A 55,252-nucleotide genomic window follows, 5' to 3' on the forward strand; every position below is an offset into this window, starting at 1 on the left:
CTCACGCTGGTGATGCTGCCGCGTCTGGACAAGGCCACGCGCACCGGCGCCTGGTTCTCGGCGCTGGAGAACAACGGCGTGAGCATCCAGGTCGACCCGATCGAGCGCGCCGCGCTGCCGCAATGGATCGCCCAGCGCCTGGGGCTGCAGAACCAGCGCGTGATGCCCGGCGACGAAGGCCAGCGCACGCTGCAGTTCTTTGCCGACCGCGTCGAAGGCAATCTGCTCGCCGCGCACCAGGAAATCCAGAAGCTCGCGCTGCTGCACCCGGCGGGTGAGCTGAGCTGGGAACAGGTCGAGGGCGCCGTCAACAACGTGGCGCGCTACGACGTGTTCAAGCTCTCCGAGGCCGTGCTGGCCGGCAACCCGCAGCGCGTGGCGCGCATGCTCGACGGCCTGCAGGCCGAGGGCGAAGCCGAGGTGCTGGTGCACTACACGATCGCCGAGGACATCCGTGCCCTCAAGCGCGTGAAGGACGCCATGGCCGCCGGCCGCCCGCTGCCGATGGCGCTGCGCGAGAACCGCATCTGGGGCCCGCGCGAGCGCGCCTTCGAACGCGTGCTGCCGCGCCTGGACGACCGCATGCTGACCCGGCTGCTGCGCGCGGCCCACCTGGTCGACGGCATCTGCAAGGGCCTGAAGCAGCCCGACTGGCCCGCCAGCGGCTGGCAGGCGCTGCAGCGGCTGGCGCTGATGCTGTGCCGCGCCTGCAGCACGGCCGCGGCGCCGCGCCGGGCCTGACGCTCCCGCCGTCGATCGCCATCAAAAGGCCCGCGTCAGCCGGGCCGAAGGTCCGCGTGGGAAAATGCGCGCCATGAACGCGTTCAACGTCAGCGAGCACATGCAGACCCTCGGTCTGCAAGCCAAAGCCGCTGCATTCCTCATGGCCCGTGCGGATGCAGCTACCAAAAACAGAGCACTGAAGGCGCTGGCCCGGCGCCTGCGCGAAGCCGGCCCCGCGCTGGCCGTCGCCAACGAGAAGGACCTGGCCCGCGCCACGGCCGCCGGCCTGTCGGCCCCGATGGTCGACCGGCTCAAGCTCACGCCCAAGGTCCTGGAGACCGTGGCCGAGGGCTGCGAGCAGCTGGCCGGCATGGCCGACGTGATCGGCGAGATCATCGGCATGAAGCAGCAGCCCAGCGGCATCCGCGTGGGCCAGATGCGCGTGCCGATCGGTGTCTTCGGCATGATCTACGAGAGCCGTCCCAACGTGACCATCGAGGCCGCGAGCCTGGCGATCAAGTCGGGCAACGCCGCGATCCTGCGCGGCGGCTCGGAAGCCATCGACTCGAACAAGGCGCTGGCGCTGCTGGTGTCCGAGGCGCTGGCCGAAGCCGGCCTGCCGGTCGATGCGGTGCAGCTGGTGCAGACCACCGACCGCGAGGCCGTGGGCCAGCTCATCGCCATGCCCGAGTTCGTCGATGTGATCATTCCGCGCGGCGGCAAGGGCTTGATCGAGCGCATCAGCCGCGACGCCAAGGTGCCCGTCATCAAGCACCTGGACGGCAACTGCCACGTCTACGTGGACGACACGGCCGAGTTCGACATGGCGCTGCGCATCGTCGACAACGCCAAGACCCAGAAGTACAGCCCCTGCAACGCCGCCGAAGGCCTGCTGGTGGCGGCCTCGGTGGCCGACCACTTCCTGCCCGAGATCGCCGCCATCTTCGCCGCCAAGGGCGTCGAGATGCGCTGCGACCCGGCGGCCGCCGCGATCCTGCGCGCCAGCGAGGCGCACCATCCGCAGGCCAAGGTGATCGATGCGGTCGAGTCCGACTGGTCCGAGGAGTACCTGGCCGCCGTCATCAGCATCAAGGTGGTGGCGGGGCTGGACGAGGCCATTGCGCACATCAACCGCTACTCGAGCCACCACACCGACGCCATCGTCACGCGCAACCACATCAACGCCCAGCGCTTCCTGCGCGAGGTCGATTCGGCCAGCGTGATGGTGAATGCGAGCACGCGCTTCGCAGACGGCTTCGAGTACGGGCTGGGCGCCGAAATCGGCATCAGCACCGACAAGTTCCACGCGCGCGGCCCGGTCGGCATCGAAGGCCTGACCTCGCTCAAGTACGTGGTGCTGGGGCAGGGCGAAGTCCGCGGTTAATCGGGGTCCGAAAGGCTGGGGCCATCGGGCCGGCGGCGCGGCGAGGCCTGTGCCGCGGTGTTCTTGCAACGTGTGTTGTGGATTGGGGTGCTTTGTTCTCTTTGGCTGCTTGTCATCGGGCGCGCCATCCCCAAATCCTACAATTCCACTCCACCTTTAAGCACAAAACCAACAAGGCCGCTGCATGGTTCCGCATCTCGTCACTGCCCTGACCGGCCCGATCAACGAACTGGAGCAGCGGGTGCTCGACTCGATGCCCGCCATCGAGCGCTGGTTCCGCCTCGAGTGGATGGAGCACACGCCGCCGTTCTACAGCGCCGTCGACATCCGCAATGCGGGCTTCAAGCTCGCCCCGGTCGACACCAACCTGTTTCCTGGCGGCTGGAACAACCTCACCAAGGAAATGCTGCCGCTGGCGGTGCAGGCCGCGCAGGCGGCCATCGAGAAGATCTGTCCGGAGGCGCGCAACCTGCTCGTCATTCCTGAAAACCACTCGAAAAACACCTTTTATCTCGCCAACGTCGCGCAACTCGTGCGCATCTTCCATATGGCGGGCCTCAATGTGCGCATTGGCTCGATCGATCCAGCCATCAAGTCGCCCAAGAAGATCGAGCTGCCCAACGGCGAGACCGTGACGCTCGAACCGGTGGTGCGTTCCAAGCGCCGCCTGGGCCTGAAGAACTTCGATCCCTGCACAATCTTGCTCAACAACGAGCTTTCTGCAGGAACGCCCGGCATCCTCGAAGACCTGCATGAGCAGTACCTGCTGCCGCCGCTGCACGCGGGCTGGTCGGTGCGCCGCAAGAGCAACCACCTGCACAGCTACGAAGAGCTGTGCAAGCGCTTCGGCAAGCTGCTGGGCATCGACCCCTGGCTCATCAACCCGATCTACGCGCGCGCCGAAGGCGTCGACGTGGCCGAGGGCCGCGGCATCGACGTGCTCACCAGCCATGTCGACGCGGTGCTCACCAAGGTGCGCCGCAAGTACAAGGAATACGGCATCAACGAGAAGCCCTTCGTGGTCGTCAAGGGCGGCCACAGCGGCAGCGGCAGCCCGGGCGTCGTGACCGTGCGCGACGCCAAGGAGGTCGAGGCGCTGATCGGCAAGTCGCGCACCGCCACCTCGTCGCCCGCCAAGACCAGCGCCGGGCGCGACCTGCGCGAACCCACCGAGCTGATCGTGCAGGAAGGCGTGCTCACCAACGAGCGCGTGCACAACGGCGTGGCCGAGCCGGTGGTCTACATGATGGACCGCTACGTGGTGGGCGGCTTCTACCGCGTGCATGCCGAGCGCGCCGCCGACGAGAACCTCAAGCAGCCGGGCGCCAGCTACGTGCCGCTGGCCTTCTCGGAAAGCGCGCAACTGCCGCAGCCGGGCGCCAAGCCCGGCGCCAGCGCCCCCAATCGTTTTTACATGTATGGCGTGGTGGGGCGTCTGGCCATGGTCGCGGCCAGTTACGAGATGGAAGCGACCGACCCGGACGCCGAAATCTACGAATGAGCGACGGGGGCGGGTTGCGGCGTCAGCGGGCAACGGCAAAATAGCGGCCCCACAGCAACGGAACCAAAAGGGCGGAGGGATGCGCGGCGCGGCCGCGGCACCCCGGCGTGACTGACGCGTCGATCATTGCGAGCCAACCTTTTCCCATCGACCCCCGTGTCAGCCCCCAAAAACATCTCTGCCGGCCTCATCGTCGGCGCCATCGGCGTCGTCTATGGCGACATCGGCACCAGCGTTCTCTATGCGGTCAAGGAAGTCTTCGGTCACGGCCATGTGCCGTTCACCGTGGAGAACGTCTACGGCATCCTGTCGATGTTCTTCTGGACCCTCACGGTCATCGTCTCGATCAAGTACGTCGTGCTCGTGCTGCGTGCCGACAACGAAGGCGAGGGCGGCCTGGTCGCGATGCTCGCGCTGGCCTCCCAGGCCGTGGCCGACAAGCCGAGGCTGCGCCAGCTGCTGCTCATCGTCGGCATCTTCGGCACCTCGCTCTTCTATGGCGACGGCGTGATCACGCCGGCCATCTCGGTGCTCTCGGCCGTCGAGGGCCTGGAGGTGGTGTCGCCGCACTTCAAGCACTACGTGATCCCGATCACGCTGGTCGTGCTGTTCTGCCTGTTCGCGGTGCAAAAGCGCGGCACGGCGGGCATCGGCAAGTTCTTCGGCCCCGTCACGCTGGCCTGGTTCGCGGCCATCGCCGTGCTGGGCGTGTGGCAGATCGCGCACCACCCCGAGATCATCAAGGCGCTGAACCCCTGGTACGCGCTGAAGTTCATCTGGGACAACCCGGGCACCAGCTTCATCCTGCTGGGCGCCATGGTGCTGTGCGTGACCGGTGCCGAGGCGCTGTACGCCGACCTGGGCCACTTCGGCAAGAAGCCGATCCGCATCGCGTGGTTCTCGGTCGTCATGCCGGCGCTCACGCTCAACTACCTGGGCCAGGGCGCGCTGCTGCTGGAGAACCCCGAGGCCGTGAAGAACCCGTTCTTCATGATGGCGCCTGAATGGGCCCTCATTCCGCTCGTGCTGCTGGCCACGCTCTCGACGGTGATCGCCTCGCAGGCCCTCATCACCGGCGCCTTCAGCGTCACGCGCCAGGTGATCCAGCTGGGCTACCTGCCGCGCCTGAACATCGAGCACACCAGCGTGCGCACCGCGGGCCAGATCTACATTCCGCTGGTCAACTGGGGCCTGTTCGTGGCCATCGTGATGGCGGTCGTGATGTTCCGCACCTCGAGCAGCCTGGCCGCGGCCTACGGCATCGCCGTGACCACCGACATGCTGATCACCACGATCCTCACCTTCTTCGTGATCCGCTACGCGTGGAAGCTGCCGCTGGCGCTGTGCATCGCCTCGACCGCGATCTTCTTCGTGGTCGACTTCCTGTTCTTCGCCTCGAACCTGCTCAAGCTGTTCGAAGGCGGTTGGTTCCCGCTGCTGATCGGCGGCGCCGTGTTCACGCTGATGGTCACCTGGAAGGAAGGGCGCCGCCTCATGGGCGAGGCGCAGCATGCCGACGCGATCGACCTGAAGTCGTTCCTGGGCTCGGTGTTCATGAGCCCGCCCGCGCGCGTGGACGGCACGGCCGTGTTCCTCACGGCCGAACCGGGCGTGGTGCCCAACGCGCTGCTGCACAACCTCAAGCACAACAAGGTGCTGCACGAGCAGAACATGTTCGTCACCGTGCGCAACCACGAGGTGCCCTGGATTCCGATGGACAAGCGCATCGAGATCGAGGCGCTGGGCAACCACTGCTGGCAGGTCATCGTGCATTACGGTTTCAAGAACGACATCGACCTGCCGCGCGCGCTCGACAACGCGCGCATGCGCGGCTGCCAGCTCGAGCCGATGACGACCAGCTACTTCCTCTCGCGCGACGTCGTGATCCCCACGCTGGGCAGCGGCATGGCGCCCTGGCGCGAGAAACTGTTCGCGCAGATGCACCACAACGCGAGCGGCGCGGCGGCCTTCCTGGGCCTGCCCAACAACGCGGTCGTCGAGCTGGGCTCGAAGATCGAGATCTGAGGCCCGCGGCGCCAGGCCGCGCGCCCCGGCAGAATCGCGGCATGCGATTCTTCAAGGACCTGAGCCTTTCGGCCTTCACCGCGGGCTTCGTCGCCGTGCTCGTGGGTTTCACGAGTTCGGTGGCCATCGTGTTCCAGGCCGCCCAGGCCTTCGGCGCCACGCCCGAGATGGCGGCCTCGTGGATGTGGGCGCTGGGCATCGGCATGGGGCTGGCCTCGGCGCTGCCCTCGCTGTGGTGGCGCAAGCCCGTCATGATCGCCTGGAGCACCCCCGGTGCGGCCGTGCTGGCCGTGGCCGGCGCGGGCTATGGCATGGGCGAGGCGGTGGGCGCCTTCATCGTCTGCGCGGTGCTGATCGTGCTCGCGGGCGCCACGGGCTGGTTCGAGCGCGTGATGAACAAGATCCCGATGGCCATCGCCTCGGCGCTGCTGGCCGGCGTGCTCGCGCGCTTCGGCATCTCGGCCTTCACGGCGGCGCAGACCGCGTTGCCGCTGGTGCTGCTGATGCTCGCCACCTACCTCCTGGGCAAGCGCCTGCTGCCGCGCTACGCGGTGCCGCTCACGCTGCTGGTGGCCATCGCCTTCACGGCCGCGCGCGGCGAGCTGGCGTGGTCCTCCGTGCACTTCTCGCTCACCTGGCCGGTGTTCACGGTGCCGGTGTTCACCTGGCAGGCCATCGTGAGCCTGGCGCTGCCGCTGTTCGTCGTGACCATGGCCTCGCAGAACCTGCCCGGCGTGGCGGCGATCCGCGCCAGCGGCTACAGCGACCTGCCGGTCAGCAAGCTCATCACGATCAGCGGCCTGGCCACGCTGGTGCTCGCGCCCTTCGGTGCCTTCGCGCTCAACCTGAGCGCCATCACGGCCGCCATGTGCATGGGCCGCGAGGCGCACGAAGACCCGGCGCGGCGCTACACGGCGGCCGTGAGCTGCGGCGCCATCTACGTGGTGATCGGCCTGTTCGGCGCGGCCGTCACGGGCCTGCTCACGGCCTTTCCCAAAGAGCTGGTCGCGGCCATTGCCGGGCTGGCGCTGCTGGGCACCATCGGCGGCGGGCTGGCGGCGGCGGTGCGCGACGAGGCCCACCGCGAGGCCGCGCTCATCACCTTCCTGGTCACGCTCTCGGGCGTGACGCTGGCCGGCATCGGCTCCGCCTTCTGGGGCGTGGTGGCCGGCGCGGTGGCGCTGGCGGTGCAGCAGGTCGGTCGTGCACAGGTGCAGGTGCCCGTTGAAAAAGCCCCGGCCGGCAAGGACATCGCCGCTTCCGGCAACATGCCGCCAGAAACCCCCTCCACAGCCGCCGCTCCCGGCGCCGGAAAGAACGCCTGATGAAAAACATCCTCTTCGTCGCCGACCCGCTCGATCACTTCAAGATCTACAAGGACACGACCTTCTCGATGATGCGCGAGGCCCAGCGCCGCGGCCACCGCATCGCGGCCTGCCTGCCGCAGGACATCCAGTGGACCTCCGGCGGGCGCGTCTCGGCGGTGGTGCAGCAGATCACGCTGACGGGTGACCCGAAGGACTGGTACCGCGTCGACATCATTGAATCGAAGGCGCTGAAGGACTTCGACGCCGTGCTCATGCGCAAGGACCCGCCCTTCGACGCCGAGTACATCTACTCGACGCACCTGCTGCAGCAGGCCGAGCGCGAGGGCGCGAAGGTGGTCAACTCGCCGCGTGCGCTGCGCGACCATCCCGAGAAGCTCGCGATCATGGAGTTTCCGCAGTTCGTCACGCCCACGCTGGTCACGCGCAGCGCGCAGGCCGTGCGCGACTTTCATGCCGAGCACGGCGACATCATCCTCAAGCCGCTCGACGGCATGGGCGGCATGGGCATCTTCCGCGTGAAGCAGGACGCGCTGAACCTCGGCTCCATCGTCGAGACGCTCAACAAGGACGGCGCCGAAACCATCATGGTGCAGCGCTTCGTGCCCGAGGTGACGCAGGGCGACAAGCGCATCCTGATCATCGCGGGCGAGCCGGCGCCCTTCGTGCTGGCACGCATTCCGCAGGGCACCGAGGTGCGCGGCAACCTCGCGGCCGGCGGCAAGGGCGTGGCCCAGCCGCTCACGGCGCGCAACCGCGAGATCGCCGAAGCCATCGGCAAGGTGCTGGCGCCGCGCGGGCTGCTGCTGATCGGGCTCGACGTGATCGGCGACTCGGTCACCGAGATCAACGTGACCAGCCCGACCTGCTTTCAGGAGATCACCGAACAGACCGGCTTCGACGTGCCGAAGATGTTCATCGATGCGCTCGAGGCGCACCTGGCCTCGGCCTGATCAGAAGTCGACCGACGCCGACAGCGTGAAGGTGCGCGGCGCACCGAGCACCAGGTAGCCGTTGTTCGGGTAGCCGCCCACCGAGGCCCAGTAGTTCCGGTTGGTCAGGTTGTCGATGCGCGCGCGCAGCGTCACCAGCTTGCCGGCCACCTCGGTGAGGTAGCGCGCGCCGACATCGAAGCGCGTCCAGCCGGGTACGCGCAGCGTGTTGGCGGCGTCCGCGTAGCTCGGGCCGGTGGACACCACGCGGCCGTCCAGCGACAGGCCGCGCACGCCCGGCACGTCCCATTCCACACCCAGGGTGCCCTGCGTCTTCGCGATGCCGATGACGCGGCGGCCGTCGGTCGAGGCGTCGCCCGTGGCGCGCTGTTTGGCATCGAGGAAGGTGATGCCGCCCATCAGGCGCACGCCCTTGGCCGCTTCGCCGAAGGCGGTCAGCTCCAGGCCCTGGTGGCGGTCGCGGCCTTCGGCCACGTAGTAGCCGGCGCTGTTGACGAGGGCGCGTGGCTTGTCGGTGGTGAAGAAGGCCAGGCCGCCGCCGATGCGGCCGCCGTCGAACTTGATGCCGATCTCTTTCTGCTTGGACACATAGGGCGACAGCTGCGTGCCCGCGTTGCGCACGGCGCCGCCGGTCGACACCGTGGGTGCGGTGTCGCCCTTGCTCAGGCCCTCGATGTAGTTCGCGTACAGCGACACCTGCGGCTGCAGCTTGAACACGAAGCCGGCCATCGGGCTGGTGCGGCTTTTCTCGTACGCGGTGGGCTTGCCGGTGTCGTAGGCGAAGTCGGTGCTTTCCAGCTTCTGGTGCCGCACGCCGAGCGTGAGCTGCGCGCGGTCGTCCAGGAAGGACAGCGTGTCGCCGATCGCCAGGCTGCTCAGGCGCGTCTGCGTCAGCAGCGCGGGGTTGTCCATGTCGTTGCCGCGGAACGCGCTCGCCGTGTAGGCCGGAATCGGGTAGCCGATGGGCGCGTACAGGTTGCTCCGCAGGTTGTTGAAGAAGTCCCACTTGTAGGCGTTCTTCTCCTTGAGCTGGTAGTACGAGTACGAGGCCACCACCGTGTGGTTCACCGGGCCGGTCGTGAACTTGCCGCGCACGCCGGCTTCGGCCGTGCGGGTGCTGTCCTGGCGCTGGTTCTCGAAGCGCGACATGTTGCCCATGCCCAGGTTGTTCGTGAGCGTGAGGCCGGCCAGCGCATTGCCTTCGTGGCTCTTGCGCGCGCCGCCGGCGATCCAGGCCGTCACGTTGTCGGTGAGGTCGTACTCGCCGCGCAGCGAGCCGAAGGTGTCGCGCTCGTTGGAGTAGGTCCAGGGCTGCGCGTAGTTGAGCTGGTTGTCGGGCGCGGACGGCACGCGCGTCACGCCGGCGCCGAGCGTCACGTTCGGGCGCGTGCGCGTGAGCCGGTGTTCCTGGTGGCCGATGTCGGCCGAGATGCGCGCGTTGCGGCTGCGCCAGTCGAAGCCGACCGAGGCCACGTCGAGCTTGACCTGCTCGGCGTTCACGCCGGTGCCGCCGTCGCGGTGGGCCGCGTTCAGGCGCACGCCCAGGCTCTGGTCGGGCCCGAAGCGGCGCGCGATGTCGGTCGACACGTAGCTCTGCGAGCCGCTGGCCGTGCCCAGCGTGACCTGCGTGAGCGGGTCGTTCGGCGCGCGCTTGGGCAGCAGGTTGATGTTGCCGCCGATGCCGCCGCCCGTGGGCGTGGCGCCGTTCAGGAAGGCGCTCGCGCCGCGCAGCACCTCGACGCGCTCGAACAGCTCCGACGAGATGTACTGGCGCGGCAGCAGGCCGTACAGGCCGTTGTAGGCGATGTCGTCCGAATTCACCACGAAGCCGCGGATGAAGTACGACTCCTGGAAGTTGCCGAAGCCGCGCGCCACGCGCACCGACGGGTCGTTCTGCAGCACGTCGGCCACGCTCTTGGCCTGCTGGTTCTGGATCAGCTCGTGCGTGTAGCTGGTGCTGGAAAAAGGCGAATCCATCATGTCCTGGTTGCCCAGGATGCCCACGCGCCCGCCGCGCGCCACCTGCCCGCCCGCGAAGGGCTTGGTGAGGCCTTCGGCCGAGGCGTCGGCGCTGGCTTCGACGGTGACGGTGCTCAGCGTGCCGCTGGCGGGGGCCGCCGGTTCGGCGGGCGGTGTCTGCGCCAGGGCCGTCAGGGCGTGAAGGGCCAGCAGCGAGGCGGCCACGGTCGGGCGGAGAAAGAAATGGGGAGCGGGCATGAAAGATCGACCGGATGCAAATGAGAACAGTTATTGTTCATTGTTTGCACTCACTCATCGATACTTTCTTGCGCTGTTGCAAAAAAGTGTCAGCCAAAAGACTGAATGTCAGGCCTCAGCGCGGCATCCGTTGCCCGTCCACGAACACATGCAACTCGCCCGAGGCGAAGGGCGTCCAGGTCTCGTTGGTGGTGAGCGGCGCCGTCACCACCACGGCCACGCGGTCGGTGGGCGTGGTGTGCTGGGCGAAGTCGATCTCCAGGTCTTCGTCCGAGAGCTGCGCCGTCACGAAGGGGTGGCGGCGCTCCACGTACCAGAGGTTGGTGGAGGCATGCGCCCACAGCGCCTGCCCGTTCGACAGCATGAAGTTGAAGGTGCCGTGCGCCGCCAGCTGCGGTGCCAGTTCGCGCAGCGTGAGCGTGAGCTCCTCGACGCTGGGCACGCCCGCGTGCGACTTGGCCAGCTCCTGCATGATCCAGCAGAAGGCGTGCTCGCTGTCGGTGTTGCCCACCGGGTGGAAGTTGCCGTGCAGGCGCGGGCGGAAGTCCTTCAGGTCGCCGTTGTGGGCGAACACCCAGTAGCGGCCCCACAGCTCGCGCACGAAGGGGTGGCAGTTCTGCAGGTTGACCTCGCCCTGCGTCGCCTTGCGGATGTGCGCGATGACGTTGCGGCTTTGAATCGGGTAGCGCCGGATCAGCTCCGCCACCGGCGACTCGCAGGCCGGCTGGTGGTCGACGAAGTGGCGCAGCCCGCGGTCCTCGAAGAACGCGATGCCCCAGCCGTCGGCATGGTGGTCGGTGCGGCCACCGCGCTGCGCGAACCCCGTGAAGCTGAAGGTCACGTCGGTCGGCGTGTTGCAGTTCATCCCTAGCAATTGGCACATGGCTGTGATTAGACCGCGATTCAGGATTTAGAGGAGGAGGAGGCGGGCAGCCGCAGCCACCCGAGCACGCGCTCGGTGCCCAGGTGCGTGCGCCCTTCAGCGAGTACCAGCGGCAGGCGCTCGCGCGAGGTGCCGAAGGGCCCAGGGTTCTGCTGCACGATCTCGACCGCGTCGGCGTCCACGCGCGACACGATCGCCACGTGGCCGTAGGGATTGAAGAGCCACGGCGCGAACACGACGATGTCGCCTACGGCGGGCGCCACCGTGCCGCCGTTGCGGTGCTGCACCAGGTTGCGCGCCGTGTTCAGCGCGCCATCGGCCACGGCCGCGTCGAAGAAGGCCTTGGCGTGGCCGCGCGCCTCGGGCATGCGGTGCTGGTGCCGCTCGTAGTAGTAGCGCTTGACGAACTCCACACATTGCCAGCGCAGGCCGATGTTGTAGCCGTCGGGCGCCACGCTGCGCCCGTCGACATGGTTGATGGCGCCGTTGTAGTACACCGGCACGCCCTCGAACTGGTCGATCACCTCGCCGGGTGCGTGCGCCGGGTTGACGTTGAAGCGGCTCGCGCCCCACAGGCCGAGCAGGGCGACGAGGACGAGGGCAGAGAGAACGACGACGGTGCGGCGGGTGATGAAGCGGGGCATGGACGGTGAAGCAGGACGCGCGGCCACGGGCCGGCAGCGACGAGCTTAGTCCATGCAAAGACCCGCTTGGCCTCAGAGCCCGTGCAACGCCGCCATCTCGCCCATCAATTCACGCTGGAACGCATCGAAGCGCGCCGACGGCTGCTGCAGCCCGAAGAAGTCGCTGAACGGGTCTTCCACCTCGGTGCGGTGGCCCGACAGTTCTTCCACCACCGCCAGCCCGCAGAAGGGCACGCAGGCTTCCGAGTAGCCGCCCTCGTGCACCACCACCACGCGCCCGTCGCAGTGCTTTGTGGCCAGCGTGTTGACCTGCCGCATCATCTGGCGGAACGACTCGGGGTGCAGCTGCATGCGCGCCAGCGGGTCGACGCCGTTGGCGTCCAGCCCGCTCGCCACCACGATCAGCTCGGGGCGGTAGCGGTCGATCACCGGCGTCACGATGCGCTCGAAGGCGTGCATGTAGGCCGCGTGTCCGCCGCCGGGTTGCAGCGGGATGTTGACGTTGAAGCCCAGCCCCGCGCCCGTGCCGCGGTCTTCGGCGCCGCTGTAGCCGGGCGGGAAGCAGTTCTCCTGGTGCAGCGAGAGCGTGAGCACGTCGGGGCGGTCGTAGAAGATTTCCTGCGTGCCGTTGCCGTGGTGCACGTCCCAGTCGATCACGGCCACGCGGCCCAGGCCGTGACGCGCCTTCATGGTCTCGATGGCCACCGCGATGTTGTTGAACAGGCAAAAGCCCATGCTGTGTTCGCGCAGGCAGTGGTGGCCCGGCGGGCGCGTGAGCGCGAAGGCGTTGCGGTGGCGGCCCTGCAGCACGCTGTCCATCGCGGCAATGGCCAGCCCGGTCGAGAGCTTCGCGATCTCGTAGCTGCCCGGGCCGAAGGGCGCCACCTCGCCCAGGTCGCCGCCGCCGGCGTCGCTGGCGGCCTTGAACTTCTGCAGGTAGCCGGCGGGATGCACGCGCTGCAGGTCTTCTTCGCTGGCCATCGGCGCGCTCAGCACGTCGAGCTGCGCGCTCAGGCCCGACACGTCCATCAGCGACTTGATGCGGCGCTTGGAATCGGGCGACTCGGCCATGCCGCTGCCGGCCATGGGCTGCACCCAGCCGCCCACCGGCAGGAACAGGGCATGCAGCCCGCCGGGCACGTGCCAGAAGGTGCGTTCGTCGTGAAAGAAGGCGGTGGTCTTCATGCGGTGCGTCCTTGTTGCGTGGAGGGAGGAAGAGGTGTGGGCAGCGAGGCTTCGTCGTGCGGTGGTGGATGGCGCTGCACGCTCAGGCCGCGCCAGCCCCAGCGTTCGCGCGCCAGCCCCCACAGGCCGCGCGGTGCCAGCAGCATGACAGCGATGGCGATGCAGCCCATCGCGATCAGGTACCAGCCGCCCGACATCGCGAACCAGGTGTTGAACAGCTCGCGCAGCCCGAAGTAGATGACGGTGCCGATCAGCGGCCCCTCGATGGTGCCGATGCCGCCGATGATCACGATGAACATCGCCGTCACCACCCAGTTGATGTCGAAGGCCGAGTCGGGCGAGACGAACATCGTCCCCATGAAGTGCGCCCCGCCGGCCAGCCCGAAGCCCAGCCCCGACAGCACGAAGGCGATGAAGCGGTTGCGCCACACGTTCACGCCGATGCTGGTGGCGGCCAGTTCGTTGTCGCGCACCGCCATCAGCCCCAGGCCGAAGGGCGAGCGCATCAGCAGGTACACGCCGGCCACTGCCGCCAGGCCGATGGCGCCCGAGATCCAGAACGCGTTCTGCTGGAAGCTCTCGGCCTCCACCAGCCGCACCGCCTGCAGCGGCACGCCCGATTCGCCGCCGAACAGCGGAAACTTGGCGACCAGCAGGCGCACGATCTCGGCCAGCACCCACATGCCGATCGAGAAGTAGGCGTCGCGCAGGCGGAACATCAGCGGCGCCACCACGGCGGCCAGCAGCGCGCCGCCCAGGCCCGCCACCGGCACCATCCAGTAGGGCGAGATGCCCAGCCGGTCGGAGGCCACGAACAGCAGGTAGGCGCCGATGCCGGCAAAGGCCTGGTGGCCCATCGACACCAGCCCGGTGTAGCCGGCCAGCAGGTTCCACATCTGGGCCATGGCCAGCGTGATCAGCACCTCGCTGAGCAGGCGCAGCAGGCCGCCGTCGGCCACGGTGGGCGCGAAGGCGATGGCAAGGGCCGCGGCGGCGAAGCCGATCCAGGGGGCGAGGGACGGAGGACGCATCGAAGTCATCTCATGTACGTGCGCCAGCGATGCCGTTGGGGCGCACCATCAGGACCGCGAAGAACAGCAGGTGGGCGTACAGCGCGCCCGCGTTGGAATCGAGCCGCTGGCCCACGAGCTGCGCCACGCCCAGCGCGATGCCGCCGACCAGCGCCCAGCGGAACGAGCCCAGGCCGCCGATGATCACGACCTCGAACGCGCCCAGCAGCCGCTCCACGCCCGAGAAGGGCGTGAACGAGGTGCGCAGCGCCAGCAGCAGCCCCGCCACCGACGCGAAGGCCAGCGACAGCCCCATCACCACCGCATACACATGGCGCGGGCGCACGCCCATCGTGCGCACGATCTCGCGGTGGTCCGAGGTGGCGCGCACCACGAGGCCGAAGCGCGAGTGCTGCAGCAGCCACTGCAGCGCGCCGAAGGCCAGCACCGCGAGCACCAGCACCAGCACCGGGTACCAGCCGATGCGCAGACCGCCGATCTCGAAGCCCGCCGTGGCCAGCGCGCCGCCGTCGAGCGCGCGCGGGTCGGCGCCGAACAGCTCGACCATCAGGTTGCGCAGCACCACCGCGATGCCGAAGGTGACCAGCACCGGCGTGAGCGGATCGTCGGTGGCCACCGCGCGGTTCAGCAGCAGCCGCTGCAGCAGGTAGCCCATGCCGAAGGCCGCCAGCGCCACTGGCGCGATGAAGAAGAGCGGCGACACGCCGGGGAACTGCGTGGCCAGGAAGACCGCGAAGTACGCCGCCAGCACCACGAACTCGCCGTGCGCGAGGTTGACCATGCGCATCACGCCGAAGACCAGCGCCAGCCCGAGGCCGAAGAGTGCGTAGAGGCCGCCGAGCAGCACGCCGTTGATGAGGGTTTCGAGCCAAGCCATGGTGGGGAGGTGTTCAGTGTCCGAAGTAGGCGTTGGCGATCTGCGCGGCGCTGAAGTCCGATGCGCGGCCCGCCAGCGTGACGCGCCCCTTGAGCAGGCAGTACACGCGCTGCGCGATGCGGCAGGCGCGCGTCACGTCCTGCTCCACCACCAAGAGGGCCGTGCCCTGCGCGCGGATGTCGCCGAAGGCGCGGTAGATCTGCTCGATGACCACCGGCGCCAGGCCCAGCGAGATTTCGTCGCACAGCATCAGGCGCGGGTTGGCCATGAGCGCGCGGCCGATGCTCACCATCTGTTGCTGCCCGCCCGACAGCTGCGTGGCCGGCCGGTGGCGGAACTCCTGCAGGATGGGGAACAGCGCGTACACCGTGGGCAGCGTCCAGTGGCCGGTCCGGCCGCACAGCGCGCCCATGCGCAGGTTTTCTTCCACGGTGAGCGAAGGAAACAGCATCCGCCCCTCGGGCACCAGCGCGATGCCCCGGCGCGCGATGCGCTCGGCCGGCTCGGCCTCGATGGCCTGGCCGTCGAAGCGGATGCCGCCGCGGCTGCGCGAGCCCAGTCCGGCAATGGCGCGGATCAGCGTCGACTTGCCCGCGCCGTTGGCGCCGATGAGCGCGGTGGCTTCGCCCTCCGCCACGTCGAGCGAGAGGTCGAACAGCGCCTGCAGGTCGCCGTAGTGGCTGCACAGCTCGCGCACTTCAAGCAGCGGCATGGGTGCTCTCCTGCAAGGTGTCTTCGTCGCCCACGCCCATGTAGACCTCGCGCACCTCGCGGCTGGCCATGGCGGCGGCGGGTGTGTCTTCCAGCAGCTTGCGGCCGAAGTTCAGCACCATGATGCGGTCTGCGACGGCCATCAGCGCCTGTGCGATGTGCTCGATCCAGATCATCGCCACGTCCTGCTTCAGCTCGAGCACCAGCGCCACCAGCACCTGCACCTCGGCCTCGGTGAGGCCGCCGGCGATCTCGTCGAGCAGCAGCAGGTGCGGCCGCGCCGCCAGGCCCTTGGCCAGTTCGAGGCGCTTGCGGTCCAGCAGCGGCAGGCGGCCGGCCGGCACGTCGGCGCGGTCGGCCAGCCCGGTACGTTCCAGCACGGCCCAGGCCTGGCGCGCGGCCTGCGCGCGCGGCAGCCGCGCGGCGAAGGTGGCGGCGGCCAGCGCGTTCTCGTAGGCACTCAGGTGCGCGAAGGGCTGCGGAATCTGGAAGGCGCGCGCCACGCCCAGCCGCGCCCGCGCATCGGCGCGCAGCCCGACGAGTTCGCGGCCTTCGAGGCGGATGCTGCCCGCGTCGGGCACGGCCACGCCGGTGATCAGGTTGAACAGCGAGCTCTTGCCCGCGCCGTTCGGCCCGACCACGCCCAGGCACTCGCCGCGCGCGAGCGAGAGCGCCACCTGGTCGGCCACGACGATCTCGCCGTAGCGCTTGCACAGGCCGTCGATGACGAGGCAATCGCTCATGCAGCCTTGAGCTGCGACAGCAGCTTGAGCTCGTCTTCCACCGGAATCTGCTTGGCCGTGCTGTTGTGCGTGATGACCAGCTCGTACGGGAACTTGCTGCCCGCCTTGGTCTTGCGCCACTGGCCCGCCACCATCGGCGTGACGGCCACGCTCTTGATCGGGCTGCCCTTGAAGTCGATGCGTCCCACCACCGAATCGAGCTGCAGGTTGGCCAGCGCGTCGCGCACGGCCTTCTTGTCCTTCGGGTTGGTGGCGTTCTTCAGCGCCGCAATGCCGACCTCGAACAGCGCGTGGCCGTAGCCGATGGGCTGCGTCCACTGCTTGCCGGTGGTGGCCTCCCAGTCGGCCGCCAGCGCCTTGGCGCTCTGACCCGTGAGCGAGGACTTGAACGGGAAGTTGGGCGTCCACCAGACCTCGGTCGACATGCCGTTGCCCGCCGCGCCCAGCGACTCCACGGCGCTCGGGAACAGGAACGACGCGGCCATCGTCACCACCTCGGGCCGGTAGCCCGCCTGCTGCGCCTGCTTCCAGAAGGTGGCGAAGTGGTTGGCGTAGGCAAAGCCCGAGACGATGTTCGCGCGCGCCGCCTTGAAGCTGGAGACCTGGTTGCTGAAGTCGTCGGTCGCGATCTTGAAGAAGCCGCCGTTGGTCTCCTTGTAGCCGCGCTGCTTGGCGCCGCCCGGGATGCCCGTGGCCGGATCGGCGAAGGCGTGGCCCGGGCCGTTGTCGATGTACAGCGTGCCCAGCGTGCGCTCCACCTTCAGCGGCTCCCACATGCCGAAGAAGTTCTTCAGCACGTCGTCGGCGCCCCAGAAGAAATGGAAGGAGAACGGAAAACCTTTTTGCGGCGTGGAGCCGCGACCGAAGGTGATGGCCTGCCACGGCCCCATGGTCGACACCATCGGCACGCCGTTGACGTCGCACAGCTGGCCGGCGGCCAATGCGGCGTCGCTGTCCTGCACCAGCAGCAGGTCGACCTTCTCGCGCAGCAGCAGCTCGCTGGACATGGTGGCGCCGCGGTTGGCGTCGGACTGCGTGTCGCGCACCACGATCTCCACCTTGTAGGTCGTGCCGCCGATGGTCAGGCCGTCTTTCAGCGCGGCGCGCACGCGCTCCAGGCTCCACGGGTCGGCCTCGCCGAAGTTGGCGCGAACGCCCGACAGCGTGGTGAGGTAGCCGATCTTGATGGTCTTCGATTGCGCATGCGCCAGCGCAGGCACGCCGGCCAGCGCGGCCGCGCCGCCGCCGATGACGAGTTGGCGGCGCGTGAGGGCGCCGGGGGCTGCGGGGAAAAGGTCGGCGGACATGGAGGTTCTCCTTGGCGGATGAAGGATGGACAGGTCCGCATCCTCTCTCTGCGCGCCGCCGCGGCGTTATCGAAAACTGGCAAAACGCGGGCCCGTGCCCGCGGATGTCATTCGGGCCGCAGGTTCACCGACTTGGCGATGGCGCGGTAACGCTCCATGTCGGCCTGGTAGCCGCGGCGCAGCTCGGCCAGCGTCTGTTCGGGCGCCACCTTGCTGCCGCCGAGTTCCAGCGCGCGGCGCAGCTCGGGCTTGAGCATCATCTGGTTGAAGGCCGTGTGCAGCCGCTGCTGCGCGTCCTCGGGCACGCGGTGCGACACCTGGATGCCCGCCCACAGGCTGTAGACGAAGTCGTCCAGGCCCTTGCTGTTGCGGATCAGCGGAATCGCCGTGAAGCGCTCGTGCGGCGCCGAGGCCGCGATGCCCAGCGCCTTGACCTTGCCGGCGTCCAGCAGGTCGGGCACGTTGCCGGCCAGCGGCGCAAACACCAGGTCGATCTGCCCGCCCAGCAGGTCGTTCACCAGCGGCGCGAAGCCCTTGTAGGGCACGTGCAGCATCTTGGTGCCCGTCTGCTGCATGAAGCGCTCGCCGAGCAGGTGGTAGAGCGACCCGGGGCCGATGCTGCCGTAGCTCAGCTCTTTCGTGTCGGGGCGGCGCAGCAGTGCGATGAGTTCGTCGACGCTGCCCGCGCCCAGGTCCTTGCGCGCCAGCAGCACCATCGAGGTGACGGCCATCACGCCGATGGGGCGGAAGTCTTCGGCCTTGTAGCGCGCGCTGCTGAGCGTGAGCGGCGTGAGCATCAGCTCCATCGGCGACCCCACGAGCAGCGCCGTGCCGTCGGCCGGCGCGTTGGCCGCCTTCATCACGCCGAGCGAGCCGCTGGCGCCGGGCACGTTGTCGACGATGGCCGGCTGGCCCAGCAGCCGCGACAGCTCGGGCGCGGCCAAGCGCGCGTTGATGTCGGAGCCGCCGCCCGCGGGGTAGGGCACGATCAGGTTCAGGGTCTTGCCCCCCAGGCCCTGGGCCAGGGCGGGCAGGGCGATGGGGGACAGGCCGGCGGCCAGGCCGGCAGCAATCAGCGAACGTCTGCGCATGGGTTCTCTCCTCGGGTTGTGTGAGATGTGTCGGAGTACGGGAAACGGGGGCTTGTGGTTGCTACGGCTGCAGCAGCAGTGGCGATTGCACGTTCGCGAAGGGCACGGCCTGGTGCCAGCCGTGCGCCATGCGCAGCACGTCGAGGTCGGCGCCGGGGCGGCCGATGAGCTGCAGGCCCATCGGCAGGCCGCGCGTGCCCTCAGCCTGCGAGAAGCCGGCCGGGATCGCCATCGCGGGCAGGCCGGCGAGCGAGGGGCCGATGGTCACTTCCATCCAGCGGTGGTAGGTGTCCATGGCGCGGCCGCCGACCTCGCGCGGCCAGTGCACGTCGACCGGCAACGGGAACACCTGCGCAGCCGGCAGCACCAGGAAGTCGAAGCGTTCGAAGAGCTGCAGCAGCGCGGCATGCCACTGCGTGCGCGTGACGGCCGCCTCATGCAGCGCGGCGGCGCTCAGGCGCTCGCCCTGCTCGATCTCCCAGCAGGCCTCGGGCTTGAGCTGCGCGCGCGTGGCCGGGTCGGCGTGCAGCCCGCGCAGCGCGCCGGCCACGATGAAGCCGCGCAGGCGCAGCCAAGCCGTCCACAGCGCGTTGAAATCGAAGGCGGGCACGGCGGGCGCGACGCTGCAGCCCAGCGTGTCGAAATGCCGCAGCGCCGATTCGCACAGCGCCATCACGCCCGGGTCCATCGGCAGGTGGCCGCCGAGGTCGCCGAGCCACGCGATGCGCTGGCCGCGCAGCTCTGAGTCGAGTGGCTGCGCAAAGGCCTCGCCGTCACCGGCCAGGCTCAGCGGCGAGCGCGTGTCGTAGCCCGCCTGCACCGACAGCAGCCAGGCCACGTCCTCGGGCGTGCGGCCCATCGGCCCTTCGCAGCCCAGCTGCTGGAAGAACAGCTCCGGCCCCGGCCCGGTGGGCACGCGGCCCAGCGACGGACGCAGGCCGTAGACGTGGTTCCAGGCCGCGGGGTTGCGCAGCGAACCCATCATGTCGCTGCCGTCGGCCACCGGCAGCATGTGCAGCGCGAGCGCCACCGCCGCGCCGCCGCTGCTGCCGCCGGCCGCGTGGTCGAGGTTCCATGCGTTGCGCGTGGTGCCGAACACCGTGTTGTAGGTGTGCGAGCCCAGGCCAAACTCGGGCGTGTTGCTGCGTCCCACGAACAGCGCGCCGGCGCGGCGCAGGCGCTCGACCATGATCGCGTCGTGTGGCGTGACCTGCTTCGCGAACACCGGGCTGCCCATGGTGGTCGGCAGGCCGGCGGTGGCGACGAAATCCTTCGGCGCCATCGGGAAGCCGTGCAGCCGGCCTACCGCGTCGCCGCGCGCGCGTTGCGCATCGCAGGCATCGGCCTGGCGCAGCATCGCTTCGGGCGGTTGCAGCGACACCAGCGCGTTGACCTGCGGGTTGAGGCGCTCGATGCGCGCAAGGCAGGTCTGCATCAGTTCGCGGCACGAGAGCTCGCGGCGTTGCAGGGCGGTGGCGAGCGAACGGGCGCTGGGAAGGGGTGGCAGCGTGGCGGACATATGGCGGTCAACGATAGCGACCGCCTCCGCAAGCAGGTATCAAAAAACGGCAAAACTGGCGCCCCGAAAACCGAGGGATTCCCCTCGGCCCGTGCACCGGATCAGTGCCTCGTGAGCGCCGCGCCGCGCAGCGTCTGCGAGGGCAGTTCGCCGAACTGGCGCCGGTAGTCCGTCGCGAACTGGCTCAGGTGCCAGAAGCCCCAGTGCGCCGCGATGTCCTGCACCGAGCGCGACTCGGGCCGCTTCAGTGCGCGGCGCACGCCGTTCAGGCGCAGCGCCCGCAGGTAGCGCGCGGGGCTCAGGCCCAGCGTTTCCTGGAAGCAGTAGTTCAGCTTGCGCTGGCTAGCGCCGATGCGGCTGCACACCTGCAGCATCGACAGCGGCTCGTCGGGCCGCGACATCATCAGCTCGCAGGCGCGGCGCACCACGCGGCGGTGCGCCTCGGTGGAGCGCAGCTCGCGCAGGTCGACGTCTTCAGGCAAGGCGTTGAGCCAGGCCAGCAGCACGTCGTCGCGCAGCTGCACCGTGGCAACGGGGTCGTCGAGCAGGCCGGGCATCGCGTCGAGCGCGCTGAAGGCGCCGCGCAAGGTGCCGCGCAGCGACTGCATGGTGGGGTCGTCGAAGTGCAGCACCACGCGCCGTTCGAGCCAGGCCGGCGGCGCGCGGTCGTTCAGGCGTTCGGTGAGCGACTGCAGCAGCGCGTTGTCGACCACGATGCCCGTCAACTCGAAGCCCGGCGGGCTGCACAGGTCGAGCTCGTCGCAGCGCCCGACCATCACCGATTCGGTGTCCAGCCGCTGGCCCGAGAAGCGCGCCTCGCCGTCCTGCCGGCAGGTGAGGGCGAAGCCGCAGCAGTCGGGGTTCATCTCGCCGTGCTGGCGCAGCGCGCGGTTGGTGGTCTCGCGCACCAGCCGCAGGCCGGGCAGTTGCACGTGGTCGAGAAAGCCGGCGAAGCTGCCGCCCGAGAGCATGTCGCACGCCAGGTGCCAGCCGTTCTGGCCGCTGGCGTAGGCGTCGATGTCGTGCGTGGACAGGGTCCAGCGCGTCGCGACGGTGGGGGCGGGGGCAGGAAGAACGGAGGCGGTCTGGCTGGTCATGGCGGTCCGGCGAAGCGGTGGCAGGGGTGCGAAGACCCGTGCCGGAAGCAATCTCCAGACCAGATTGTTTCGTTGACAACGATCTTAAAGTGACAGGGCAAACCCCTAAGCCACCCGATCGTGGCCTATTCGAGCTCGCCGCTGGGCTCGAAGCCGGTGGTGCTGTCGAACAGCTTCTGCACGATGGTCTGCAGCACCTGGCGCTCGTCCGCCGTGAGCTGCGAGAACAGGCGCTGCGCGGTGTCGTGCGCCAGCGGCACCATGTCGCGGTACAGCGCCAGGCCTTCTTCCTCGAGCGACACGATGACCTTGCGGCGGTCGTCGGCCGAGGGGTGCATGTTGGCCAGCCCCAGGTCCACCAGCCGGTGCTGCGCGCGGCTCACGCGGGCCTTGTCCATGCTCGTCTTCTGTGCAATCTCGAGCGCCGACAGCGCACCGTACTTGCCCAGCACCACGACGATGCGCCACTCCGGAATCTGCAGCGAGAAGCGGCTCGCGATCGACTGGCCCACCGTCTGGCTCACGCGGTTGGCGACCACCGAGAGTTGAAAGGGCAGGAAGGTCTCGAGGTCGAAGGCCGGGGCGCTCGCGGCATTGCTGCGTGCCTTGGGCAGGGGCTTGGCGCTGGGCCGGGAAGGGGTGCGTGAACGGGGCACGGTGAGGTCGTGGCGTGGAGGCGTCGTGAAAGAAGATCGGCGCGGACAGTATAGGAAGGCCCTTGCGCATCACGCACGAGGCCGCGCGAGGTTTGCCAGTTTTCGATAACGCGGCAAGGGGCTCGCTCCCTATCGTGCAGGGCATGGACTACCCTGAACTCGCACTGCACATCGCCGGCCAATGGCGCACGCAGACCGCCGGCGGCCGCCGCGCGGTCGTCAACCCTGCCACTGAAGAAACGATCGCGCAGCTGCCGCTGGCCGGCCGCGACGAACTCGCCGAAGCGGCCGCGTCCGCGCGCCGCGGCTTCGTGCAGTGGCGCGGCAAGAGCGCACTCGAACGCTGCAACATCCTGCGCGCCGCCGCGCAGAACATCCGCGCGCAAGCGAAGACGATTGCGCACGTGCTCACGCTCGAACAAGGCAAGCCGCTGGCCGAGTCGCTGCGCGAGGTCACGCTGTCGGCCGACATCATCGACTTCCAGGCCGAAGAGGCCAAGCGCCTGTACGGCCGCCTCGTGCCGCCGCGCGTCGAGGGCATCCTTTCGCAGTCGGTCATGCGCCAGCCCGTGGGGCCGGTGGCGGCCTTCACGCCGTGGAACTTTCCGGCCAACCTGCCGGCGCGCAAGCTCGCGAGCGCGCTGGCCGCGGGCTGCAGCGTGGTCATCAAGCCGGCGGAAGAAACGCCGGGCACCTGCATGCTGCTGGTGCGCGCCTTTCTCGATGCCGGCGTGCCGCCCGATGCGTTGAACATGGTGTGCGGCGACCCGGCCGAGGTGTCGTCCTTCCTCATCGACCATCCGGCGATCGCCAAGGTGTCGTTCACCGGCTCGGTGGCCGTGGGCAAGCTGCTGGGCGAGCAGGCGGCGCGGCATGTGAAGCGCTTCACCGGCGAACTCGGCGGCCACGCGCCGGTGATCGTCTGCGACGACGCCGACTTTCCCTTTGCGCTCAAGCAGTCGCTGGCCGCCAAGTTCCGCAACGCGGGCCAGGTGTGTGCGTCGCCGATCCGCTTCTACGTGCCGCGCGCGCGCTTCGGCGAATGGAGCGAGGCCTTCGTGCAGGCCGCGCGCGCGCTGCGCCTGGGCGACGGCACCGACCCCGCCACGCAGATGGGCCCGCTCGCGCACGCACGCCGCATCGAGGACATGCAGCGCTTCGTCGACGACGCCGTGGAGCGCGGCGCGCAACTGCTGTGCGGCGGCCACCGCGTGCAGCGCCCCGGCTTCTTCTTCGAGCCCACCGTGATCGCCAACGCACCGGCCGACAGCCGCGTGATGCGCCAGGAGCCCTTCGGCCCCATCGCCGTACTTCAGCCCTACGACACGCTGGACGAAGCCATCGCGCAGGCCAATGCCTTGCCCTACGGCCTGGGTGCCTACGCCTTCACGCGCGACCTGCACACCGCGCACCGCCTGGGCGACGCACTCGAGGCCGGCATGGTCGGCATCAACCACTTCGGCGTCTCGCAGCCCGAGATGCCCTTCGGCGGCTGGAAGGAAAGCGGCATCGGCCAGGAGATGGGCGCCGAGGGCCTGCTGCACTACACCGAGGTCAAGACCCTCACCGTCGGCGTGCCGTCCTGAGCACCCCCCCCAATACTTCCGGAGACCTGCATGACAACGAAAGAAGCCGCCGCCGTGGCGGCGCTCAAGCAAGACAACGCCCAGTACCTGTGGCACCCCATGGCGCATCCGCAGGCCATGCTCAAGAGCAAGCCCGACATCATTGCGCGCGGCCAGGGCTGCTGGATCTGGGACGTCGACGGCCACAAGATGCTCGACGGCGTCGGCGGCCTGTGGGCCGCGAACCTGGGCCACAGCAACAAACCCGTGCGCGACGCCATCGTCGCGCAGCTGGACGAGCTGCCCTTCTACAACGTGTTCCGCGGCACCACGCACCCGCGCGCCATCGAGCTGTCGGCGCGCCTGGTCAAGACCATGGAGCCCGACGGCGTGGCCGCCGTGTTCTTCAGCAACGGCGGCTCCGACGCGGTCGAAGGCGCGCTCAAGCTCGCGCGCCAGTACTGGAAGCTCAAGGGCCAGGCCGACCGCTTCAAGTTCATCGCGCTGCGCCAGGGCTACCACGGCGTGCACTTCGGCGGCATGAGCGTGAACGGCAACCTGAACTTCCGCCGTGCCTACGAGCCGCTGCTGCCGGGGTGCTTTCACGTCGACACGCCGTGGCTCTACCGCAACCCCTACACGCAGGACCCGGAAGAACTCGGCGAGATCTGCGCCACGCAGCTGGAGCGCGAGATCCAGTTCCAGGGCCCCGACACCGTGGCCGCCTTCATCGCCGAGCCGATCCAGGGCGCGGGCGGCGTGATCGTGCCGCCGCCCAACTACTGGCCGCGCGTGCGCGAGATCTGCGACAAGTACGGCGTGCTGCTCATCGCCGACGAGGTCGTCACCGGCTTCGGCCGCGGCGGTGCGATGTTCGGCACGCGGCTGTGGAACGTGAAGGCCGACCTGTGGTGCCTGGCCAAGGGCATCTCGTCGGGCTACGTGCCACTGGGCGCCACCGCCATCGGCAGCAAGGTGGCCGAGGTGTTCCTCAACGACCCCACGGGCCAGGCCGCGGTGGGCCACGGCTACACCTACAGCGCGCACCCGGTGGCCGCAGCCGCCGCGCTCGCCACGCTGGAGCAGATCGAGGCGCTCGACGTGCCCGGCAACGCGGCGCGCGTGGGCGCGCATTTCCAGGCGCGCGTGCGGCCCTTCGTCGACAAGTTCAGCTTCGTCGGCGACGTGCGCGGCATGGGCCTCATGCTGGGCATCGAGATGGTGGCCGACAAGGCCACGCGCACCACGCTGCCGCGCGGCAACCCGATCGCCGCGAAGGTGGCGCAGGCGGCCTACCAGCGCGGGCTGATGGTGCGCATCTCGGGGCCGAACCTCATCCTCTCGCCGCCGCTGGTCATCACGCGCGAGGAGGTGGACTTCATGGTCGATGCGCTCGAAGGCGCGTTCGCCGACGTGGAAGCGACGCTGTGAGCCGAGCGCCCACGATCCTGCTGATCGGCACCGCCGACACCAAGAGCGCCGAGCTGCTGTTCATGCGCGAATGCATCGAGGCCGGCGGCGGCCGCGTCGTCGTGATGGACGTGGGCGTGCTCGACGGTGCGCCCTTCACGCCCGACATTCCCAACACCGAAGTGGCCGCCGCCGCCGGAAAGACCGTCGCCGAAGTAGCGGCCAGCGGCGACGAGAACAGCGCCATGACGCTGATGGCGCGCGGCGCCGCCAGGCTCGCCGCGCGCTGGCAGGCCGAGGGCCGCATCGACGGTCTGCTCGCACTGGGCGGCACCATGGGCACCGACCTGGCGCTCGACGTGGCGCAGGCGCTGCCGCTGGGCGTGCCGAAGGTGCTGGTGTCGACCATCGCCTACTCGCACCTGCTGCCGCCCGAGCGCATTCCGCCCGACCTCATCATGGTGCTGTGGGCCGGCGGGCTCTACGGCCTCAACAGCCTGTGCCGCTCGGCCCTGAGCCAGGCCGCGGGTGCGGTGCTCGGCGCCTGCCGCCAGGCCTGCGTGCCGGCCTTCGAGAAGCCGCTGGTGGGCATGACCTCGCTGGGCTCCAGCGCGCTCACCTACATGAAGACGCTCAAGCCCGCGCTCGAAGCGCGCGGCTACGAAGTCGCCGTGTTCCACACCACTGGCATGGGCGGGCGCGCCTTCGAGGCGCTGGCCGCCGAGGGCCGCTTCTGCGCGGTGATGGACTTCAGCCTGCAGGAGCTGGCCAACCAGCTCGGCGGCTCGTGCGTGACGGCCGGGCCCGATCGCCTGCTCGGCGCCGGCCGCGCGGGCACGCCGCAGATCGTCGCGCCCGGCGCCATCGACATGCTCGACTACCCGGCCTGGCAGTCCACGCCCGAGGGCCTGGAAGGCCGGCCCACGCACATCCACAACCGGCTGCTGGCCTCGGCCTTGAGCGCGCCCGCGTTCCGACGTGGCGTGGCCGCCGAGATCGCGCGCCGCCTCGCGCGCGCCGAGGGTGCCACCTGCCTGCTGATGCCACTGCAAGGCATCGAAGGCTGGGACCGCCCCGGCGAGCCGTTGCACGACCCCGAAGGCCTCGCGGCCTTCACCGAAGCGCTGCGTGGCAGCGTCGACCCGGCGCGGCTTGTCGAGCTCGATGCGCACATCAACGACAGCGCCTTCTGCGACGCCGCACTGCAGGTGTTCGACGCCTGGGTGGCCGACGGCACCGTGCCCGCAGGGAGCCGCGCATGAGCCCCGGTACGCAAGCCCTCGTGCTCGACTTCGGCGGCGTCATCAGCCGCACGCTGTTCGAGACCCACGCGCTCACCGAAGAGGCGCTGTCGCTGCCGCGCGGCACGCTCACCTGGCGCGGCCCCTTCGACCTCGCGAGCGATCCGCTGTGGCGCGACATGCAGGCCGACAAGCTCTCGGAGCGCGACTACTGGATGGCGCGCACCCGCGAGGTGGGTGCGCTGGTCGGCGAACGCTGGGACCGCATGGAGACCTTCGTGCAGCGCGCGCGCGGCGCCGACCCCGAGGCGGCGATCCGCCCCGAGGCCCTCGCGGCCATCGAGGCGGCGCGCCGCGCCGGCTGCCGGCTCGCCATCCTGTCGAACGAGCTCGACCTGTTCTACGGCGCGGGCTTTCGCCAGCGCCTGCCCTTCATGAGCGCCTTCGACGTGGTGGTGGACGCCACGCACACCGGCATCCTCAAGCCCGATGCGCGCGCCTACCAGCAGTGCCTGGACCAGCTCGGCCTGTCCGCCGACGCCTGCGTGTTCGTCGACGACCAGCTGCGCAACATCGCCGGCGCACAGCGCGTGGGCCTGCGCACCGTGCACTTCGACGTGATGCATCCGGGCGCGAGCTATGCGCAGGCGCTCTCGATGCTGGGCGTTTCTTCCTCTCTTTCTTTCTGACCGAGTTCCCGATGACCCCGACCTTCGAACCCACCGTGCCGCGCGAGCGCGTGCAGGCCCTGATGCAGGCCGAACAGGCGCGCTATGCGCGCACTCACGCGCGCAGCGGCGAACGCTTTGCGCAGGGCCAGCAGGCCTGGCTCTACGGCGCGCCCTCGCACTGGATGCGCCGCTGGATCGGCGGCTGGCCGCTGTACGTGCAGGACGCGCAGCTGCCCTACGGCGCGCGCTTTGTCGACGTGGACGGCAATGGCTACGCCGACTTCTGCCTGGGCGACACCGGCGGCATGTGCGGCCACGGCCACCCGGCGGTGGTCGAGGCGCTGGCGCGGCAGGCGCGCGTGGGCAGCTCGCTGATGCTGCCGACCGACGATGCGGCCTGGGTCGGCGAAGAGCTGTCGCGCCGCTTCGGCCTGCCGTACTGGAACCTCACGACCTCGGCCTCGGACGCCAACCGCGCCTGCATCCGCCTGGCGCGCATGGTCACGGGCCGCCCGCGCGTGCTGGTGTTCTCGGGCTGCTACCACGGCTCGGTGGAAGAGGCGCATGTGGAGCTGCGCGACGGCGCCGTCGCGATGCGCAACGACATCCACCCCAACGGCTTTCCGCACGACCAGCTCTCGGCCGTGGTCGAGTTCAACGACATGCCCGCGCTGGAGCGCGCGCTGCGCGCCGGCGACGTGGCCTGCGTGCTGGCCGAGCCGGCCATGACCAACTACGGAATGATCGCGCCCGCGCCCGGCTTTCACGACGCGCTGCGCCGCCTCACGCGCGAGACCGGCACGCTGCTGGTCATCGACGAGACCCACACCATCTCCAGCGGGCCGGGCGGCTACACGCGCCAGCACGGGCTCGACCCCGACATGTTCGTGATCGGCAAGGCCATTGCCGGCGGCATTCCCGCCGCCGCTTTCGGCCTGAGCGCCGAGACCGCCGAGCGCGTCTGGCAGGTGCTGCCCAAGCTGCACCCCACGAAGCGCCAGTCGGCGCATGCCGGCTTCGGCGGCACGCTGGCGGGCAACGCGCTCACCGTGGCCGTGATGCGCGCGGTGCTCTCGCAGGTGCTCACGCCCGAGGCCTTCGATCGCATGCTGGTGCTCGCGCAGCGCCTGGCCGAAGGCGTCAACGCCAGCATCGCCGCCGCGGGATTGCCGTGGCATGCCACGCAGGTCGGCGCGCGCGTGGAGACGCTCTTCTGTGCCGACGCGCCGCGCAACGCGAGCGACGTGCGCCGCACGCGCGACGGCGAACTCGAGGCGCTGCTGCACCTGTACATGATGAACCGCGGCGTGCTCATCACGCCCTTCCACAACATGATGCTGTGCTGCCCCGGCACCACCGAGCGCGAGGTGGACGAGCACAACGCGGCCTTCGCCGAGTTCGTGCGGGAGTGCAAGGGATGAGCACGCCCGATCTCTTCGGCCTGCAGGGCAAGGTGGCGCTGGTCACGGGCGGCGGGCGCGGCATCGGCGCGGCCATCGCGCAGGTGTTCGCCGAAGCCGGTGCCTCGGTGCTCATCGCCAACCGCACAGGCAGTGCGGGCGACGCGGTGGCGGCGGAACTGCGTGCGCGTGGTTTCGCGGCGCAGGCGCTGGCCTGCGACATCGGCCGGCGCGACGAGGCCGAGCGCGCGGTGGCCGAGGCGGTGCGCGTGTTCGGTGCGCTCGACATCGTGGTCCACAACGCGGCCGTGAACCCGTGGGCCGCCATCGACGCGATGACCGACGAGCAGCTCGAGCACACGCTGGCCGTCAACCTCAAGGCCTGCTTCTGGCTCACGCAGGCCGCTGTGCCGCACCTGCGCGCACGGGGCGGCGGGCGGCTGCTCGTCACCTCGTCGGTGACCGGCCCGCGCGTGGCCATGCCGGGCAGCGCGCACTACGCGGCCAGCAAGGCCGGCGTGAACGGCTTCATCCGCACGGCAGCGCTGGAGTACGCGCGCGAGGGCATCACCGTGAACGGCGTGGAGCCGGGCTACATCGCCAAGCAGGGCGGCTCGCTGCTGTCCGACCCGGCCAAGGCCGCGCGCATCGCGCGCCACATCCCGGCCGGCGAACTGGGGCGGCCCGAAGACATCGCCTACGCGATGCGCTTCCTGGCGAGCCCGGCGGCGCGCTACATCACGGGGCAGACGATCGTGGTCGATGGCGGCTCGACGCTGCCTGAAAGCCCCTTCTTCGCGGAGCAACCGACATGAGCGCGCGCCTGCATGGCAAGGCCTGCCTCGTGGTCGGCGCTGCGACCGGCATCGGCGCCGCCGTGGCCGCGCGTTTCGCGGCCGAGGGCGCGCGCGTCGCCGTGGCCGGCTGGCCGCGTCCGCAGCCGGTGGGCGAGGGCCCGGCCTTCGATTGCGACGTGACCGACGACGCGGCCGTGCGCGCCACGGTGGCCGCGGTGCAGACCGCGTTCGGCCGCATCGACGTGCTGATGAACTGCGCCGGCATCGTGCAGAGCGACGACGCGGCCGACATCGACGACGGCGATTGGCAGCGGCTGCACGAGGTCAACCTCGGCGGCACCATGCGCTGCCAGCGCGCCGTGCTGCCCGGCATGGTCGCGCAGGGTGGTGGCGCCATCGTCAACGTCGCCTCGGTCGCGGCGTTCAACGCAGGCGCCGGCATGGCGAGCTATGCGTCCAGCAAGGCCGGCGTGGTCGCGCTCACGCGCTCGGCCGCGCAGGCCTACGGCCCGAAGGGCGTGCGCGTGAATGCGTTGTGCCCCGGCTGGGTCGACACGCCGATGAGCCGCCAGGAGATGCGCGACCTGGCCGCCGAACGCGGTATCGACGAGGACGCCGCGCGCGCGCAGACGGTGGCGCGCATCGCGCTGGGCCGCATGGCCACGCCCGAGGAGATGGCGGCCGTCTGCCTGTTCCTGGCCAGCGACGAAGCCTCGTTCGTGACCGGCGTGGCGCTGGTGGCCGATGGCGGGGCGCGGGTGCCGGCCGCCGCACGCGCCATGTAAGCGCCGAGAGACGCCGCGCCCGGCCGGGCGTATGCTTGCGCGCCGCGGAGGGTTTTCAAAGATGCTTCCCATCGTCGTTGCGCTCATGGCGACCGTCATCCTGCTGGTCTGGATGGGGTTCTTCATGATGGGCTCGCTGCCCCTGCTCGTGCTCTCGCACGACACCCCGCTGGATTCGCGCTTCATCCGTGGCCTGTTCAACGTCTACTACGTGGCCGTGGTGCTCACCGCGAGCGCGGCGGCGCTCAGCTATGCGTGGTGCGGCAAGCCCTTCTTCGCAGTCGGCATGGCCTTCATCGCCGGCCTGGCCTTCGCGCTGCGCCGCTGGCTCATCATTCCGCGCATGGACCTGCTGCGCCACACGATCCCGGCGACGGACACGTCGATCGTGCAGTTCCGCAAGCTCCACATCGCGGGCATGGTGCTCAACGTGATGCAGCTGGGCACGGTGGCCTGGGCGCTCACGCAGCTGGGGCTGTGAGCAGACCCGGCCTCTCTGTCTCTATCGCAGGAAGCGCCCTTCCTTCGTCACCCGCACCATCTCGATGAAGCGCGAGCCCGTGTTGCTCGCGCCCGTGAAGTCGATCTCCATGTTGCCGATGCGCAGCTTCATCGCCTTCAGCGTGGCGTGCAGCTTCGCGCGCGTGAGGTCGCGGCCGGTGCGGCGCAGGGCCTCGATCATCACGAGCGCGTTCACGTAGCCCTCGTAGCTGAGGTAGCCGATGTCGACCTTGGCGCGCTCGGCCAGCTGGCGGAATTCGCGCGCGGTGGCGTCGACCTCGCTCCAGGGGTAGGGCACGATCTGCGAGATGGCCAGGCCGCTGGTCTTGTCGCCGACGAGCTTGGCCGTGACGTCGCCGGGCACGATCGACATGCCGTAGAACATCTGGCGCCCGCCGGCGGTCCAGGCGCTCTTCATGACCTCGCCGCCGATGCCGCCGCCCAGGTACATGAGCACGGCCTGCGCCTGGCTGTCGGCCAGCGCCTTGCCCGCGGCCTCGTTGGTCGTGCCGTCGCCTTTGACGGGCACCGCCGCCACGGGTTTGAGCTTGAGCGTGTCGAGCGCCGACTCGACCAGCCGCGCCACTTCGGCGCCGCCGGGGTTGTCCAGGTAGGCCACGGCGATGCGCGAGACGCCGATGGTGCTCAGGTGCTGCACCAGCGCCTGCGCCTCGCGCGCGAAGGTGGCGCGCACGAAGTAGCCTGCGCCCGCGACCTTCTCGCGCGCCGAGTCCGACACCGCATAGCCGCCCACCATCGGCGCGCCGCTCTGGCCCAGCACCTTGGCCGCGGCGGCCGTGGTGCCCGAGCCCACGCAGCCGAAGAAGGCGAAGGCGCGGTGTTCGGCGAGCAGCTTCTCGTAGTTGGCGACGGCCTTCTCGGGCTTGAGCTCGTCGTCGAGCGAGACCAGCTTGAGCTTGCGGCCCGCGAGCCCGCCCTGCGCATTGACCGCGTCGAAGGCCAGCCCGGCGCCGGCCATCACGACCTTGATCGGCGCGCCCAGCGGCCCGCTCAGGATGCCGGTGTGGCCGAGGACGATCTCGCCGTCGCTGACGCCGCTCTCGGCGGCCAGGGCGGTGGAAGGCAAGGAAAGGAGGGGGCCGAGTCCGGCCGTCGCCGCGGCCGAGGCGGCGAGAAAACGTCTGCGATGCATGGAACCGATTCCGCTTCTAGATACAACTGATAACAATTGAAAGCGAAAGCGAGTCCCCGCGCCGCCGGGGTTTACCCCCTGTGTTGCGCCGTGTCCTCGCCGGGCGGCTCGCGCAACTGCCAGGCCGCGCAGACGGCCAGCGCGCACAGGCCGGCCAGCATCAGGAACACCTCGTCGAAGGCGGCCAGCCGCGCCGCGGTGCTCACCGGGTTGGCGAGCGAGTCGCCGTGCGCCGCCAGGCGCCATTCGAGAATGATGGCGCACAGGCTCACGCCCACCGCACCGCCGAGCATGCGCACGAAGCTGATCGCGCTGGCGCCCTGCGGAATGAGCGGCTTGGCCAGCGGGCGCATCGACCCGAGGTTGAGCGAGGGCAGGATGAAGCCCAGCCCGATGCGCCCGACGATCGCGAACACCACCAGCAGCCACAGCGGGCTGTCCAGCCGCAGCACGGCCATGAGCGCGAACGACACCGCCAGCAGCGCCAGGCCGATGCTCACCAGGAGCCAGGTCGGTTGCTTGTCGGCCAGCCGGCCCACGCCCGCGATGGTGAAGGCCAGCACGATGCCGGCCGGCAGCAGGGTGGTGCCCACGTGCGAGGCCGACAGGTGCAGCCCCACCTGCATGTACACGGGCAGCAGGTAGGTCGAGCCGAACAGCGCGGTGCCGTAGATGAAGGCGACCAGGCTGCCCATGGCGAACTGGCGGTAGCGAAAGAGCGCGAGGTTCATGAGCGGCGCGCCGCCCGAGGCCATGAGCCGGCGCTGCCACCACACGAAGGCGGCAAACGAAACGAGCGCGCCGGCCAGCAGCAGCACGGCCTGCAGCGGCGAATCGCCGCGCAGCTCGACCAGCCCGTTCAGCAGGCACAGCGTGCCCACGGTGCCCAGCGCCAGGCCGCGCGCATCGAGCCCGCTGCCGCGCGTCGCGGCCACGCCGCCGGGCGCGGTCTTGGGCACGAACTTGTAGGCCAGCCAGATCGAGGCCAGGCAGAAGGGCACCACCATGAAGAAGATCGAGCGCCAGCCGAACAGGTCGACCAGCACGCCGCCGATGCTCGGCCCGACGGCCGGCGCCAGCACCACGCCCATGCCGAAGATGCCGCTGGCGCGCCCCTGCTCGTGCGGCTCGAAGGCGCGCAGGATGATGATGGCCGGAATGGGCTGCACCACGCCCGCCGCCAGCCCCTCGGCCACGCGCGCCAGCAGCACCAGCGGGTAGTGGTTGGCCAGCCCGCCGACGATGCCGCCGGCCAGCAGCAGGAGCATGGTGCCGACGTAGGTGCGGCGGTAGCCGTAGCGCGACAGCAGCCACGGCGTGGTGAGCATCGACACCGTCATGGCCACCATGAAGCCCGAGCTGACCCACTGCGCGCGCTCCTGGCCCAGCGCGAAGTGGTGGCTCATGTCGGGGATCGCCACGTTGACGATGGTCGAGGACATGATGGACGCCATCGTCCCCACCATGACCGACAGCAGCAGGTACCAGCGGTAGCGCTCGCCGTAGCGGGCGCGCAGGGCGCCCATGGAGGGCGGCGTGTCGGGTGTTGGGGGGGAGGTCATGGGGCGGCGCAGGGACGGTCGCGGGTCCGTCGTCCTACAAGCATATCGGTGTTTGCGGCGTCGACCGCGCGCGGGCCGGTCGCACAATGCGGCGGCTGTCCCCTGTGCGTCAAGTCTCCAAAGAACAAGCCATGCATCCATCGACCCCCGATTCCGGCCACGACCCGGCTGTACCCGATGCGGCCCCCACGCTTTCGGCCGAACTCGCCGCGCCCACCGTCAGCCGCGCCTATCGCTGCCAGTGCGGGCGCCCCGTGTTCCTGCGCAACAGCGAGTGCCTGGCCTGCCACACGCCGCTGGGCTACGTGATCGACCGGCTCGGCGTGGTGCCGCTGGCGCCGGCCGAAGGCGAGGGCGCGCTGCCCGACACCTTCACCGTCTTCGGCGACCCGCACGGCGCCACCTACCGCCGCTGCGCCAACCTCATGACGCCGGCCGCCTGCAACTGGATGGTGGCGCAGCCGCGCGAGGGCGAGGCCATTCCCGCCGACACGCAGGGACTGGCGCCCGGCTACTGCCTGGCCTGCAGCGTCACGCGCACCATCCCCGACCTGTCGGTGGAGGCCAACGGCGAACTCTGGCGCAAGCTCGAGATGCCCAAGCGCCGCCTGATCTCGCAGCTGCTCGCGCTCGGCCTGCCGGTGGTGAGCCGCCATGCCGATCCGGTGCACGGGCTGGCCTTCGACTTTCTCAGCAACATGCCGGGCGCCCCGCACGTGATGACGGGCCACGAGCACGGGCTGATCACGCTCAACGCCGAGGAGGCCGAAGACGCCGTGCGCGAGCGCATCCGCGCCGAGATGCACGAGCCCTACCGCACGCTGCTGGGGCACTTTCGCCACGAGATCGGCCACTACTACTGGGACCTGCTGGTGCTGCCCACGCGCTGGATCGACGACTACCGCGTGCTCTTCGGCGACGAGCGCGCCGACTACGGCGCCGCGCTGCAGCAGCACTACGAGCAGGGCCCGCCGCCCGACTGGGCGCAGCGCTTCGTCAGCAGCTACGCGAGCATGCACCCGTGGGAAGACTGGGCCGAGACCTGGGCCCACTACCTGCACATGGCCGACACGGCCGACACGGCGATGAGCTTCGGCATCGACGCGAGCAACGTGGAACTCACGAGCGACCTCTTTACCGCCGCCGACCTGTGGCAGCCCGAGCATCCCGATGCCGCGAAATTCCTGGACTTCATCAACGGCTGGGTGCTGCTGACCAGCATGCTCAACGAGCTGTCGCGCAGCATGGGCCAGCCCGACTACTACCCCTTCGTGCTGCCGCGCGCGGCGGTGGGCAAGCTGCAGTTCATCCACGGCGTGGTCACCGCGCAGCGCAGCGGCACGGCGCCGACGATGGTGACGGCGGGGGATGTGGCGGAAGCTGCCGAGCCTGCACAGGAGCAGTCGCAATCCCAGTCGCAGGGTGACGTCGCTCAGTCCTGAGGCGGCGGCTTTCCTGCGGCGCAGCGCGCGCAGATGCAGGCCTGGCCGCGCAGCGCCGGCGGCAGCGTGTCGAGCGGCGCCAGCGAAAAATCGGCGGTCATGCACCAGCAGGGCGGCTGCGCCTGCCCGGTCTCGCGCTCGACCTCCATCGCGCAGCGGTTCGCCTCGCCGCACAGCGGACAGCGCGCGGTGTCGATGACCACCGTCATGCGAGCGCGAAGGCCGGCAGCTTCTTCGGCACCGCCACGTTGCGCAGCGTCGCGTACACCGGCAGGCCGTCGCGGTAGGCGGGGTAGTCCTCGCCCGCGATCAGCGGCAGCAGGTAGCGGCGGCACTTCTCGGTGATGCCGTAGCCGTCGTCCGAGATGAAATCGCGCGGCATCGGCTTCTCGACATTGGCCACCGCCTCGAGCGGTGCCGCGCCCAGCGTGTAGGCATAGGGCACGTCGCTCGTGCGCTCGATGGTCGGCATCACCGCGTTGCGGCCTTCGAGCGCCAGTTCGACCGCGCGCTGGCCCAGCTCGTAGGCCTGCTTCACGTCGGTGGCCGAGGCGATGTGGCGCGCCGCGCGCTGCAGGTAGTCGGCCACCGCCCAGTGGAACTTGTGGCCCAGCGCCTCCTTCACCATCTGCGCCACCACCGGCGCCGCGCCGCCCAGCTGCGCATGGCCGAAGGCATCGCGCGCGCCCTGTTCGGCCAGGAAGGTGCCGTCGGGGTGGTGGCAGCCTTCGGACACCACCACCGAGCAGTAGCCGTGCTGCTGCACCATGGCATCGACGCGCGCCAGGAAGCGGGCCGCATCGAACTCGATCTCGGGGAACAGCACGACCACCGGAATGCCATGGTCGGCCACCAGCCCGCCGGCCGCGGCGATCCAGCCTGCGTGGCGGCCCATCACCTCGAGCACGAACACCTTGGTGGAGGTGGCGGCCATCGAGCGCACGTCGAACGAGGCTTCGAGCGTGGACACCGCCACGTACTTCGCCACCGAGCCGAAGCCCGGGCAGCAGTCGGTCAGCGGCAGGTCGTTGTCGATGGTCTTGGGCACGTGGATGGCCTGCAGCGGGTACCCCATCGACTGCGACAGCTGGCTCACCTTGAAGCAGGTGTCGGCCGAATCGCCGCCGCCGTTGTAGAAGAAGTAGCCGATGCCGTGCGCCTTGAACACCTCGATCAGGCGCTCGTATTCACGGCGGTTCTTCTCGAGCGACTTGAGCTTGTAGCGGCACGAGCCGAACGCGCCCGAGGGCGTGGTGCGCAGCGCCGCGATGGCCTCGGCCGGCTCGGCGCTGGTGTCGATCAGGTCCTCGGTGAGCGCGCCGAGGATGCCGTTGCGCCCGGCATAGAGCGTGCCGATGCGGTCCGGGTGCTGGCGCGCCGTCTCGATCACGCCGCAGGCCGAGGCGTTGATGACCGAGGTGACGCCGCCCGACTGGGCGTAGAAGGCGTTGAGGATGGGCATGCGCGGCATTGTCACGCAGCCCTTTCCATGGCGCCAGTGGTGCCAAATGCGGGGCGCTTCAGCGCCCGCCGAGGCCCATCGCGCGCGTGATCACCTCTTTCATGATCTCGTTGGTGCCGCCGTAGATGCGCTGCACGCGCGCGTCGGCGTACGCGCGGGTGATCGGGTACTCCCACATGAAGCCGTAGCCGCCGTGCAGCTGCACGCACTCGTCCATCACCTTGCACTGCAGGTCGCTGGTCCAGTACTTGGCCATGCTCGCGGTGGCGGTGTCGAGCTTCTCGGCCATGAGCAGCTCGATGCACTTGTCGACGAACACCTGCGCCACCTGCACCTCGGTCTGCAGTTCGGCCAGCGTGTAGCGCGTGTTCTGGTAGTTGCCCACGGGCTGGCCGAACACCTTGCGCTCCTTCACGTAGGCCACGGTGTGGTCGATGGCCGCCTGCGAGGCGGCCACCGCGCTGATCGCGATCTGCAGCCGCTCCCAGGGCAGCTGCTCCATCAGGCAGACGAAGCCGCGGTTGACCTCGCCCAGCAGCGCCTCGGCGGGCAGGCGCACGTCGTTGAAGAACAGCTCGGACGTGTCTTGCGCCTTCAGGCCCAGCTTCTTCAGGCGCTTGCCCTTCTCGAAGCCCGGCATGCCGCGCTCGACGAGGAACAGGCTCGTGCCCTTCGCGCCCGCGGCCGGGTCGGTCTTGGCGACCACGATCACCAGGTCGGCATGCCAGCCGTTGGTGATGAAGGTCTTGCTGCCGTTGAGCAGGTAGCTGCCGTCGGCCTGGCGGATGGCGCTGGTCTTCACGGCCTGCAGGTCGCTGCCCGCGCCAGGCTCGCTCATGGCGATGGCGCCGACCATCTCGCCGCTGGCGAGTTTGGGCAGGTAGTGCTGCTTCTGCGCCTCGGTGCCGTAGCGCAGGATGTACGGCGCCACGATCTCGTTGTGCAGGCCGAAGCCGATGCCCGTGAAGCCGCGCGCCCACAGCTCCTCGAACTGGATCACCGAGTACAGCAGGTCGGCGCCCGCGCCGCCGTAGGTGTCGGGCAGCGCCATGCACAGGAAGCCGTTCTCGCCGGCCTTGGACCAGACGGCGCGGTCCACATAGCCCTGCTCTTCCCAGTCGTCGTGGAAGGGCGCGATCTCCTTGTCCATGAAGCGGCGGAAGCTGTCGCGGAAGGCCTCGTGGTCGGCGGTGAAGAGGGTGCGTTCGATGGTCATGGGGACGTCAGCGGGTTTCGAAAACAGGAGGGCGCTTCTGCAGGAAGGCGCTCACGCCTTCACGGAAGCTGGGGCGGTCGATGAGCGCGCGCTGGCGCTCGCTCTCGTAGTGCAGTTGTTCCTTCAGCGTGTGGTGCTCCGAGGCGTCGAAGGCCTCGCGCGCTTCGAGCACCGCGTGCGCCGGCAGGCGCGCCAGGCGCTGCGCGATGGCGCGGGCTTCGTCCATCAGTTGCTCGTCGTCGGCGCAGGCCCAGATCAGGCCCCACTGCACGGCGCGCCCGGCGCTCAGGCGCTCGTCGAGCAGCGCCATGCCCATCGCGCGCGCCCGGCCGGCGCGGCGCGGGATGGCCCAGGTGCAGCCCAGGTCCGGCACGATGCCGAGCTTGGGCAGGAACGGAAGGTAGAAGTAGGCGCTGCGCGCGGCGATGGTCACGTCGGCCGCGAGCGCCAGGCCCACGCCCGCACCGGCCGCCGGGCCGTTGACGGCTGCCACCACCGGCACCGGCAGCGTGCGCAGCGTCTCGATGAGCGGGTTGCTGAGCTTCTGCATCCACTCGGCGGTCTGGTCGCCGAGCGTCTGGCCGGGCTCGCCGGGCGGCGCCATCGCGCTCAGGTCGGCGCCCACGCAGAAGGCCTTGCCGGCGCCCGTGAGGATCACGGCGCGCACCGTGCGGTCGTCGCGGATGCGCTCGAGCGCGTCGCGCAGTTCGACCTGCAGGTCTTTCGCGATCGGGTTCAGCTTGTGCGGCAGGTTCAGCGTGAGCGTGGCGATGCCGTCGGCCTGCTCGCACAGCACGCAGGGCTGGGGTGTGGGTTGCGGCGCGGTCATGCGAACGCTGCGCCGGAGGTGGTGGTCATGGGCGTGTCCCTTTCAAGGCCAAGAAGGAAAACGGACGCCCAAAGCAAAAAGCCGCCTGTCGTCACGGCGGCGCGCGGTGCTGCTCCCTGCGGGGGCGGTCCATGGCATCGAGGTTCGATGCCACGGCGCCCGCGGTCAAGCCGGGGACAACCCGTGCAGCGCCAGTCGCCAAGGCGACCGCACGCGAGCCTGCGCGCGCGAGGCCGGGTTCGGCAGCGCGGCAGGCTGCGCGTCCGACACCGAGATGCACGACGACTCCAGCGCCGACACCAGCACGCGCCGGTGCTCGGTGCTCTCGAAGCGCTCGCCCGGCCCGAGCACGATGTCGCGCGGGTCGCGGTCGAGCGTGATCCACACCGCGCCGCTGCGGCATTCGATGCCCACGCCCGCGCCATCGGGCACGGCGAAGACGGCGCGGCTGGGCAGACTCACGTGGAAGCGCGAGCTCGACGAGGAGAAAAAGGTGGAAGGGGACCGGTCGGTGGTGCTCATGGGAACCTCCATTGCATTCGTGATACGAATGAATATAGTGAGCCAAACCCTCTCTTACACGCGGTCATTCGGAACTCGTTGCATGCCTCCAGAGAATGCGAAAACCCCTGCCGGCGAGCTCCCGCCTCTCGAGCTGCTGCGCAGCTTCGAGGCCGCCGCGCGCCGGCTCAGCTTCACGCTGGCGGCGGGCGAGCTGCACCTCACGCAGTCGGCCGTGAGCCGGCAGATCCAGCAGCTCGAAGCCAGCCTGGGCGTGCTGCTGTTCGAGCGCCGCCACCGCGCGCTCGCGCTCACCGAGGCCGGCGGCGTGCTGCAGCGCGCCGTCACCGACAGCCTGGAGCGCCTGCGCGACGCCACCGCGCGCGTGCGCGCCAGCGCCGCGCCGCGGCAGGTGTCGATCACCACCACACCGGGCTTCGCGTCGCTGTGGCTCATTCCGAAACTGGCGCGCTTCACCAGCACGCATCCGCAGGTCGACGTGCGTGTGTCAGCCACGCTCGACGTGCTCGACCTGGACGTGAGCCGGCTGGACCTTGCGGTGCGCTTCGTTCCCATCGGGCGCGGCGTGGGCCCGGCGCTGTTCGAGGAATCGGTGATCCCGCTGTGCGCGCCGCAGGTGGCCGCGTCGCTGCACGAGCTGTCCGATTTTTCCAAGCTCACGCTGCTGACCATCGAATACCCGGACCACAGCGAAGCCCCGACCGCCGACTGGGAGCCGTGGCTCAAGGTGATGGTGCTGGAAGACCTGCGCATGAAGAGCACGCTGCGCTTCTCGCAGTACGCCGATGCGGTGGCCGCCGCGGTGGCGGGGCAGGGCGTGGTCATCGGGCGCCTGCCGCTGCTGCGCGAACTGGTGCGCGACGGCCGGCTCGTGGCGCCGCTCGGCCAGGGCGTGGCATCGCACCGCGGCTACTTCATCGAGATGTCGCGGCGCGCCGCGGGCAACCGCGACGCGCAGGACTTCGCGCAATGGCTGCGCGACGAAGCGGAGGCCGCGCAGCGGAGCTGACTCAACCTGGCAACAGCACCTTGTTGACGACGTGGATCACGCCGTTCGACTGGTAGACATTGGCGATCGTCACCGCCGCCGTGCCGCCCTTGGCATCGGTCACCCACACTGTGCCGCCGCTCATCGTCGCCGTGAGCGTGCCGCCGCTGGCGGTCTTGAGCAGCGCCTTGCCGCCGCCCGCGTTGATCGCGCTCGTCAGCGCCGCGCTGTCCATGCGTCCGGGCACCACGTGGTAGGTCAGCACCTTGGTGAGCGTGGCCTTGTTCTCGGGCTTGAGCAGCGTGTCGACCGTGCCGGCCGGCAGTGCCGCGAACGAGGCGTTGGTGGGCGCGAACACCGTGAACGGGCCCGGGCTCTTGAGCGTGGCCACGAGGTCGGCCGCCTTCACCGCGGCGACCAGCGTCGTGTGGTCCTTCGAATTCACCGCGTTGTCGACGATGTCCTTCGTCGGGTACATCGGCGCGCCGCCGACCATGGGGGTGGCGGCACTGCTGCTGGCGTTGCTCATGCCACTGCCGGCGCACGCGCCGAGCAGGACCGACACGCCGAGGGCGATCACGAGTTTTTTCATGGATGTCTCCTGGAAGAAAAGGCTCTGTGGAAACCGCCAACAGCTCGGAGGCGCGATGCGCTTGAGATGCCATACGGCGCGATGCGTGAAGCGGATTCAACCGATGTGCCCTGTCAGCTTTGCGCCACAGCGCGCCGCGCCGGGCTTGCGCACGGCGAAGGCCCTCGCCAGAATCCGCCCTTCCTTTTTCAGCGACAGTTTTTTCCGACACCACGCACGGCGACGATCAACCTCCCGGGCGAGAACACCAATCAATGAACCGTTCACTGAACACCTGACGCACACCGACCGCCCCGGCCGGATGTGCTCTTTCGCATCCGCCGCGGCCGAATCGACAAGGGCCCCGCGCGCAACTGCATTCGCCGGGGCCTTTTTGTTTTTTCGGAGTGTGTGCACATGAGTGCTCAACGAAAGGCCCGCGACGACGACAAGCGTCTGGGCCGGTTCTACTTTGCGGTGCCCGCGTCGGCACCGCGCAATCCCGTGGTGGCCGCGATGGCGCGCCGCGAATCCAGCCAGGGCGCAGGCCGCCACCTGCGCACCCACCGCGCCGAGCGCCGCGCGCAGAAGGTGGCGCTGCAGAAAGCCGCGCGCGACATCGCACGGAGGGCCGACCATGCGTGACGACATGGACAAGGTGATCGTCGAGCGTCCGCGCGGCGGCTGGCGCGTGCAGGGCGATGGCCGCCCGTGGCGCAACAGCCCCGAACGCGGCTCGCACCTGGGCATGAAGCGCGGCCTGCAGCATCCGAAGTGGCTGAGCGAAAACCTCCAGCCGCTCAAGCGCTGGCTGCACAAGCAGGTGCACCGGCCGTGGGACAAGGTGTACGCCGAACTGTGCAGCGGCATCGATCGCCGCAGCACGGTGCAGGCGCACATCTTTTTGCACGTCGACGACTTCGTGGCGCGCGACGCGGTGCTGTGCGATGGCGAGGTGCGGGTGCGACCCTACCGCTGGGGAACCCGCGACGGCGTGCCGCTGCACGAAGCGCCGGGCGTCGAGCTGTTCGTGCACCCGGTCACCGGCATCCTGCTGCCGAACCGGCGCCTGCGCGAGGCGCGCGCGGCGCGCCGTGTGGACCGGGCCGCGCGGCGCGGCGACACGCCTTACGCGATCTACCACGTGATCGACGAGAGCACGCAGTGGCACTGCGTCGACGGCTGCTGGTTCGAGGTCGTGCTCGCGAAGTTTCCCGAGCGTGCAGGCACGGCGCAGCCGGAACCCAAGTGCTACGACGTGCTGCGCCGTTGCATGGTCACGCGCTGCGGCGCGGCGCGACGTTCAGCGCCGGGCCTGCCCACGCACTTCGATATGTACGGGCGTCACGATGTCTATGCCGTTGCCAAGCGCCAGCTGAGCCGGCGCGAGGTGAGGGCGCGGTTGGGGGATGCGGCGTGAGGCGGCGTGTCGGTGATCAGGGCGTGGGACGTACCGGCACCTTCGCCCGCGGCAGCAGCAGAAACGCCAGCGTCCCCGCCGCCAGCATCCCGCTCACCGTAAGGAACACCGCGCGGAACGGCTCGCTGCCCTGGGCCACGGCCCAGGAGGCGGCGACGCCGGTGGTCCATTGCATCAGCGAGACGCCGAGGAACATCGCCATGTTGAGCAGCGCCATCGCACGGCCCGTCACGGCCGCCGGGTAGGCGTTCTTGGTGTACGCGTACAGCAGCACGCTGTAGCCCGAGAGCATGCCGTAGACGATCGGCAGGCCGATGTCGATGGCGCGCGATTGCGTGAGGGCCATGGCGGCGAACATCGCCGCGCCGGCGAAGGCGCAGCGCATCATCCAGCGCGTGCGGCGCGCACCGCCGGGGTCGAGGCGGCCGAACAGCATGGGGCTGGCCATGCCGGCGACGGTCATCACCAGCGCCACGTTGCCGCTGGCCACGAGCGAGAGGCCGTGGCGGTCGTGCAGCACGGGGCCGAGCCACAGGCCGCGCAGCGTGATGAAGGCCGCATACGACACGCAGGCGAAGCACAGCAGGCCGAGCGTGTGCGGCATGGCGAACAGCGGCAGCAGGTCGCGCACGGCCTGGCGCAGCGACTGGCGCTCGGGCGCGGGTTCGTCCGATGCGATCGTCGTTGTCGTCGTGCGCGCGGGCTCGTGCACGCGCCAGAAGATGACGATCCACGAGAGCACGGCGAAGGCGGTCAGCGCGGCATAGCCGGCGCGCCACGAGGCGGCCTCGATCAGCAGCGCCAGCGGCGTGCCGGTGAACAGGATGCCCATGCCCGCGAGGCTCATCACCAGCCCCGACATGGCGGTGAAGCGCGCGGCGTCGAAGTGCCGCGCGATGAACACGGTGCAGGCCAGGAAGGCCGGCGCGCAGCCCACGCCGATCAGCGCCTGCCCCAGCAGCAGCGCGCCGAAACCCGGCGCCACGGTGCACAGCGCGGCGCCCGCGATGGCCAGCGGAAAGGCGGTGAGCACGGTGCGGCGCACGCCGAAGTGGTCGATCGACACGCCCATCGCGAGCTGCATGATGCCGAAGGTGAAATGGAAGGTGCCGGCCCAGGTGCCCAGCGCCTGCGGCGTGAGGCCGAAGTGCTGAGTGAGCGGCGTGGCCATCATGGCGCCGACGGTGCGAAAGGCCTGGCTCAGCGCGAAGGCGGTGGCCAGTGCGACCAGCATGGCCGCGGCCGAGGTCGACCCGCGGGTCGGGGGCGGCGAAGCCGCGTGCTTGTTCATCGAAAGAGACGGAGACCGGAGAGAGAAGAGGGCGGCGTCGATGCTACCGGCATGTCGCGCCCCATGCAGAACGGCGCCCGAGGGCGCCGTTCGTTGCGTGTCTCCGAGGCGTCAGTGCCGGCGGTGGCCGGCACTGCGCAAGGCGCGCGTCAGGCCGCGGCCTTGACCTTCAGGCGCCAGGCGTGCAGCAGCGGCTCGGTGTAGCCGCTGGGCTGCTCGATGCCCTTGAACACGAGGTCTTGCGCGGCCTTGTAGGCGGCCGAGGTGTCGAAGTGGCCGGCCATCGGCTGGTACAGCGCGTCGCCGGCGTTCTGCTCGTCGACCACCTTGGCCATGCGCTGGAAGGCCTCGTCGACCTGCGCCTTCGTGACCACGCCGTGCAGCAGCCAGTTGGCGATGTGCTGGCTCGAGATGCGCAGCGTGGCGCGGTCTTCCATGAGGCCGACGTTGTGGATGTCGGGCACCTTCGAGCAGCCCACGCCCTGGTCGACCCAGCGCACCACGTAGCCCAGGATGCCCTGCACGTTGTTGTCGATTTCCTGCTGCTTCTCGGCGTCGGTCCACTTCGCTTGCGCAGCGATCGGCACCTGCAGCAGCGCGTTCAGGATGTTCTCGCGCTCGCCGTCGGCGTCGATCTTTTCCAGTTCCTGCTGCACGGCGGTCACGCTGACCTGGTGGTAGTGCAGCGCGTGCAGCGTGGCGGCGGTGGGCGAGGGCACCCAGGCGGTGTTGGCGCCGGCCTTGGGGTGGGCGATCTTCTGCTCGAGCATGGCGGCCATCAGGTCGGGCATGGCCCACATGCCCTTGCCGATCTGCGCCTTGCCGCGCAGGCCGCAGTTCAGGCCGACGAGCACGTTGTTCTTTTCGTAGGCACCGATCCAGGCGCTGGACTTCATGTCACCCTTGCGGATCATCGGGCCGCCCTGCATGGCGGTGTGCATCTCGTCGCCGGTGCGGTCCAGGAAGCCGGTGTTGATGAAGGCCACGCGCGCGGCGGCTTCGGCGATGCAGGCCTGCAGGTTCACGCTGGTGCGGCGCTCCTCGTCCATGATGCCGAGCTTGACGGTGTTGGCGGGCAGGCCGAGCAGCTGCTCGACGCGGCCGAACAGCTCGCTGGCAAAGGCGACTTCGGCCGGGCCGTGCATCTTGGGCTTGACGATGTAGATGCTGCCGGTGCGCGAGTTGCCCTTGCGCTTGACGTCGATCATCGCGATGGTGGTGGTGACCACGGCGTCCAGGATGCCTTCGGGGATTTCCTTGCCGCCTTCGTACAGGATGGCCGGGTTGGTCATCAGGTGGCCCACGTTGCGCAGGAACATGAGCGAGCGGCCGTGCAGCTTCAGCGGCTGGCCGTTGGCGCCGGTGTACTCGCGGTCAGAGTTCAGGCCGCGCGTGAAGGTCTTGCCGCCCTTGGCGACTTCTTCGGTCAGCGTGCCCTGCACGATGCCCAGCCAGTTCGCGTACGCGACGACCTTGTCGGCCGCGTCGACCACGGCCACCGAGTCTTCCAGGTCGAGGATGGTGGAGAGCGCGGCTTCGAGCACGAGGTCGCTCACGCCGGCCGCATCGCTCTTGCCGATGGCGGTGCTGCGGTCGATGCGGATGTCCAGGTGGATGCCGTTGTGCTTGAGCAGCACCGACGACGGCGCGGCGGCGTCGCCCTGGTAGCCGACGAACTGCGACGCATCGGCCAGGCCGGTGGTGCTGCCTTGCAGCGCGACGACCAGCTGGCCGTCCTTCACGCTGTAGCCGGTGGCGTTCTTGTGCGAGCCGTTGGCCAGCGGTGCGGCCTGGTCGAGCACGTTGCGTGCGAACTCGATGACCTTGGCGCCGCGCACGGGGTTGTAGCCCTTGCCCTTTTCCGCGCCGCCGGTTTCGGGAATGGCGTCGGTGCCGTACAGCGCGTCGTACAGCGAACCCCAGCGCGCGTTGGCGGCGTTCAGGGCGTAGCGCGCGTTCAGGATCGGCACCACCAGCTGCGGGCCGGCCTGCAGCGCGAGTTCGGAGTCGACGTTGGCCGTGGTGGCCTTCACGCCCTTGGGCTGCGGCAGCAGGTAGCCGATCTTTTCCAGGAAGGCGCGGTAGGCCGGCATGTCGGCAATCGGGCCGGGGTTCTTCTTGTGCCAGGCGTCGAGCTCGCTCTGCAGGCGGTCGCGCTCGGCGAGCAGGGCGACGTTCTTGGGCGCCAGGTCATGGACGATGGCGTCAAAGCCCTTCCAGAACACGTCGCTGGCCACGCCGCTGGCGGGCAGGACCTTCTCTTCGACGAAGCGGTGCAGTTCGGTCGCGACCTGGAGTCGGTGGGCGGTGGTGCGGTCGGTCATGTGTTTCTCCTTGGGGAACGCAATGCAAAAACAGGAAATCGGGGGGCGGCGCAGCAGTGGGGCGCACTTGCCCCAGGTGAAGTCATGGGAGAACTGTATTCGATACTTTGCGGGCCAGTAAGAGCCGAAAGTGAGATTTATCTGTGACAAAAATGATGGTAATCGACCAAAACCCAAGTCCCGCTTCAAAGGGTAGGCCCTGAGGCCGGGGCGGTGGCAGCTGTATATATTTAACTTCTTAAATAATCAGCTCCCGCCGCAATGATCCTCCTGGCTTCCAACGAAAACCCGCTCGGCATGCCCGAGTCGGCCCGCCGCGCCGCCGCCGCCGCCCTCGAAGGTGCGGGCAACTACCCCGACAGCAACGGCACCGCGCTCAAGCAGGCGCTGGCCGCGCGGCTCGACGTGCCGCCCGAGTGGCTCACGCTGGGCAGCGGGTCGAGCGAGATCCTCGAGCTCGCGGCGCAGGTCAGCCTCAAGCCGGGCGAGAACGTCGTCTATTCGCAGTACGGCTTCATCGTCTATGCGGCGGCCACGGCGCACGCCCACGCGCGCGCCACCGTCGTGCCTTCGCGCGACTTCGGCCACGACCTGGACGCGATGCGCGCCGCCATCGGCGACGACACGAAGCTGGTCTTCGTCGCCAACCCGAACAACCCGACCGGCACCTTCATCGATGCTGCGCCGCTGCGCGAGTTTCTGCAATCGGTGCCCGCGCACGTGACGGTGCTGCTCGACGAGGCCTACACCGAGTACCTGTCGCCCGCGCAGCGCTACGACAGCATCGAATGGGTGCGCCGCCTGCCCAACCTGATCGTGGCGCGCACTTTTTCCAAGGCCTTCGGCCTGGCGGGGCTGCGCATCGGCTACGGCGTGTCGCAGCCGGCGCTCACGGCGCGCATGAACGCGCACCGCCCGCGCTTCAACGTGACGACGCCGGCCCAGGCCGCGGCCGTGGCGGCGCTGGGCGACACCGACTTCCTGGCGCGCACCTACGAACTCAACACCGCCGGGCGCGAGCAGCTTGTCGCGGGCTTCGCCGCGCTGGGCCTGCCGCATGTGCCGTCGTCGGGCAACTTCGTGATGGTGCAGGTCGGCGACGCGTCGGCCGTGCACGCGCGCCTGCTGGCCGCCGGCATCGAGGTCTCGCTGCTCGGCCCCTACGGCCTGCCGCAATGGCTGCGCGTGAGCGTCGGCCTGCCGGCGCAGAACGAGGCGCTGCTGGCCGCGCTGCGCTGAAGACCTCACGCACACCGAAGAACAACCACCCCGAGGAGACCGCCCCATGCAACGCCGCCAGTTCGCAGCGCAGGCCGCTGCCGTCATCACCGCCACGGCCTTCGCGCCGATGGCGTTCGCGCAGGAGCGCACGGTGCGCATCCTGATCGGCTTTCCGCCGGGCGGGTCGGCCGATGTGGTCGCGCGCATCCTGGCCGACAAGATGCGCGTGTCGCTCGGACAGAACGTCATCGTCGACAACAAGCCCGGCGCGGCCGGCCGGCTGGCGCTGGCCGAGCTCAAGCGCTCGCCGCCGGACGGCAGCGTGCTCATCTTCTCGCCCAGCGGCGCGATGGTGATCCACCCGTGGCTGTATTCGAACCTCGGCTACGACACGGTGAAGGACTTCACGCCGATCTCGCTCGGCAGCACCTTCGACTTCGCCGTGACGGCCGGGCCGGGCGCGCCGGCGGGCGACCTGAAGGCGGTGCTGGCCTGGATGAAGGCCAACCCGGGCAAGGCCAACTACGCAACCTCGGGCGCCGGCACAGTGCCGCACTTCGCGGGCCAGTTGCTGGCGCAGGCCTCGGGCGTGCCGATGACGCACGTCGCCTACCGCGGCGGCGCGCCGGCCGCGCAGGACCTCATCGGCGGACAGGTGCCGCTGATGGTCGACACCGCCTCGGAAACCATCGAGCACCACCGCGCGGGCAAGGTCCGCATCCTTGCGGTGACGGGCGAAAAGCGCAGCCGCGCGCTGCCCGACGTGCCGACGCTGAAAGAAGCGGGCATCAACGTGACGGCCGATGCCTTCTTCGGCTTGTATGGCCCGCCGGGCATGTCGCCCGAGCTGGTCGCGCGCATCGACAAGGCCGTGGCCGACGCGCTGCGCATGCCCGATGTGCAGGAAAAAATCTACGCGCTGGGCCTCGTGCCGGCGCATGCGGGGCCGGCGGAGCTGGCAAGCATCCAGGCGACGCACCTGAAGCGGTGGGAACTGCCGATCAAGAACTCGGGATTCAAGGCTGAATCCTGATGCTCAGACCTGCCCGCTGAGCGCCTTCGCCGCCGCGCGCACAGGCTCGATGTAGCCCTCTTCATAGCGGTGCGTCGGCATCGTCAGCGTGACCGCCGCGGCCAGGCCGCCATCCGCATGGAACACCGGCGCCGAGATGCCTGCCAGCTCGGCCGTGCGGTCGCCCACCAGCGCGCAATAGCCTTGCGCGCGGATCGCGTCGTACAGCCTGCGCTCCTTCGCGCCACGCGGCCGTTCGGCCTCGGGCCCGAAGGCGATCAGCACGCGCGCGCCCGCGCCCCGGTCGTTGGGCAGCAGGTCGCCCGCGCGCACGTGGTCGCGCACGACATGCGAGGAATCGACGCGGAACTGGCATAGCCGCACCCAGCTGTCGCCCTGGTCCTGCCGCACGTGGTACGCCGCGCTTTCGCCGGTGGCGGCGGCGAGCGTGCGCAGCACCGGCAGCACGAGGCGGTCGAGCGACTGCGACGCGGCGTACAGCCCGTGCAGCCGCGCGATCTCCAGCCCCAGCGCATAGCGCCCGTCGTCCTGCCGGCGAATGAGCCGCGCATGCTCGAGCGAGGCCAGCAGGCGCAGCACCGTGCTCTTGTACAGCTGCGTGCGCTCGGCGAACTGCGCGAGCGACAGCGCCTCGTCGCCGGGCCGGAAGGCCGACAGCAGGCTCAGCGCGCGGTCGACCGCGGCGGCGCCGCCGGGGGCGGCGTTGAGGTCGGACACCGATTCGGTCTGGGCTTTGCGGGGCATGGCGTGGCTTGACAGTCGGCGGGCTTGCCGATTTAATTCTGTTTAACAGAATATAGTTCTGCAAGATAGAACAGTCAAGAAAGCACCCGATGACCTCCCCCGACGTTCTCATCAGCGAGGTCGGTCCGCGCGACGGCCTGCAGTCCGTGAAGGCCACCATGCCCACGGCCGACAAGCTGCGCTGGATCGATGCGCTGCATGCCGCCGGCCTGCGCGAGATCGAGGTCGCCTCCTTCGTGCCCGCGAAGCTGCTGCCGCAGATGGCCGACGCCGCCGAGGTGGTGCGCCACGCGGTCACGCTGCCCGGCCTCGTGGTGATGGCGCTGGTGCCCAACCGCAAGGGCGCGCAGGCCGCGCTCGAGGCGGGCGTGCACAAGCTCACGATGCCGGTGTCGGCCAGCGTGGCGCATTCACTGGCCAACGTGCGCAAGACGCCGACCGAGATGGTCGAGGAGGTGCGCGCCATCGCCGAACTGCGCGCTGCCCTCGCGCCGCAGGTGAAGCTCGAAGCGGGCATCTCCACCGCCTTCGGCTGCACGCTGCAGGGCTTGGTGCCGGAAGACGACGTGATCCGCCTGGCCGTGCAGTGCGTCGAGGCCGGCGCGCAGGAGGTCGGCCTGTCGGACACCGTGGGTTATGCCAACCCTGCGCAGGTGCGCCGCCTCTTCAAACGGCTGCGCGCCGAACTCGGCGTGCACGCGGGCGCGGCCCACATGCACAACACGCGCGGCCTGGGCATCGCCAATTGCCTGGCCGCGTGGGACGAGGGCGTGCGCACCTTCGACGCCTCGCTCGGCGGCCTCGGCGGCTGCCCGTATGCGCCGGGCGCGTCGGGCAATGCCGTCACCGAAGACCTCGTCTTCATGTTCGAGGCCATGGGCGTGCGCACCGGCATCGACATCGACACACTCATCGCGGCGCGCGCGCCGCTCAAGGCCGGCCTGCCCGGCGAGCCGGTCTACGGCATGACGCCCGAAGCCGGCCTGCCCAAGGGCTTTGTCCAGGAAACCCTCTCTCATGTCTGAAGCCAATCCCTTGCCCTACGCGGGCGTGCGCGTCGTCGAGTTCACCCACATGGTCATGGGCCCGACCTGCGGCCTGCTGCTGGCCGACCTGGGCGCCGAAGTCATCAAGGTCGAGCCCATCGAAGGCGACAACACGCGCCGCCTGCTGGGCTCGGGCGCGGGCTTCTTCCCGACCTTCAACCGCAACAAGAAGAGCATCGCGCTCGACCTGAAGAAGCCCGAGGGCGTGGAGGCCGCGCTGCGCCTCATCGCCACCGCCGACATCGTGAGCGAGAACTTCAAGCCCGGCACGATGAAGAAGCTGGGGCTCGACTACGACACGCTCGCCAAGCTCAACCCGCGCCTCATCTACGTGAGCCACAAGGGCTTTTTGCCCGGCCCGTACGACCACCGAACGGCCCTCGACGAGGTGGTGCAGATGATGGGCGGCCTGGCCTACATGACCGGCCGCGCCGGCGATCCGCTGCGCGCGGGCACCAGCGTGAACGACATCATGGGCGGCATGTTCGGCGCCATCGGCGCGATGGCCGCGCTGCGTCAGCGCGAGCTCACGGGCAAGGGCTGCGAGGTGCAGTCCGCGCTGTTCGAGAACAACGTCTTCCTCGTGGCCCAGCACATGATGCAGTTCGCCGCCACCGGCAAGGCCGCCGACCCGATGCCCAGCCGCATCTCGGCCTGGGCTGTGTACGACGTGTTCACGGTGAAGGACGGCGAGCAGATCTTCCTGGCGGCCGTGAGCGACAAGCAGTGGGCCATCTTCTGCAAGGCCTTCGGCCTCGAGGAGATGCTGGCCGACCCGCGCCTGAAGACCAACAACGACCGCGTGCGCGCACGCGAGTGGATGATGCCGATCCTGCGCTCGCACCTGGCCAACCACAGCGCGGCCGAACTGAGCGCGGTGTTCGAGCAGAACGAATTGCCCTTCGCGCCCATCACCAAGCCGCAGGAGTTGTTCGACGACCCGCACCTCAACGCCACCGGCGGCCTCGCGCCCGTGCGCATGAACGACGGCCACATGGCCAAGGTGCCGCTCGCGCCGTTCACGCTGGGCGGCGAGCGCCCCGGCATCCGGTTGCAGCCGCCGCATATCGGCGAGCACAGCGAGGCGCTGCTGAAAGAAGTGGGCTACAGCGACGGCGACATCGCCGCGCTGCGGGCGCAGGGCGTCACGGCCGGCGACTGAGAAGGCGAGAAGGCGGTGGCGGGCGATATAGTTCCCGCGCCATGGACCGCCTCAAGCAGCTCGAATCCTTTGTCTCGGTCGCGACCCGCGGCAGCCTCACCGCGGCGGCCAAGGCGGAAGGCGTGGCGCCCGCGATCATGGGCCGGCGCATCGACGCGCTCGAAGAACGCCTGGGCGTCAAGCTGCTGGTGCGCACCACGCGCCGCATCGCGCTCACGCACGAAGGCAGCGCCTTTCTCGAAGACTGCCAGCGCCTCCTGACCGAGTTCGCGAACGCCGAGGCCAGCGTGAGCGCCGGCGGCGTGAAGGCCAGCGGCCACCTGCGCGTGACCGCGCCGGCCGGCTTCGGCCGCCGCCACGTCGCGCCGCTGGTGCCGCGCTTTCATGCGCTGCATCCCGAAGTGACGATCTCGCTGAACCTCAGCGACCGCGTGGTCGACGTCACGGGCGAGAGCTTCGACTGCGCCGTGCGCGTGGGCGACCTGCCCGACTCGTCGCTGGTGAGCGTGCGCCTGGCCGACAACCGCCGCCGCTGCGTCGCCACGCCCGAGTTCCTGCGCCGCCACGGCGCGCCCAAGCACCCCGGCGAGCTGTCGCGCTTTGCCTGTCTCACGCTGTCGAGCGACGCCTCGCAGACGCGCGGCTGGGCCTTTCGCATTACCAGCGAGGAGGGCGTGCAGGAGCTCATCCACCTGCGCCCCAGCGGCCCGCTCGATTGTTCCGACGGCCAGGTGCTGCACGACTGGTGCCTGGCGGGCCACGGCATCGCCTGGCGCAGCACCTGGGAGGTCGAGGCCGAGATCGACGCCGGCCTGCTCGTGCCCCTGCTCGACGACTTCGCCGCGCCGCCCAACGGCATCTATGCGGTGTTCACAGGCACCAAGCACCTGCCGCTGCGCGTGCGACTGTGGCTTGATTTCCTCAAAGCGCAGTACGGGCAGCCGGAATTCTGGGGCGGGCGGTCCTGAAATCGTGACCGGGCGGCACAATGCTTTTTGCATTTGCTTGCAACCCCCGATGAAGAAAGTTTCCGATGACCCTCGAAGCCATCCTCGCCTACCTGCATCTGTTGGCCATCCTCACGATGGTCGTGTTCATCTCCAGTGAAGCCGCGCTGTGCCGCGTGCAATGGCTCAATGCCGCCGTGGTCGAGCGGCTGGCCAAGGTCGACATGGTCTACGGCATCGCCGCCATCGCGGTGCTGGCCACCGGCATCGCACGCACCTGGTGGGGCGTGAAGGGCACGGCCTGGTACTGGACCAACCCTCTGCTGCACGTGAAGCTCACGCTGTTCATCATCGTGGGCGTGCTGTCGATCTTCCCGACGCTGACCTATTTCCGCTGGCGCAAGACGCTGCGCGCCACGGGCAAGCTGCCCGCGGAGGCCGACATCCTGAAGACGCGCAAGCTGGTGATGATCCAGGCGCACCTGATCGCGCTGATCCCGCTGGTGGCGGTGTTCCTGGCGCGCGGCTTCGGCAAGTAACCAACACAAAAGACAAAAGAAAAGGCCCGCATGAGCGGGCCCTTCGGGAGTAACAAATGTCAGCGCCACACGGCGCCGCGCCGGATCAGGCCTTGGCCGCGTCGGCTTCGCACTTCTTCATGAAGCTGTTCTTGGCGGCACCGGCCAGGGCCTTGCCGTTCTTGTCGACCGCCTTGGCGGCGCAGGCGGGTCCGGCGGCGGCCTTGGTGCACTTCTTCATGAAGCTGTTCTTGGCGGCGCCGGCCAGGGGCTTGCCGTTCTTGTCGATGGCCTTGGCATCGCAGCTGGCGCCACCGGCGGGTGCGGCCGCGGCGGCAGGGGCTGCCGCAGGTGCGGCGGCGGCGGCGGGGGCCACGACCGGGGCGGGTGCCTTGTCCTGCGCGTAGGCGCTGAACGACAGGCAGGCGCCGAGCGCGACGGTGGAGGCGACCAGGGAAAGGAGCTTCTTCATGGTGGATATGTCCTTGCAAGGTTGGGTTGTGACAGACGCCCCGCCTCGGGGCCGACCATCCTAACGGGCGACATCGCCCATCGGATGACGATCGTTAACTGGGTCCGGGTTTGCCCCCGGTAAAATTCACAGATGCTATTGGTCAAACAGGAGCTGCTCGCGGCGCTCGCGAACACGCTCGAAACCCTCTCTCCCGGCGCCGGCGCCAAAGCCGCGTTCGAGTCGCCCAAGGTGGCGGCGCACGGCGATTTCGCCAGCACCGCTGCCATGCAGCTCGCCAAGCCGCTGGGGCGCAAGCCCCGCGAACTCGCCGAGGAACTGAGCGCTGCGCTGCTCGCCACCCCCGCTTTCGGCCAATGGGTCGAGGCCATCGAGATCGCCGGCCCCGGCTTCCTCAACATCCGCCTGAAGGCCGCCGCCAAGCAGCAGATCGTGCGCGAGGTGCTGGCCGCCGGCGAAGGCTTCGGCCAGCAGCCCGCCACCGGCGAAAAGGTGCTGGTCGAGTTCGTGTCGGCCAACCCGACCGGTCCGCTGCACGTCGGCCACGGCCGCCAGGCCGCGCTGGGCGACGCCATCTGCAACCTGCAGGCCTCGCAGGGCCAGAGTGTGTGGCGCGAGTTCTATTACAACGACGCCGGCGTGCAGATCCAGACGCTGGCCAACAGCACCCAGCTGCGCGCCAAGGGCTTCAAGCCCGGCGACCCCGAGTGGCCCAGCGGCGAAAAAGCCCCGGCCTACAACGGCGACTACATCGCCGACATCGCCGAGGACTTCAAGGCCAAGAAGACCGTCAAGTCGGACGACCGCGAGTACACCGCCAGCGGTGACATCGACGACCTGGACAGCATCCGCGAATTCGCCGTGGCCTACCTGCGCCGCGAGCAGGACCTCGACCTGCAGGCCTTCCGCGTGCGCTTCGACAACTACTACCTCGAGTCCAGCCTTTACACCAGCGGCCGCGTCGAGGCGGCCGTGGCCAAGCTCGTGGCCGCCGGCAAGACCTACGAGCAGGACGGCGCGCTGTGGCTGAAGTCGACCGACTACGGCGACGACAAAGACCGCGTGATGAAGAAGAAGGACGGCACGTACACCTACTTCGTGCCCGATGTGGCGTACCACATCGCCAAGTGGGAGCGCGGTTTCCACAAGGTCGTGAACATCCAGGGCACCGACCACCACGGCACCATCGCGCGCGTGCGCGCCGGCCTGCAGGCCGCGGGCGAAGGCATTCCCGAGGGCTACCCCGATTACGTGCTGCACACCATGGTGCGCGTCATGAAGGGCGGCGAAGAGGTCAAGATCAGCAAGCGCGCCGGCAGCTACGTCACGCTGCGCGACCTGATCGAGTGGACCAGCACCGATGCCGTGCGCTTCTTCCTGCTCAGCCGCAAGCCCGACACCGAATACACCTTCGACGTCGACCTGGCGGTCACCAAGAACAACGACAACCCCGTGTACTACGTGCAGTACGCCCACGCGCGCATCTGCTCGGTGCTCGCGGCCTGGGGCGGCGACGTGGCCGCGCTCAAGGCGGTCGACCTGTCGCCGCTGGACAGCCCGGCGGCCCAGGCGCTGATGCTGCTGCTGGCCAAGTACCCGGCCATGCTGACGGCGGCGGCGAAGGATTTCGCCCCGCACGACGTGACTTTCTACCTGCGCGAACTCGCGGCCAGCTACCACAGCTACTACGATGCCGAGCGCATCCTGGTGGACGACGAGCCGGTCAAGCTGGCGCGTCTCGCACTCGTCGCAGCGGCCGCGCAGGTGCTGCACAATGGCCTCGCGATCCTCGGCGTCAGTGCGCCGAGCAAGATGTGAATCACCCTCTGAACATGAAGAAGACAAGCAGACAACGCGGCAACATCGTCATCGGGCTGATCATCGGCCTGGTGCTCGGTCTGGGCGTCGCCCTGGGCATCGCGGTCTACGTCACCAAGGTGCCGATCCCGTTCGTCAACAAGACGCAACGCGGCGGTGCCGAGCAGGACGAAGCCGAAGCCCGCAAGAACCGCGACTGGGACCCGAACGCGCCGCTGGCCGGCAAGGCCGGCGCGCCCAAGCCGGCCGCCACGCCGCCGGCCGCCACGGCCACCGGCCCGGTGAACCCGATCACCGGCGCGCCCGCCACCGTGGCCCCCGGCACGCCGCCCGTCGCCACCGCGCCGGTCACCGCCCCGGCCCCCGTGGTGGTGGCGCCCAAGCCGACGCGCCCCGCGCCGGTGCCGGCCGAAGCCAACGCCCTGCCGCCGTCGAACGATCCGCTGGGCGACCTCGCCCGGGCCCGCGCAGGCGGCAGCAGCACGACCACCGCGTCCGCCGCGCCGAGCCACACGACCGCCGCCGCACCGTCGTCGTCGGGTGCCGATCCCTTCATGTACTTCGTGCAGGCTGGCGCCTTCCGCACCACCGACGACGCCGAGGCGCAGCGCGCCAAGCTGTCGCTCATGGGCGTCGAGGCCAAGGTCACCGAGCGCGAGCAGGCCGGTCGCACGGTCTACCGCGTGCGCGCGGGTCCGTTCAACAAGAAGGACGACGCCGACCGGCTCAAGGAACGGCTCGATGGCGGCGGTCTCGAATCGGCGCTGGTGCGCGTGCAGCGCTGACCCGTCAGCGCCTTTCTTGAACAGCCTTTAAGCTCTCGCCCGCGCGGCATCTGCCGCACTCGTTTGTCAATTCCAGCGCCTCGGTCGCGCCGTCCACGGGGAACTCCCGGCGGCGCGCCGGCTCTGTACTGCGGTACCCACAGGAGAACCTTTTCCATGAAACGTCGTGACTTTTCGCTGGCCGCCACTTCGATCGGGCTGCTTTCGCTGGCTGCCGTTCCGGCACACGCCCAGCGCGCCCCCAAGGCCGGCACCGATTTCCTCGTGCTCGACAAGCGCGTGCCCGTCGATGCACCCGCCGGCAAGGTCGAGGTGGTCGAGTTCTTCTCGTACAACTGCCCGCATTGCAACGACTTCGAGCCGTCGCTCGAAGCCTGGGTCAAGGCGGCCCCGAAGGAAGTGGCCTTCCGCCGCATCCCGGTGCCCTTCGTGGGCAACGACGTCGAAGCCAAGCAGCGCCTGTACTTCACGCTCGAAGCGATGG

General features: G+C 69.5%; 51 protein-coding genes and 1 pseudogene (2 of these 52 cut by a window edge). 27 read left to right on the plus strand and 25 right to left on the minus strand.

The genetic code is table 11. The annotated features are described in order from the left end of the window. The 6 genes from holA to gshB all read left to right on the plus strand — a co-directional run. Positions 1-741: the 3' portion of a DNA polymerase III subunit delta gene (holA, locus tag ACAM42_RS02435; protein WP_062477727.1), read on the plus strand. It extends 330 nt beyond the left edge of the window; 741 of the gene's 1,071 nt are visible here — the last part of the coding sequence; the start codon falls outside the window, past its left edge; its stop codon occupies positions 739-741. A 73-nt stretch (positions 742-814) separates the two neighbouring features. Beyond that, on the plus strand, positions 815-2,107 hold the full coding sequence (locus ACAM42_RS02440; RefSeq protein WP_369630999.1) for a glutamate-5-semialdehyde dehydrogenase: 1,293 nt from the start codon (positions 815-817) through the stop codon (positions 2,105-2,107). A gap of 184 nt (positions 2,108-2,291) precedes the next feature. Next, entirely contained in the window at positions 2,292-3,608 is a 1,317-nt protein-coding gene (gene gshA / locus ACAM42_RS02445) for a glutamate--cysteine ligase (protein WP_062477724.1), read from the plus strand. A gap of 156 nt (positions 3,609-3,764) precedes the next feature. Beyond that, positions 3,765-5,633, plus strand: coding sequence for a potassium transporter Kup (locus tag ACAM42_RS02450; RefSeq protein ID WP_159273598.1), 1,869 nt, complete (start codon positions 3,765-3,767; stop codon positions 5,631-5,633). A 41-nt stretch (positions 5,634-5,674) separates the two neighbouring features. Further along, the gene (locus ACAM42_RS02455; RefSeq protein WP_369631000.1) at positions 5,675-6,958 is read left to right on the plus strand and encodes a benzoate/H(+) symporter BenE family transporter; all 1,284 of its coding nucleotides are present in this window, start codon (positions 5,675-5,677) and stop codon (positions 6,956-6,958) included. Further along, on the plus strand, positions 6,958-7,911 hold the full coding sequence (gshB, locus tag ACAM42_RS02460; protein WP_070063691.1) for a glutathione synthase: 954 nt from the start codon (positions 6,958-6,960) through the stop codon (positions 7,909-7,911). The genes ACAM42_RS02455 and gshB overlap by 1 nt, the downstream gene beginning before the upstream one ends. Here the strand turns inward: gshB and ACAM42_RS02465 are convergent, their stop codons facing one another. The 13 genes from ACAM42_RS02465 to ACAM42_RS02525 form a co-directional block, all read right to left on the minus strand. Next, positions 7,912-10,128, minus strand: coding sequence for a TonB-dependent receptor (locus tag ACAM42_RS02465; protein ID WP_369631001.1), 2,217 nt, complete (start codon positions 10,126-10,128; stop codon positions 7,912-7,914). It abuts the gene before it with no gap. A gap of 115 nt (positions 10,129-10,243) precedes the next feature. Further along, on the minus strand, positions 10,244-11,011 hold the full coding sequence (locus tag ACAM42_RS02470) for a class II glutamine amidotransferase (RefSeq protein ID WP_062477710.1): 768 nt from the start codon (positions 11,009-11,011) through the stop codon (positions 10,244-10,246). A 20-nt stretch (positions 11,012-11,031) separates the two neighbouring features. Then, the gene (locus tag ACAM42_RS02475; protein ID WP_369631002.1) at positions 11,032-11,655 is read right to left on the minus strand and encodes a CHAP domain-containing protein; all 624 of its coding nucleotides are present in this window, start codon (positions 11,653-11,655) and stop codon (positions 11,032-11,034) included. Between the two features lie 72 nt (positions 11,656-11,727). Next, entirely contained in the window at positions 11,728-12,840 is a 1,113-nt protein-coding gene (locus tag ACAM42_RS02480) for a class II histone deacetylase (protein ID WP_369631003.1), read from the minus strand. Continuing rightward, positions 12,837-13,871 (minus strand): branched-chain amino acid ABC transporter permease, encoded by a 1,035-nt coding sequence (locus tag ACAM42_RS02485; RefSeq protein WP_369631004.1) that lies wholly within the window; start codon positions 13,869-13,871, stop codon positions 12,837-12,839. The genes ACAM42_RS02480 and ACAM42_RS02485 overlap by 4 nt, the downstream gene beginning before the upstream one ends. Before the next feature lie 10 nt (positions 13,872-13,881). Continuing rightward, positions 13,882-14,748: a branched-chain amino acid ABC transporter permease gene (locus ACAM42_RS02490; RefSeq protein ID WP_062477701.1), complete on the minus strand. Its 867-nt coding sequence runs from the start codon at positions 14,746-14,748 to the stop codon at positions 13,882-13,884. Positions 14,749-14,761: 13 nt separating this feature from the next. After that, positions 14,762-15,460 carry an ABC transporter ATP-binding protein gene (locus ACAM42_RS02495; protein ID WP_159278775.1) on the minus strand — a complete coding sequence of 233 codons (699 nt, stop codon included), beginning with the start codon at positions 15,458-15,460 and terminating at the stop codon, positions 14,762-14,764. Continuing rightward, the gene (locus ACAM42_RS02500) at positions 15,447-16,202 is read right to left on the minus strand and encodes an ABC transporter ATP-binding protein (RefSeq protein ID WP_062477694.1); all 756 of its coding nucleotides are present in this window, start codon (positions 16,200-16,202) and stop codon (positions 15,447-15,449) included. Before ACAM42_RS02500 ends, ACAM42_RS02495 begins: the two co-directional genes overlap by 14 nt. Further along, positions 16,199-17,509, minus strand: coding sequence for an ABC transporter substrate-binding protein (locus tag ACAM42_RS02505; RefSeq protein WP_369631005.1), 1,311 nt, complete (start codon positions 17,507-17,509; stop codon positions 16,199-16,201). Before ACAM42_RS02505 ends, ACAM42_RS02500 begins: the two co-directional genes overlap by 4 nt. 107 nt (positions 17,510-17,616) lie before the next feature. After that, a complete protein-coding gene (locus ACAM42_RS02510) occupies positions 17,617-18,600 on the minus strand; it encodes a Bug family tripartite tricarboxylate transporter substrate binding protein (protein ID WP_369631006.1) in 984 nt (327 codons plus the stop codon). A 61-nt stretch (positions 18,601-18,661) separates the two neighbouring features. Continuing rightward, the gene (locus ACAM42_RS02515) at positions 18,662-20,119 is read right to left on the minus strand and encodes an amidase (RefSeq protein ID WP_369631007.1); all 1,458 of its coding nucleotides are present in this window, start codon (positions 20,117-20,119) and stop codon (positions 18,662-18,664) included. A 101-nt stretch (positions 20,120-20,220) separates the two neighbouring features. Next, positions 20,221-21,216, minus strand: coding sequence for a helix-turn-helix domain-containing protein (locus ACAM42_RS02520; RefSeq protein ID WP_159273608.1), 996 nt, complete (start codon positions 21,214-21,216; stop codon positions 20,221-20,223). 125 nt (positions 21,217-21,341) lie between these two features. Continuing rightward, positions 21,342-21,872 carry a MarR family winged helix-turn-helix transcriptional regulator gene (locus ACAM42_RS02525; protein WP_159278771.1) on the minus strand — a complete coding sequence of 177 codons (531 nt, stop codon included), beginning with the start codon at positions 21,870-21,872 and terminating at the stop codon, positions 21,342-21,344. 143 nt (positions 21,873-22,015) lie between these two features. On the opposite strand from ACAM42_RS02525, the gene ACAM42_RS02530 reads away from it, so the two are divergent. From ACAM42_RS02530 to ACAM42_RS02565, 8 genes are all read left to right on the plus strand, one after another. Then, positions 22,016-23,458, plus strand: a complete 1,443-nt coding sequence (locus ACAM42_RS02530) for an NAD-dependent succinate-semialdehyde dehydrogenase (protein WP_369631008.1) — start codon at positions 22,016-22,018, stop codon at positions 23,456-23,458. Positions 23,459-23,488: 30 nt separating this feature from the next. Then, positions 23,489-24,868 (plus strand): aminotransferase class III-fold pyridoxal phosphate-dependent enzyme, encoded by a 1,380-nt coding sequence (locus tag ACAM42_RS02535; protein ID WP_369631009.1) that lies wholly within the window; start codon positions 23,489-23,491, stop codon positions 24,866-24,868. Next, positions 24,865-26,109, plus strand: coding sequence for a Tm-1-like ATP-binding domain-containing protein (locus tag ACAM42_RS02540; RefSeq protein WP_369631010.1), 1,245 nt, complete (start codon positions 24,865-24,867; stop codon positions 26,107-26,109). The genes ACAM42_RS02535 and ACAM42_RS02540 overlap by 4 nt, the downstream gene beginning before the upstream one ends. After that, positions 26,106-26,777, plus strand: coding sequence for an HAD-IA family hydrolase (locus ACAM42_RS02545; protein ID WP_369631011.1), 672 nt, complete (start codon positions 26,106-26,108; stop codon positions 26,775-26,777). The genes ACAM42_RS02540 and ACAM42_RS02545 overlap by 4 nt, the downstream gene beginning before the upstream one ends. Positions 26,778-26,788: 11 nt before the next feature. Further along, entirely contained in the window at positions 26,789-28,180 is a 1,392-nt protein-coding gene (locus ACAM42_RS02550) for a transaminase (protein WP_369631012.1), read from the plus strand. Then, a complete protein-coding gene (locus ACAM42_RS02555) occupies positions 28,177-28,974 on the plus strand; it encodes an SDR family oxidoreductase (RefSeq protein WP_369631013.1) in 798 nt (265 codons plus the stop codon). The genes ACAM42_RS02550 and ACAM42_RS02555 overlap by 4 nt, the downstream gene beginning before the upstream one ends. Then, complete coding sequence (locus ACAM42_RS02560; RefSeq protein ID WP_369631014.1) at positions 28,971-29,741, plus strand: SDR family NAD(P)-dependent oxidoreductase; 771 nt, start codon at positions 28,971-28,973, stop codon at positions 29,739-29,741. The genes ACAM42_RS02555 and ACAM42_RS02560 overlap by 4 nt, the downstream gene beginning before the upstream one ends. A gap of 61 nt (positions 29,742-29,802) precedes the next feature. Continuing rightward, positions 29,803-30,222: a hypothetical protein gene (locus ACAM42_RS02565; protein WP_062479768.1), complete on the plus strand. Its 420-nt coding sequence runs from the start codon at positions 29,803-29,805 to the stop codon at positions 30,220-30,222. A gap of 21 nt (positions 30,223-30,243) precedes the next feature. Here the strand turns inward: ACAM42_RS02565 and ACAM42_RS02570 are convergent, their stop codons facing one another. Beyond that, positions 30,244-31,329, minus strand: coding sequence for an ABC transporter substrate-binding protein (locus ACAM42_RS02570; protein WP_369631015.1), 1,086 nt, complete (start codon positions 31,327-31,329; stop codon positions 30,244-30,246). Between the two features lie 137 nt (positions 31,330-31,466). Continuing rightward, on the minus strand, positions 31,467-32,957 hold the full coding sequence (locus ACAM42_RS02575; RefSeq protein WP_369631016.1) for a DHA2 family efflux MFS transporter permease subunit: 1,491 nt from the start codon (positions 32,955-32,957) through the stop codon (positions 31,467-31,469). Between the two features lie 131 nt (positions 32,958-33,088). Here ACAM42_RS02575 and ACAM42_RS02580 point away from each other — a divergent pair, with 131 nt between their 5' ends. After that, a complete protein-coding gene (locus ACAM42_RS02580; protein ID WP_369631017.1) occupies positions 33,089-34,399 on the plus strand; it encodes a putative zinc-binding metallopeptidase in 1,311 nt (436 codons plus the stop codon). Here the strand turns inward: ACAM42_RS02580 and ACAM42_RS02585 are convergent. The 5 genes from ACAM42_RS02585 to ACAM42_RS02605 all read right to left on the minus strand — a co-directional run bounded on the left by ACAM42_RS02585 (position 34,390) and on the right by ACAM42_RS02605 (position 38,428). Then, entirely contained in the window at positions 34,390-34,608 is a 219-nt protein-coding gene (locus tag ACAM42_RS02585) for a cysteine-rich CWC family protein (protein ID WP_369631018.1), read from the minus strand. The two genes, ACAM42_RS02580 and ACAM42_RS02585, sit on opposite strands and share 10 nt — an antisense overlap. After that, positions 34,605-35,861, minus strand: coding sequence for a 6-phosphofructokinase (locus ACAM42_RS02590; protein WP_095949760.1), 1,257 nt, complete (start codon positions 35,859-35,861; stop codon positions 34,605-34,607). The genes ACAM42_RS02585 and ACAM42_RS02590 overlap by 4 nt, the downstream gene beginning before the upstream one ends. A 58-nt stretch (positions 35,862-35,919) precedes the next feature. Further along, on the minus strand, positions 35,920-37,077 hold the full coding sequence (locus ACAM42_RS02595; protein WP_307636079.1) for an acyl-CoA dehydrogenase family protein: 1,158 nt from the start codon (positions 37,075-37,077) through the stop codon (positions 35,920-35,922). Between the two features lie 7 nt (positions 37,078-37,084). Continuing rightward, positions 37,085-37,906, minus strand: a complete 822-nt coding sequence (locus ACAM42_RS02600) for an enoyl-CoA hydratase-related protein (protein WP_369631019.1) — start codon at positions 37,904-37,906, stop codon at positions 37,085-37,087. Positions 37,907-38,071: 165 nt separating this feature from the next. Continuing rightward, on the minus strand, positions 38,072-38,428 hold the full coding sequence (locus ACAM42_RS02605; protein ID WP_062479754.1) for a DUF2917 domain-containing protein: 357 nt from the start codon (positions 38,426-38,428) through the stop codon (positions 38,072-38,074). An 82-nt stretch (positions 38,429-38,510) separates the two neighbouring features. On the opposite strand from ACAM42_RS02605, the gene ACAM42_RS02610 reads away from it, so the two are divergent. Continuing rightward, positions 38,511-39,437, plus strand: coding sequence for a LysR substrate-binding domain-containing protein (locus tag ACAM42_RS02610; RefSeq protein ID WP_369631020.1), 927 nt, complete (start codon positions 38,511-38,513; stop codon positions 39,435-39,437). 1 nt (position 39,438) lies between these two features. On the opposite strand, the gene ACAM42_RS02615 is transcribed toward ACAM42_RS02610, so the two are convergent. Further along, on the minus strand, positions 39,439-40,008 hold the full coding sequence (locus ACAM42_RS02615; RefSeq protein WP_354347993.1) for a fasciclin domain-containing protein: 570 nt from the start codon (positions 40,006-40,008) through the stop codon (positions 39,439-39,441). A 396-nt stretch (positions 40,009-40,404) separates the two neighbouring features. Between ACAM42_RS02615 and ACAM42_RS02620 the strand changes: the two genes are divergently transcribed. Both ACAM42_RS02620 and ACAM42_RS02625 read left to right on the plus strand, forming a co-directional pair. Further along, complete coding sequence (locus ACAM42_RS02620; RefSeq protein ID WP_369631021.1) at positions 40,405-40,632, plus strand: hypothetical protein; 228 nt, start codon at positions 40,405-40,407, stop codon at positions 40,630-40,632. Continuing rightward, on the plus strand, positions 40,625-41,407 hold the full coding sequence (locus ACAM42_RS02625; RefSeq protein WP_369631022.1) for a hypothetical protein: 783 nt from the start codon (positions 40,625-40,627) through the stop codon (positions 41,405-41,407). Before ACAM42_RS02620 ends, ACAM42_RS02625 begins: the two co-directional genes overlap by 8 nt. A gap of 16 nt (positions 41,408-41,423) precedes the next feature. On the opposite strand, the gene ACAM42_RS02630 is transcribed toward ACAM42_RS02625, so the two are convergent. Together ACAM42_RS02630 and ACAM42_RS02635 are read right to left on the minus strand one after the other, a co-directional pair. After that, positions 41,424-42,698, minus strand: a complete 1,275-nt coding sequence (locus ACAM42_RS02630) for an MFS transporter (RefSeq protein WP_369631023.1) — start codon at positions 42,696-42,698, stop codon at positions 41,424-41,426. Positions 42,699-42,847: 149 nt separating this feature from the next. Beyond that, positions 42,848-45,022 carry a malate synthase G gene (locus ACAM42_RS02635; protein ID WP_369631024.1) on the minus strand — a complete coding sequence of 725 codons (2,175 nt, stop codon included), beginning with the start codon at positions 45,020-45,022 and terminating at the stop codon, positions 42,848-42,850. 255 nt (positions 45,023-45,277) lie between these two features. On the opposite strand from ACAM42_RS02635, the pseudogene hisC reads away from it, so the two are divergent. Both hisC and ACAM42_RS02645 read left to right on the plus strand, forming a co-directional pair. Then, positions 45,278-46,261: pseudogene (gene hisC / locus ACAM42_RS02640) on the plus strand (histidinol-phosphate transaminase); the annotation flags it as partial. 46 nt (positions 46,262-46,307) lie between these two features. After that, positions 46,308-47,276, plus strand: coding sequence for a Bug family tripartite tricarboxylate transporter substrate binding protein (locus tag ACAM42_RS02645; RefSeq protein ID WP_369631025.1), 969 nt, complete (start codon positions 46,308-46,310; stop codon positions 47,274-47,276). A 3-nt stretch (positions 47,277-47,279) separates the two neighbouring features. On the opposite strand, the gene ACAM42_RS02650 is transcribed toward ACAM42_RS02645, so the two are convergent. Continuing rightward, positions 47,280-48,020 (minus strand): IclR family transcriptional regulator, encoded by a 741-nt coding sequence (locus tag ACAM42_RS02650; RefSeq protein WP_369631026.1) that lies wholly within the window; start codon positions 48,018-48,020, stop codon positions 47,280-47,282. A gap of 89 nt (positions 48,021-48,109) precedes the next feature. Here ACAM42_RS02650 and ACAM42_RS02655 point away from each other — a divergent pair, with 89 nt between their 5' ends. From ACAM42_RS02655 to ACAM42_RS02670, 4 genes are all read left to right on the plus strand, one after another. Continuing rightward, a complete protein-coding gene (locus ACAM42_RS02655) occupies positions 48,110-49,045 on the plus strand; it encodes a hydroxymethylglutaryl-CoA lyase (RefSeq protein WP_354347985.1) in 936 nt (311 codons plus the stop codon). Continuing rightward, positions 49,038-50,228 (plus strand): CaiB/BaiF CoA-transferase family protein, encoded by a 1,191-nt coding sequence (locus tag ACAM42_RS02660; protein ID WP_139702178.1) that lies wholly within the window; start codon positions 49,038-49,040, stop codon positions 50,226-50,228. The genes ACAM42_RS02655 and ACAM42_RS02660 overlap by 8 nt, the downstream gene beginning before the upstream one ends. Positions 50,229-50,269: 41 nt before the next feature. Beyond that, entirely contained in the window at positions 50,270-51,196 is a 927-nt protein-coding gene (locus tag ACAM42_RS02665; RefSeq protein WP_062479733.1) for a LysR family transcriptional regulator, read from the plus strand. A 65-nt stretch (positions 51,197-51,261) separates the two neighbouring features. Beyond that, complete coding sequence (locus ACAM42_RS02670; protein WP_056584391.1) at positions 51,262-51,714, plus strand: DUF2214 family protein; 453 nt, start codon at positions 51,262-51,264, stop codon at positions 51,712-51,714. Positions 51,715-51,799: 85 nt separating this feature from the next. On the opposite strand, the gene ACAM42_RS02675 is transcribed toward ACAM42_RS02670, so the two are convergent. Further along, positions 51,800-52,165 (minus strand): hypothetical protein, encoded by a 366-nt coding sequence (locus ACAM42_RS02675; RefSeq protein ID WP_369631027.1) that lies wholly within the window; start codon positions 52,163-52,165, stop codon positions 51,800-51,802. A gap of 132 nt (positions 52,166-52,297) precedes the next feature. Between ACAM42_RS02675 and argS the strand changes: the two genes are divergently transcribed. From argS to ACAM42_RS02690, 3 genes are all read left to right on the plus strand, one after another. Then, positions 52,298-53,983: an arginine--tRNA ligase gene (gene argS, locus ACAM42_RS02680; protein WP_369631028.1), complete on the plus strand. Its 1,686-nt coding sequence runs from the start codon at positions 52,298-52,300 to the stop codon at positions 53,981-53,983. Positions 53,984-53,997: 14 nt separating this feature from the next. Beyond that, complete coding sequence (locus ACAM42_RS02685; RefSeq protein WP_070063732.1) at positions 53,998-54,768, plus strand: SPOR domain-containing protein; 771 nt, start codon at positions 53,998-54,000, stop codon at positions 54,766-54,768. A gap of 156 nt (positions 54,769-54,924) precedes the next feature. Continuing rightward, positions 54,925-55,252 carry the 5' portion of a thiol:disulfide interchange protein DsbA/DsbL gene (locus tag ACAM42_RS02690; protein ID WP_062483056.1) on the plus strand. 317 nt of this gene lie beyond the right edge of the window, so only the first 328 of its 645 coding nucleotides appear in the window; its start codon is at positions 54,925-54,927; its stop codon lies off the right edge, out of view.

The sequence above is a fragment of the Variovorax sp. V35 genome, from assembly GCF_041154465.1.
Taxonomy (GTDB): domain Bacteria; phylum Pseudomonadota; class Gammaproteobacteria; order Burkholderiales; family Burkholderiaceae_C; genus Variovorax; species Variovorax boronicumulans.

What these genes read in the sequence shown, in the direction of transcription:
- ACAM42_RS02440 (WP_369630999.1), top strand. Translation starts at nt 815, where the DNA reads ATGAACGCGTTCAACGTCAGCGAGCACATGCAGACCCTCGGTCTGCAA.
- gshA (WP_062477724.1), top strand. Translation starts at nt 2,292, where the DNA reads ATGGTTCCGCATCTCGTCACTGCCCTGACCGGCCCGATCAACGAACTG.
- ACAM42_RS02455 (WP_369631000.1), top strand. Translation starts at nt 5,675, where the DNA reads ATGCGATTCTTCAAGGACCTGAGCCTTTCGGCCTTCACCGCGGGCTTC.
- gshB (WP_070063691.1), top strand. Translation starts at nt 6,958, where the DNA reads ATGAAAAACATCCTCTTCGTCGCCGACCCGCTCGATCACTTCAAGATC.
- ACAM42_RS02465 (WP_369631001.1), bottom strand. Translation starts at nt 10,128, where the DNA reads ATGCCCGCTCCCCATTTCTTTCTCCGCCCGACCGTGGCCGCCTCGCTG.
- ACAM42_RS02470 (WP_062477710.1), bottom strand. Translation starts at nt 11,011, where the DNA reads ATGTGCCAATTGCTAGGGATGAACTGCAACACGCCGACCGACGTGACC.
- ACAM42_RS02475 (WP_369631002.1), bottom strand. Translation starts at nt 11,655, where the DNA reads ATGCCCCGCTTCATCACCCGCCGCACCGTCGTCGTTCTCTCTGCCCTC.
- ACAM42_RS02480 (WP_369631003.1), bottom strand. Translation starts at nt 12,840, where the DNA reads ATGAAGACCACCGCCTTCTTTCACGACGAACGCACCTTCTGGCACGTG.
- ACAM42_RS02485 (WP_369631004.1), bottom strand. Translation starts at nt 13,871, where the DNA reads ATGCGTCCTCCGTCCCTCGCCCCCTGGATCGGCTTCGCCGCCGCGGCC.
- ACAM42_RS02490 (WP_062477701.1), bottom strand. Translation starts at nt 14,748, where the DNA reads ATGGCTTGGCTCGAAACCCTCATCAACGGCGTGCTGCTCGGCGGCCTC.
- ACAM42_RS02495 (WP_159278775.1), bottom strand. Translation starts at nt 15,460, where the DNA reads ATGCCGCTGCTTGAAGTGCGCGAGCTGTGCAGCCACTACGGCGACCTG.
- ACAM42_RS02500 (WP_062477694.1), bottom strand. Translation starts at nt 16,202, where the DNA reads ATGAGCGATTGCCTCGTCATCGACGGCCTGTGCAAGCGCTACGGCGAG.
- ACAM42_RS02505 (WP_369631005.1), bottom strand. Translation starts at nt 17,509, where the DNA reads ATGTCCGCCGACCTTTTCCCCGCAGCCCCCGGCGCCCTCACGCGCCGC.
- ACAM42_RS02510 (WP_369631006.1), bottom strand. Translation starts at nt 18,600, where the DNA reads ATGCGCAGACGTTCGCTGATTGCTGCCGGCCTGGCCGCCGGCCTGTCC.
- ACAM42_RS02515 (WP_369631007.1), bottom strand. Translation starts at nt 20,119, where the DNA reads ATGTCCGCCACGCTGCCACCCCTTCCCAGCGCCCGTTCGCTCGCCACC.
- ACAM42_RS02520 (WP_159273608.1), bottom strand. Translation starts at nt 21,216, where the DNA reads ATGACCAGCCAGACCGCCTCCGTTCTTCCTGCCCCCGCCCCCACCGTC.
- ACAM42_RS02530 (WP_369631008.1), top strand. Translation starts at nt 22,016, where the DNA reads ATGGACTACCCTGAACTCGCACTGCACATCGCCGGCCAATGGCGCACG.
- ACAM42_RS02535 (WP_369631009.1), top strand. Translation starts at nt 23,489, where the DNA reads ATGACAACGAAAGAAGCCGCCGCCGTGGCGGCGCTCAAGCAAGACAAC.
- ACAM42_RS02545 (WP_369631011.1), top strand. Translation starts at nt 26,106, where the DNA reads ATGAGCCCCGGTACGCAAGCCCTCGTGCTCGACTTCGGCGGCGTCATC.
- ACAM42_RS02550 (WP_369631012.1), top strand. Translation starts at nt 26,789, where the DNA reads ATGACCCCGACCTTCGAACCCACCGTGCCGCGCGAGCGCGTGCAGGCC.
- ACAM42_RS02555 (WP_369631013.1), top strand. Translation starts at nt 28,177, where the DNA reads ATGAGCACGCCCGATCTCTTCGGCCTGCAGGGCAAGGTGGCGCTGGTC.
- ACAM42_RS02560 (WP_369631014.1), top strand. Translation starts at nt 28,971, where the DNA reads ATGAGCGCGCGCCTGCATGGCAAGGCCTGCCTCGTGGTCGGCGCTGCG.
- ACAM42_RS02565 (WP_062479768.1), top strand. Translation starts at nt 29,803, where the DNA reads ATGCTTCCCATCGTCGTTGCGCTCATGGCGACCGTCATCCTGCTGGTC.
- ACAM42_RS02575 (WP_369631016.1), bottom strand. Translation starts at nt 32,957, where the DNA reads ATGACCTCCCCCCCAACACCCGACACGCCGCCCTCCATGGGCGCCCTG.
- ACAM42_RS02580 (WP_369631017.1), top strand. Translation starts at nt 33,089, where the DNA reads ATGCATCCATCGACCCCCGATTCCGGCCACGACCCGGCTGTACCCGAT.
- ACAM42_RS02585 (WP_369631018.1), bottom strand. Translation starts at nt 34,608, where the DNA reads ATGACGGTGGTCATCGACACCGCGCGCTGTCCGCTGTGCGGCGAGGCG.
- ACAM42_RS02590 (WP_095949760.1), bottom strand. Translation starts at nt 35,861, where the DNA reads ATGCCCATCCTCAACGCCTTCTACGCCCAGTCGGGCGGCGTCACCTCG.
- ACAM42_RS02595 (WP_307636079.1), bottom strand. Translation starts at nt 37,077, where the DNA reads ATGACCATCGAACGCACCCTCTTCACCGCCGACCACGAGGCCTTCCGC.
- ACAM42_RS02600 (WP_369631019.1), bottom strand. Translation starts at nt 37,906, where the DNA reads ATGACCGCGCCGCAACCCACACCCCAGCCCTGCGTGCTGTGCGAGCAG.
- ACAM42_RS02605 (WP_062479754.1), bottom strand. Translation starts at nt 38,428, where the DNA reads ATGAGCACCACCGACCGGTCCCCTTCCACCTTTTTCTCCTCGTCGAGC.
- ACAM42_RS02610 (WP_369631020.1), top strand. Translation starts at nt 38,511, where the DNA reads ATGCCTCCAGAGAATGCGAAAACCCCTGCCGGCGAGCTCCCGCCTCTC.
- ACAM42_RS02615 (WP_354347993.1), bottom strand. Translation starts at nt 40,008, where the DNA reads ATGAAAAAACTCGTGATCGCCCTCGGCGTGTCGGTCCTGCTCGGCGCG.
- ACAM42_RS02620 (WP_369631021.1), top strand. Translation starts at nt 40,405, where the DNA reads ATGAGTGCTCAACGAAAGGCCCGCGACGACGACAAGCGTCTGGGCCGG.
- ACAM42_RS02625 (WP_369631022.1), top strand. Translation starts at nt 40,625, where the DNA reads ATGCGTGACGACATGGACAAGGTGATCGTCGAGCGTCCGCGCGGCGGC.
- ACAM42_RS02630 (WP_369631023.1), bottom strand. Translation starts at nt 42,698, where the DNA reads ATGAACAAGCACGCGGCTTCGCCGCCCCCGACCCGCGGGTCGACCTCG.
- ACAM42_RS02635 (WP_369631024.1), bottom strand. Translation starts at nt 45,022, where the DNA reads ATGACCGACCGCACCACCGCCCACCGACTCCAGGTCGCGACCGAACTG.
- ACAM42_RS02645 (WP_369631025.1), top strand. Translation starts at nt 46,308, where the DNA reads ATGCAACGCCGCCAGTTCGCAGCGCAGGCCGCTGCCGTCATCACCGCC.
- ACAM42_RS02650 (WP_369631026.1), bottom strand. Translation starts at nt 48,020, where the DNA reads ATGCCCCGCAAAGCCCAGACCGAATCGGTGTCCGACCTCAACGCCGCC.
- ACAM42_RS02655 (WP_354347985.1), top strand. Translation starts at nt 48,110, where the DNA reads ATGACCTCCCCCGACGTTCTCATCAGCGAGGTCGGTCCGCGCGACGGC.
- ACAM42_RS02660 (WP_139702178.1), top strand. Translation starts at nt 49,038, where the DNA reads ATGTCTGAAGCCAATCCCTTGCCCTACGCGGGCGTGCGCGTCGTCGAG.
- ACAM42_RS02665 (WP_062479733.1), top strand. Translation starts at nt 50,270, where the DNA reads ATGGACCGCCTCAAGCAGCTCGAATCCTTTGTCTCGGTCGCGACCCGC.
- ACAM42_RS02670 (WP_056584391.1), top strand. Translation starts at nt 51,262, where the DNA reads ATGACCCTCGAAGCCATCCTCGCCTACCTGCATCTGTTGGCCATCCTC.
- ACAM42_RS02675 (WP_369631027.1), bottom strand. Translation starts at nt 52,165, where the DNA reads ATGAAGAAGCTCCTTTCCCTGGTCGCCTCCACCGTCGCGCTCGGCGCC.
- argS (WP_369631028.1), top strand. Translation starts at nt 52,298, where the DNA reads ATGCTATTGGTCAAACAGGAGCTGCTCGCGGCGCTCGCGAACACGCTC.
- ACAM42_RS02685 (WP_070063732.1), top strand. Translation starts at nt 53,998, where the DNA reads ATGAAGAAGACAAGCAGACAACGCGGCAACATCGTCATCGGGCTGATC.